The organism is Bacillus sp. TE8-1, from assembly GCF_008368855.1.
Classification (GTDB): domain Bacteria; phylum Bacillota; class Bacilli; order Bacillales; family Bacillaceae_G; genus Bacillus_A; species Bacillus_A cereus.
The window spans coordinates 1-57,671 of sequence record NZ_QPET01000014.1 but is presented as its reverse complement, the minus strand read 5'-3'; the positions used below and the strand labels follow the sequence as shown (position 1 = coordinate 57,671).

Below are 57,671 nucleotides of genomic sequence, written 5' to 3'. Positions count from 1 at the left end.
ACTGTTTCTTTTGTAAGAATACACTTCTCGATATCTTTACGAGATGGAAGTTCGAACATTACATCAAGCATTAAGCCTTCAATAATAGAACGAAGTCCACGAGCACCCGTTTTACGTTCAATTGCTTTTTTCGCAATTTCGATTAGTGCACCTTCTTCAAACTCTAACTCAACATCGTCAAGCTCCAATAATTTTTGGAATTGCTTAACAAGTGCATTTTTCGGTTTCGTTAAAATATCAACAAGAGCATCTTCATCAAGTGGCTCTAGGTTCGCAATAACTGGAAGACGACCGATAAACTCTGGAATTAAACCAAATCTTAAAAGATCCTCTGGTAATACGTGAGATAAAACATGCTTCTCATTTACATCAGCATTTTTCTTCTCAGAACCAAATCCAATTACTTTTTCACCAAGGCGACGTTTAATAATCGGCTCAATGCCATCAAACGCTCCACCACAAATGAATAAGATGTTCGTTGTATCAATTTGAATAAACTCTTGGTGCGGATGCTTACGACCACCTTGAGGTGGAACGCTTGCTACAGTACCTTCTAAAATTTTCAGAAGTGCCTGCTGCACACCTTCACCAGATACATCACGTGTAATTGATGGATTTTCGGACTTACGTGCCACTTTATCAATCTCATCAATATAAATAATTCCTTTTTCCGCTTTCTCTACATCATAATCAGCTGCTTGAATTAATTTTAGTAAGATATTTTCTACATCTTCCCCAACATATCCAGCTTCTGTTAAAGATGTTGCGTCCGCGATTGCAAATGGAACATTTAAAATACGCGCTAAAGTTTGTGCCAGTAATGTTTTACCACTACCTGTTGGCCCGATAAGTGCGATATTACTCTTCGCTAATTCTACATCATCAATTTTGCTGTTAGAATTAATGCGTTTGTAATGGTTATATACCGCTACCGCTAGTGCTTTTTTCGCGCTATCTTGCCCGATGACATACTCATCTAAGATTTCACGAATTTCTACCGGTTTCGGTACATCTTTGAATTCTACTTCTTCGTCCTTCGCAAGCTCCTCTTGTACAATTTCAGTACAAAGTTCGATACACTCGTCACAAATGTAAACACCTGGACCTGCCACTAACTTTCGAACTTGCGTTTGTGTTTTACCACAGAAAGAACATTTTAATTGCCCTTTTTCATCATTAAATTTAAACATATTTTCACACCCCTTACAAAGTGCTAACCTCTTGCCTTCGTATGTACACGATAAATGTATCGTATGTAAATACATATTATGTCACTACGTGGCGAGAAATACAAATAATATGACTAGTTATGTACAAATAAAAAATTTTTAAAACTTTTGAAATATGTATATTCGACTTGTAAAGGAACTTTTCCTTCTCCATCGAAAAGTTTTATAAATATATTTCTATATTTATAAAACAAGGCACGATTTTAATCGTGCCTTGTTATTTTATTATGCAGCGTTTTCTACTAAGAAGTCTACAGCTTTACGCACTTTAAGATCTTCAGCTAAAGCGTCTACGCTTCCAAGAGCTTGCTTGATAGCGTCTACTGGCATACCGTACATTTCAGCCATTTTTTCAACTTCTGCAGTTACTTCTTCTTCAGTAACTTCGATGTTTTCAGCTTCAATGATAGCTTCAAGAACAAGATTGATTCTTACACGTTTTTGTGCATCTTCTTTCATTTGCTCTTTTAATTTGTCAGCATCAGTACCTGTGAATTGGTAGTAAAGCTCAAGGTTCATACCTTGTTGGCTTAAACGTTGCTCGAATTCACGAACCATACGATCTAACTCAGTGTTGATCATAGCTTCTGGAATTTCGATTTCAGCGTTAGCAGCAGCTAATTCTACTACTTCGTCACGTACTTTGTGCTCAGCTTCGTGCTTTTTGCCTTCTTCTAAGTTTGTGCGAAGTTTTGCTTTTAATTCATCAAGAGTTGCAACCGCTTCGTCTGCTTCTTTAGCGAACTCGTCGTTTAACTCAGGAAGTTCTTTTGTTTTGATTTCGTGAATTGTTACTTTGAATGTTGCTGGTTTGCCAGCTAATTCAGCAGCATGGTACTCTTCTGGGAATGATACTTCAACGTCTTTAGACTCACCAGATTTAAGACCGATTACTTGCTCTTCGAAACCTGGGATGAATGTACCAGAACCGATTGCTAGAGAGTAGTTTTCGCCTTTTCCGCCTTCAAATGCTTCGCCATCAACGAAACCTTCGAAGTCGATTACAGCTGTATCACCGTTTTCAACAGTTCCTTCTTCTTTAACAACTAGTTCAGCTTGACGTTCTTGTAAAGATTTTAATTCGTTCTCTACATCTTCGTCAGTTACAGTTGTTTCAACTTTTTCTACTGCTAAACCTTTGTACTCACCTAATTTAACTTCAGGTTTCACTGTAACTTTTGCAGTGAAGATAAGGTTAGCATTTTTTTCGAACTTCTCGATGTCGATTTCAGGATGATCAACTGGGAAGATACCAGCTTCTTCAATCGCTTCACCGTATGCTTTTGGTAAAATGATATCTAAAGCATCTTGGTATAAAGATTCAATACCAAAGCGTTGTTCGAATAATGGACGAGGCATTTTTCCTTTACGGAAACCTGGTACGTTAATTGTTTTTACTACTTTTTTGAACGCAGCGTCGATAGAGTTGTTTACTTCTTTAGCATCAACTTCGATTGTTAAAACGCCAACGTTACCTTCTAATTTTTCCCATTTTGTAGACATTTATTCTTTCCCTCCAACTATAATAATGTATGCACATACCTCTATAGATTAAGATCTTCATTATCTCTTTTTTGAAATAACAAATACACAAATAATCCTCTAGCAAAAGCTTTCAGATATAATGTTCCAATCTACTAATTGCCCAGAAGACAACTACGGTATATTTTGTTCGAGAATAATATGAAACATATTAAGTAAGAGAATTACACTTCTCTTCTCTTACAAACAGGCAGTTTTCTGCCTTTTGCAACCCTTACATTATAACATAGAATATGCTCGTTTCAAGAACTGAACGATTCTTTTTCATAATTATACGGGCAAATATCCTTCTCTTTCAACACGTAATAACCATTGATAGGCAATATGAAACTCTTCCAATTCGATATTGTATGCTGCCATAAGCTCTTCTTCATCAATAGCCAATCCGAAACGCTTTCTTCCAATTCTCTCTAAAACAGCTGACCAAATCTCTTCTTTATCCATTAATAGAGCGAATGGGAAAATGCTAATTTGCAATTCTTTCCAATATGTAACCATCGCTTCAAATATATCGGGATAATTTTGCTCTAATCGACTTGATAATTTATGTATAATGTTATTGGATTGCTCCTCATTATGACCTGTAAATGCTGGAATTACCTTAATCGTATTCCCAAACTTTTCTACCTCTATTTCCTCTTCTACCTGACTTTCTATCATTTTATACAAAATAGAAGTTTTCAAATAGGGGTGTTGCTCTTCATCTATTAAAAATTTCTTTAAAACAGGTAATGCAAGATCTAAGTCTTTTAATGAAAGTCGCTGAATCGCTCTTAGCTTCTGTCCAAAGTTTTCTCCAAAAATTTCATTAGTAAACTCATTCAACTCAAAATTTGAATCCACTAGCGATGCGTCTCCCTCATTTAGCATACCTTCTGCAAATAAAGCAAGCTGCGCTAATTTTTCCTTTTGATCAGGCATTATATCTTTCGTTTGTAAAACCTTTTCAACAGTTTCAATAACACCTTCATAATCATTTGTTTGAACTAAAATAGTCACGTACGTTTCAAGAATATCACCAAATAAGACAACTCCTGTTTTAAGCAACTGTTCACATTTGTCTTTCGCTTCTTCCATACGTTTTAATTCGAGTAAACAAATAACTGAAGCTAATTCCGTTTGTTCCGTTTCCGCATTATACTGACGTAATATTTCAAAGCAGCGCAATGCATCTTCGAACTTCCGCTCTTTCAACGCTAAAAAACCTTCATCAATATAGCGCTCTGATAGCTGCGGAAACAATACGACCGTATTTTCTTTTTTATCCATACGTCCGCCTCTTTTTCTTGATTTTAATTATGTTCAAAGTAAATATATCAAATGCGTAATGAGAACACAACATCCCCAAATTATTTGTTTGAAATATGAAAATATTTAATTTTTACATTCCAATACGAATAAATCTCTACTAAAAATTAAAATTGTACAAATAAAAATCCCCAGCAACAAACGCAGAGGATTCATCATTAATGGAAAGCTTTTATAATTGTGGGGTATATTACAAGGGTAATAATTTGGAGAACAATAATTGCCATAACAATCATGCTAAAATAGAAGATTGGTTTACTTCGCTTCATTAAAAACATAATAATAAGCATCGTACAAGCAAACAAACTTAAGAAGAACAAACTTGTTGTCGAACTAAGTATACCACTTGGGACAAAGAACAATAACACTACACTACAAGTACCTATAATTCCAAATAACCATTCCATTCATTCACTCATTCCCTTTCCCTCTCATGGCTGTTTTCTCTAAGCAATCAAATGTTTCACAACATCAACTACATACGTTAATTTCTCATACGCTACAAATCCAAAAGCAACCGTTAAGCCCGTTACAACTAATCCTTTCATCATTTCTGCCTCCTCGTTTTATCGTTGTTATCTTCATTATAAAAGATTAGCAATTTGTTACCATCGAACTACCTTACAGTTACCTTACAGAATTGTAAGATTTCAAAAGAGGATAGAAAAACACCTCACATAGCTTGAGGTGCTTTCACGGAATTTCTCTATAATCACTTGCAAAATTAACTTTTTTCTCTTGGTTATTTTTCGGAGAATCCAATCTTAAACTAATAGATTTACTAAATAATTTAGGATCAAAATAATTATTCATTACTTTTCTTAACTTACCTTCAGATATTTTCGTATTACAAGAAAACAAAGGATGAAAATCATGTTAATATATTTTTGTACAATTAAGAATTTAATTTACAAGGGGGATTATATATGTTTAAAAAAATGGCCGCAGATGTATTAGGACTAAGCGATGTAGGTTCTGTTATTACACCTAAAGACTATGATAAGGTCGATGCCGATGATTATGTAATGCATGAAGATGGGGAGAAAATTTACTTTCTAATTAAATCGAAATCAGATGAATATTGCTTCACAAACAAAGGGTTAATTCACTTAGACGGTACAAGCGCAACAAGTAAAAAACGTACACTACGCCGCTTTAGTTATAGCAAATATCAAATTAAAAACGTAGCACTTGAAACTGCAGGAACGATTGATTTAGATGTAGAAATTAAGTTTCAAATGGGCGATGAACATTACTCAATTGATGTTCATAAAAAACATATTGAAGAATTAAAAGATTTATATAAGGCTTTACTTAAAATCGAAGAAATTTCATACGACAACGATATTACATTACAATATGCACATAAAAGTTTAGATATGGCATCTAATGCCTTTAGCCGCATTTCAAACGCACAAGTAAATTTAGCAGAGCAATTTAAAGAAATGAACGAGATTGCCTTTAACTGGCTTGTTGATACGAAGAAACAATATAATGTGAAAGATTATGGTTTTGTATTTGAGAAGTTTATTAATAACTAAACAGAAAACCTTGTTATCAAAAGATAACAAGGTTTTTGCAGCGTACCAGGAGAGATTCGAACTCCCGCTCCGCCCATTTCCGTACTATTTTATATATTTTGATCGCAGTCTTAATATATCTTCTCCTTCGCGAATGCCTGCCGATCCCTTCCTCACATTTTTTACGACAGTCCAATTCGGGTTAGTTTCATCACCGATGTTCTGTACTGTAAAATTGCCATCACCATATTTTCGGTGGCCTTCTGCCAATTTCTCCGTTAAATCATTCTCATTTGATCTCGCCATCTTTGCGCCATCTCCCTTTTTTATACGACCTTCTTAAACCATCTAACCAATCACAGGTCCAGTCAATTGGAGATTCTCGTTTTCCGCTTCTATTAATTGTAACACACTCACAGGGATAAGTTCCGATAACTGCTGCTCAATCGTACTAGAATGGTAAAGAGTTTTATAATATTGTAAGTAAACAATTAAGAGAATCTGGATATGGATTTGAGTTCCATCATAAACCTATTGATTCTTTAAATTAAATAAGAGGAATAGGGCGCATAAATGGTCCTCTTTTTATTTAAGAAAAAGAAGTACATATGCAACTGCTTAATATCAAAGGAAAGGTCGCAAATATTAAGCATGAACTACACTTATAACCCAAACAAAAAACCTTGTTATCAAAAGATAACAAGGTTTTTTTAGCGTCCCAGGAGAGATTCGAACTCCCGACCGTACGCTTAGAAGGCGTATGCTCTATCCGGCTGAGCTACTGGGACATGGAGCGGGTGAAGAGAATCGAACTCTCGACCAGAGCTTGGAAGGCTCTTGTTTTACCACTAAACTACACCCGCATATGTTATTTTCTTTTCTTCGTTAGCGCCGTTGCCCTATCGACAATATTTATTATATGTATAACCACACATAAAGTCAACACCTTTTTAAAAAGAGGATAAATTTTCTTATCCTCTTTTAAAAACTGCCTGTTCAACTAGTTGTCCGTCTAACGTTTCAAAACGAACTTCCATTTGATTTTCATCCATTTCTAATAAAGCAAATGTCTTTTCTACACGCTGACGTGGTAATAAAATACTGCCTGGATTAATAAATAAAACGCCCTCGATTAATTCCGCACCTAATACGTGAGAATGTCCGAAGCATGCAACTTGTGCTCCCACTTCTTCAGCATGGTACGCTAGCGTTTGTAATGTCATTTTCACATTATGGCGATGTCCATGCACAACTAAGAAGCGAATTCCATCTACATCAGTTACAATTTCATCTTGAAAGTTAGCATAATCACAGTTTCCTTTTACAACATGGAAACCTTGCATTTCTTCATGAGCAGATGTTAGCTCTGAATCACCGCAATGAATCATGATATCTACTTTCCCTTCATACTTCTCTTTCAACTGCTGTAATTCCTTCACAGAGCTATGACTATCGCTTACGATTAAAGCTTTCATCATTCTCTCTCCCTTATTCTCCTAAAAACCATTCCGGGATTTTTTCTTCTAACTTACGAAGAGCACGTCCGCGGTGACTAATAGCATTTTTTTCATCTGAACTTAATTCCGCCATTGCTTTTTTGTACTCTTCCACATAAAAGATCGGATCGTATCCAAAGCCATTTTCTCCGCGGCGTTGTTCTAAAATAAATCCTTCACATGTCCCGTTTACAATGACAGGCTTTTTATCACCTTCAGGGAAAGCTACTGCTAATGCACAGTAGAAGCGAGCTTTACGCTTATCAAACGGTATTTCATTTAATTCTTGTAAAACTTTATCAATATTCGCTTGATCATCTTTTGGCTCTCCAGCAAAACGAGCTGAATACACGCCTGGTTTCCCGTTTAACGCATCTACAATAAGACCTGAATCATCCGCAATTACAATTGCATTCAACTGTCTACTCAAACTATCCGCTTTTAAGATCGCATTTTCTTCAAATGTTTCACCAGTTTCTTCGACTTCTTCAATATGAGGAAAATCGTGTAATGATTTCACTTCTAAATCAAATCGCTCAAATAACTCAGCAAATTCACGTACTTTCCCCATATTTTTTGTCGCTACAACAACTTGTTTCATACTTTCCACCTCTACTCTATATGAGATACGATGTCACCTAACGCTTCTTTTTGCATATCAATCAGTTGGAAAATGCCTTGTTCTGCTGCATCAAGTAATTCATTTAACTGCGCTCTACTAAACGTCGCTTCTTCTCCAGTTCCTTGCACTTCAACGAACTGACCTTTTCCAGTCATAATTACATTCATATCAACGTCTGCTTTAGAATCTTCTGCATAGTTTAAATCTAAAACAACACCTTGCTCTTCAACAATTCCTACTGATGTTGCTGCTAAATAATCTTTTACTGGAATTTTAGATACTTTTTCTGCTTGTAATAATTTCTCGAAAGCTAATACCATCGCTACATATGCACCTGTAATAGAAGCTGTTCTCGTTCCACCATCTGCTTGGATGACATCACAGTCAATCCAAACTGTTCTCTCGCCAAGCGCTTCTAAATCAACTACCGCACGTAATGCTCGTCCTATTAAGCGCTGGATTTCCATTGTACGTCCTGTTACTTTCCCTTTGCTTGACTCCCTAATTGTACGTTGTTCTGTCGCACGTGGAATCATCGCATATTCAGCTGTTACCCAGCCCTTTCCTTCTCCACGCATAAATGGCGGGACACGCTCTTCAATTGTCGCTGAGCAAATTACCTTTGTATCCCCAACCTCAATTAACACTGATCCTTCTGGATGTTTTAAATAATTCGTATGAATATGTATATGGCGTAATTCTGTTTTCTCTCTACCATCTACTCGCATAAAAATAACCTCCTCATAACTACTTGTTAGTATAGCCAAATTTAAATGTATGATATGTATACAATAAAAGAAGAGGAACCCAAAAAGCAATTCCTCTTTCTTACTTAAGTATATCAAATTATTGACGATTAAAAACTACCTGTATTCACGTTTTCTGGACGATCTACAGGTTTTATTAACTTTCCGCCCTTTTCATCTATAAGATTTGCTTTTCCATTCACTTCAATAGAAATATTTTTCACACCTTTCTTTTCTGTTAAAGATAAAACTAACGACTTCAATACGTAATTTGAGATCATATTTTTATCTGGGTTTACAAATATATTTTCATTAAAGTTTAATGTAAGATTTCCGTCTTGTAATTTCGGATTCGTAATAAGCTTAACGCCTGGATTAAAATCATTCAGGAGCGATTGATGGATCGGACCTTTTACAAGTTCATCTATAATTGTTGCATAGTCATTTTCTTTACCTTCCGCAACGCGGCGTGTGACTGGTACGTAGTATTGCTGTTTATTATTGTTTTGCGCCATAAAATACAGTGTGACTGGTTTTGTATTTGTTACATCTGCTACTTGTTCATCATCGAAGTTAATACCATTTGCACGGCTCACTCCTTCACCAAGCGGTGTACCACCAACCGGCATCTTTGCCAATTTCTCACCATTTATTTGGAACTGCACTTGTTTTATCTCTGTAAATTGCGTCAACGTCCAAGCTATAGATTCAACGATTTGACGCTCTTCTTCTTTCGCATAGTTTTTCATTTCTTTAGAGAAATCAATAACTGCCGTTCCGTCCTTTTTCAAATCTAAGGTCATCGTTGTATTCGCCGGAATGACTGCACGAAACCCATTCGGTAATAAATTCGTTACCGGTCCATCTTTCACAAGGTATTCTAACGTTTGCTTCACAGTCTCATTTGCTTTCGGAGTAGGTATAGCTAACGTTTGTGGTACAACATAACCATTTTTATCAACAAGGTATAGTTCTCTATTTACCATTTGCCCTTGCTTATCTTTTTTAGCTACTTCTTTCTTCCCACCCTCTGTATACGTAACTTGTTTTGGCGGATCAATTTGTTCAGTTGCTTTCTCTTGATTTATAAAGCCACACCCTGTTAGTAAAACAGCACTCACAGTAGCACCAACAACCCATTTAAAAGTGGATTTAGGCATGCCATTCCCCCCTAAAATCTAAGTTTGTACTATTATGTATACGAGCTGTTTCACGTTTTAGAACAAGCTGCGCCTCTTATAAATTGAAACTTTAATCAACAGGGGTCTTACTCCCCAGCAAATAGCAAGATAAAACAAAAACTCCTGATTTCTCAGGAGCTCACTTATATAAATTCTACTATTATTCTTTTTCTAAATGAATATGCTTCACATTTTCAATCGGTTGACCGAACCATTTTGATGCAATTTCTTTAAACAAGCCTATTTTTCCTGTTGTTAAGAAGAGATGATCGCTTTGTTCTTCTCCTTCATTCAACATTTTACTATGATATAAGATTGTACTTACTTCACGTGCTGTTTCATCACCAGAACTAATTAGTTGCACTTTATCTCCCATTACTTTTTTAATAACAGGTCCTAAAATCGGATAATGTGTACACCCCAATATAAGTGTATCAATATCGGTACTTTTCAGTGGTTGCAACGTTTCTCTTACAACTTCATACGCCATTTCACTTTCGAAATTCCCACTCTCTACAAGTTCAACGAAAGGTGGACAAGCTAAACTTTCTACCATAACACGGTTATTAATAGACTTTAACGCCTCTTCGTATGCACCACTTTTCACCGTTCCAATCGTTCCAATAATCCCAACGTGATACGTGTTTGTCACTTTTAAAGCTGTACGTGATCCTGGGTGAATAACTCCTACTACTGGAATTGGTAATTGTTTTTGCATCTCTTCTAATACAACTGCAGTTGCTGTATTACACGCAATAACTAACATTTTAATATTTAAATCTAGTAAATGCTCTGTCATTTCCCACGTAAATTGACGTACTTCTTCTCGAGAACGTGGACCATAAGGACAACGTGCTGTATCTCCTAAATATATGATACGCTCTTTCGGCAACTGACGAATTAATTCCTTCGCTACTGTTAAACCGCCAACTCCTGAATCGATAACACCGATTGCTCTATTCAACTTCATCACCCGTTTTCTCATTCATCATCTTTTATGTTTATCATTATATTTTACACACTTTAAGTTCGCTCACTTCAAATGCTTCTGTATGAAAATTTTCATTTTCCCATGTATAGACTAGGACCTTTTTTATTTTGCTCCTTTTTTTCGTAATTTGCAAGATAGAAAAATAACCGACCTTCTATAAGAAAGTCGGTTTCTTCTATATAAAGTGCATATTCATTGCTCCATCTTTTTTTGAAAAGAAGACATTCCCATTAATAAGAAGAAATGAGCAGCAATTAAAATGACAATCAAAATAAAATTCAATCGATAACTATTTGTAGATTCCATAATTTTGCTCGCTACAGCTGGTCCAAATGCCATACCGAAAAAGTTAATTAAATTATATAAACCAAGACCGACTCCAACTTTAGCTGGATTTAATGTTTTCGGGATAAATGTGTTTAATGATACTTGAATTGCCGAATAACTCATAAATGTTAAAATAACCGCAAATAAAATAAAGAGTAAGTTCCCGTCCGGAATAATCCCTAAAATTAAAAAGCCAATGATCATAACTACAGAAGCTACATACATCATCTTCACATTCCCAAACGAAGGAATAATCTTTCCGGTAATAAAACTAGATACAATACCAAAGAGAGATGCAATAAACAATACAATTCCAATAACGAATGGAGACAATCCATGTCCTCTTCCTAACAGTAATGGTAATAATAATAAACTAGCACATAACGCCACATTAATGATAAATCCGACCGCTATTAAACGAAGTAATGGTTTATTTGTAAATAACTCAATATCAATAAACGGCGACTCCGTTCTCTTCATATGAGCCTTAAATAAAAATAGAAAAACAACAGATAACACAAAAAGCCAACTATTAATATTAACTCCTAATAAAATGGTCGTAATCAATACAAATAATAAAACTGCTCCAATGAAATCAAAGCGAAACACTTCATCTGTATGTCGCGCCCCTTCTGGCATAAATTTTACGAGTAAGAAAATACCAATCATTGAAATAACCATAAATAAAAATAAATACGGCCACCCTAACGTATTTGTAATTGCCCCACCTACTAAAGGTCCAATACCAACCGCTAATGCAATAGAAGAACTAATCATTGCTAACGCACCTGGTTTTTTAGCTGGAGCAACTAATTTCGCCACCGCAATCATACTAAGCGCAATAAACGCTGCTCCGCCGCTCGCCTGCACTAACCTTGCGAAAATGATAATTTCATAAGATTGATTCACAAATCCAACAATAGAACCAGCTACAAATATGATAATAGAAATAATTAATAGTCTTTTTACACTGTAACGATCAGCCAGCTTTCCATACATTATCGAACCAATACCGACAACTAAGGAATACCCTACTACAACCCAGCTTACTTTCGATTGACTAATTGATAAATCATTGGCAATATCCTCTAGCGCTACATTAAATAACACAGCGTTCATCGGTCCTAACAAAACAATAAAACATAATGTAAAAACAAACCATTTCGAATGGTTTCTTATATCTTTCCCCATGTGTAACACTCTCCTGATTGCAATTTTAAAACTGTCAAACTATAGATAAAAAAATGAAGTTATTTAAATGTTGTATCACCACTAAATAACTTCATTAAATGTGTAAAAGTTGCTAATTTATCGCGCGATAAAGTGAAACTTTAATCAGTGAGGTTTGTGTTCATCCCCCACTGATTATTAGCCCTCACCAATCGGGCTTTTACGGGCAGCCCAACCCCCACCTAACTTCTTTGCTTCCGCTGAATTTTGAGATGGGGGTCTTACTGCCCGTTAATGCGGGGTAAATTGAATTCGAAACGAAACACGTATGTTGTTCGATATTCATGGAACTATCATAGTTTCAGCATTACAGTTTGTCAATGAAAAATATACAAAGTAAACTAATTAAGCCTTTTTAGTTTACTTTGTTCAAAAGTTATTATACACTAATTTCGAAGCCGATATAAGGAGGACTGGCATGATTATTCAAATTTACATTTTTTAACTTAATAAAATGAAACGCATACAGAACTTTTATATATGAAGAGACATTATAGGAGGATTATGATGAAGAGAAAAATGTTAGTTGTATTAACAAGCGTAGAAAAATATCCAAATTTAAATAGGGCTACCGGACTTTGGCTTGGTGAAGCTGTACATTTCGTAAAAAAAGTAGAAGAAGCGGGTTACGAAGTTGATTACGTCAGTCCACAAGGCGGTTATACACCAATTGATCCACATAGTTTAGCAATGGCGGAGAGCATCGATTGGGAATGGTATCAAAAGAAAGAGTTTATGAATCGCCTCGGTTCTACAATGAAACCAAGTGAAGTGAATCCAGAAGACTACGCTGTTATTTATTACGCAGGTGGCCACGGGGTTATTTGGGACTTCCCAGAAAATAAAGAACTTCAAAATATTAGCCGCAATATTTATGAAAACGGCGGAATTGTTTCTTCCGTTTGTCATGGAGCTGCTGGTTTATTTCATATTACATTAAGCAATGGGGATCGTTTAATTAGCGGTAAGAAGGTAACAGGCTTTTCAAATGAAGAAGAAAAATTAGCTGAATTAGATCAATTCGTTCCATTTTTAACAGAAGATGAACTCATTAAAAATGGAGGACTTTACGAAAAAGCCGCGCAACCGTGGGAAGCTTATGCTCTAGAAGATAATCGTGTTATCACTGGTCAAAACCCAGCTTCAGGTGGTCCAGTAGCCGAATTAGTATTAAAGCAGTTGCAAAAATAATATGTACTAAAAAAGCAGATTCTCCTCTATTAAGGGAGATCTGCTTTTTTACGAAATCATTTGCAAAATAGCAATAACTTCTTTTTCAATTTCAGAATCATCAATTGCTTCTATATACTCTGGTTTAAAAAGTTGATACTTCTTTAATTGATAAAAATCAAGTATCGCTTTCTTTAACGTAATATCGTACTGAATACAAAAAGAATGATCTATAATACGTCTTAACATCACATCATCTTGTACCATAAATAATTGTGCATTCATTTTATTAAAATAACCTTGTTCCATACCCGCTTCAAAAAACATTTGCAAATTATGATTACGATTTTGTTGGGCAGCGACTAATTGATCCGACAAATGCGGATATGCTTCTTTCAAATCTTGCAAAAAAACATCCGAAATATATGTCACACATTTTAAAGAATGGATAAACGTCTTTTGGAAACGTTCTGTAAATGACATACTTTCATCTTGATTATCCGCATCACCTTCGAGTAGATAGTTCATGAAATCCTCTACTACCGCCTCAATAATTTCATCTTTCGAAGAAAAACGTTTATATAAAGTAGCTTTACTAATATCCATATATTTCGCAATTTCATCTATTTTCAATTGGCTAAAACTTGTCTTTCTAATAATGGGCTTTATTTTATTAATATAAGTATTTGCACATGCGACTTTTCTCATTTAAAAGAGCCTCCCCTTTTGTCCATACAAAATAGTATAGCAAATTCACGAATGATTATAAATGAAGTTATTATACTCATTATGCCTTTTTAGTTTATTACATTTTCATATACTATACATAAAAAACTATAATCAATTATTACCAACTGGACGGTTACAAACCAATTTTGAGGCGGGAATTTTAGAATAAAGTGAAACTTTAATCAGTGGGAGTTTTGTTCATCCCCCACTGATTATTAGCCCTCACCAATCGCGGTCCTACTACCTGGAAAATAGAGGGATAAAAATACCCACTACCTTTGTTAGTAGCGGGTACTTTTTCTATAATTTATTTACAGCCCTTTTTATAGCCTTACCTATTTCCACGCTAGACTGTGGATTTTGTCCTGTAATTAAATGACCATCTACTACTACATGCGACGTAAAATTGGGGGCTACATAAAATAAAGCTCCTTCTTCTTTCAACTTACTTTCTAGCAAAAACGGAACGCGCTTTTCTAAATGTACAGCTCTTTCTTCATCGTTTGTATAACCTGTTATACGCTTACCCGCAACAAAAAACGAGCCATCCTTATTTTTCACACCGACTAAAGAGCTTACTCCGTGACAAACAGCCGCTACAATCCGGTTATTGTTATACATATTCTCAATCAAATTTGCTACATATGGATTACCTGGAAAATCTACAATCGCCCCGTGCCCACCACCAAATAAAACCGCATCATAATCCGAAAAATGAACATTTGAAATCGGCCTCGTATTTTGCAATAAAGAAGCTACATGCTTGAATTCGCGAGGTATACCATTCGGAATAGACACTCTATCTATAGGTACTCTCCCGCCTTTTATTGACACAATATCAACATCAAACTTAGCCTTTTTTAATACATGATAAGGAGCTGCGAGCTCTTCAAGCCACAAACCAGTCGGGTGTCCATTCATATCATGAGCACTTGTTGAAACTAACAGTATCCTTTTCAACATATCCCCTCCTTATTACCTATTTATGTATGAAACGTTTTTATCATTCATATAGCAAGTGAAGCAAACAAAAAAATAGCCGACTTTTATATAAAAGTCGGCTGCTTTCTTATAATTCGAGCTCTCCCATACGAAGAAGCTCCACAACTGCTTGTGAACGTCCTTTAACCCCTAGCTTTTGCATTGCGTTTGAGATGTGGTTGCGAACTGTCTTTTCACTTATAAAAAGTTCACCTGCAATTTCCTTCGTTGTTTTATCTTGAACCAGCAATTCAAATACTTCTCTCTCTCTCTTTGTGAGTAAAGGTTTAGATTGATACGCTTTTTCCTTCAACTGGTATAACCCTCCTTGCTTAAGCCAGAGCTGTGTATGTGTAAGTTGGGTGTTTATTTAGTCAAGATATTGTATGAACGAAATGTGCAGGTGGTGAATGAAAATGGGCTTTATTTCCTATGTTATTTTAGACTTTTATACAGTGCGTACACTCTTTTTATCCACTTACTTTCCAACGCGCCATATTTGTTCTAGCAATATACTTACAACCGTACCTACGAATAAACCATTACCGAATATATATTGCATAACAGACGGCAAGGATTGGAGTACTCCAGACGGTAAAAACATAACGCCGCTGCCAAATAATACTGCAACGCCTAAAATCGTCACATTCCTTTCACTCATCGGCACTTGTTTTATATTATTAAATCCAATTCCAATTAACTGTACGAACGAAGCCATTAAAACAGCCGATGCGACAGCTGATGGTAAAGATGCTAAGTAACGAATAATACTTGGAAAAAGAGACATTACGACTAGTAACGCACATGCCATTAAGAACGATCGTATATACTTTTGTTTTGTTAAACGTATAAATCCTGCCGTTGCTGGTAACGGAACGACACCTACAGTTGAAAATACAGAAGAGATGATATGCGAAATCCCTCCAACCCATGTTCCATCTTTCAACTGTTTTTGTTCAATAGTCGCTTTATGAATAGTTGCTTGATTAATTGCTATAATAGCTGCCACCGTATTCGAAACTAAAATACATACCATAACAAAACTTGATACAGCCATACCTGTATTCCATTTTGGAAGTCCCCAAGCAAATATATGTGGAAGTTGCACAAAATGAGTTACTTGAGATGGGATTGTCACTTTTCCTGCAATGAGAAAAATAACCCACCCACTAATTAATCCTATTAAAACTGCATAACTTTTGACAAAGCCTTTTCCAAAATTAGATAGTATAATAACGAACAGAAATATACTAAACGCGATCATTGCTGTAAATCCGTCGATTTGAGAAATAGTAGCTGTAATTCCTAACATTCCTTTTAAAAATACACCACTTAATTGTAAACATAATAAAAGTAAAAACGTCCCTGTCACAAGCGGCGTAAATAAAAATAAAATACGTCCTATAAAACCAGTTACTCCTAATCCTATTAGAATAACACCGGAGATTATCATTCCTAATTCTAAAATTTGCAGTGTACTATGTAATTGATCTTGTCCGGCCGTTGCATAAGCAAGTACGGTAAATACACCAACCCAAGATCCAGCCGGCCCATCCGCAATTGGCAGTCTATGCCCAAGCCATCCTTGTAAAAAAGAAGATATACCAACTACAAAAAACGTACGCTGCATTAAATAAAATATTTCTTCCGTCGTAAGATGAAATAATCCGCCAACGACAATTGGTAGTGCGATTGAATTTGCTAATAAAAATATAAACCATTGTAAAGTTCCCATAATATGATTTTGGTTATGTTGATTGTCCAATTTTTTCATCCCTTCTAGCTTTCCTATAAAAATATATTGTAAGAATAAAAAAGAAGAGTTCTATACTCACCATTAGAACCCTCCTCAAAATATTTAAACGATTCTTCTACACAAGATTATTTAATTCCACCTCATTTAAACTTCCAACAACAATATTTCCTTTATACACGACTAAACGTTTTTCTGTTTGACGTGCTACTGCTTCAGCAGCGCATGTCGCATTCGTCAAAACAAAGCTCGCTTCATCCCCTACATTCGGCCATACTCGTTTCCCTTCCTTATTTAACGTTTCTTTTCCTCCTGTAATAAAGCGGAGTGCTTTTCCTAAAGACCTTTCGTCACTCCACCCAAAACGCTCTGCTAATCGATTCGCCTTTTGAAGCATATCACCTGTTCCAAACGGTGACCAATGATCTGTAATGCTATCATTGCCTAATGAAACCTTAACACCTTTTTTATCTAATAACGGAATTGGGATTACTTGTTTACCAATTGGCACTGTTGAAGTAATATCAATATTTACATTTGCGAGTCTTTCTGCCACTTCTTCAGCCTCTTTATCAGTAACACCACCAAGTCCAAGTGCATGACTGATCGTTACACGGCCTTGCCATCCTGCTTCTTCTGTTAAACTTGCCAATCTCTTCATCGTAAACGTTCCAAGATTATTCGCATCGTGCAAATGAATATCAACATCCGCATTAAATTCGACTGCGATATCTATAATTGTATGTAATGACTTTTCAATGTCATTATCCACTGTAGCTGGATCTACTCCTCCGACTAGATGAGCACCCATACGCATCGCATCTTTCACGAGTTGCACAGAATTACTGCGCAATAATCCATGTTGCGGAAACGCAACAATTCTACTAGATACTCGATTTTTATATGTTTCTAATGCCGCTAACGTCGCCTCCAAATTACCAAGCCCAATAATTGGATCAACATTACAATGCGTTCTAATATTCGTTGCACCATTTTGCAGTAGTAACTCTAGCATATTTTCCGCTCTATTTTGGGCAGTCGCTAATTGCTTTGGTAAAATTTTTTCTTCTTCATTAAAACGTGTAAAAATACTTTCTGCTGGCATACAAGCTTTCCATGGGCCACTATAATATGTTTTATCAATGTGAATGTGCATCTCTTTGAAAGCTGGCAACATTAATAAGTTCTTAGCATCAAAAGTTACTATATCTTCCTCTTGAACAATCCCTTTTATAATTTTTTTAATTCGACCATCTTCAATAAGTAAACTGCATAATTCTGTTTCTGTTTGTGAAATTCTCTCTTCTTCATATGTATATCCTGATTCAAGCATTACGTTAGTCAACCAATATACTGTCATCTCTATTTCCCCACCCTTTATTAAAAATCACCTCATAACTACAAGTTTAATATCCACTGAAAATTAAGACAATTAATACGATCACTTCTCACAAAAAAATGTAATACAACCCCATAGTCTTCTCATAAATTTCCATATAGAATAAAAGTATGCAGTTTGATATAAAAAGGAGTTGATTGGAATATGTCAAAAAAGTTATGTAAATCCGAAACTGATAAAATGCTATTTGGTATATGTGGTGGTTTAGGAGAATATTTTGATATTAGCTCTACTCTTATTCGTATCATTTGGATTATTGCTGTTTTATGTTTTGGGACAGGATTTTTAGTTTATTTCATTTGTTTATTACTTATGCCACGTTCGTACTAACGGCATTATTTCACATACTTAAGAAGAGCAAATCACCTATAGAATCCTATAGGTGATTTTTTCATGAAGAATATTTCATCGTTAAATGTAATACCGCCACTTCTTTTTCTTCATTTTTATAAATATGCTTCTTATTCGCTTCAAATTGAATGGAATCAAACTCATTTAATTCGTATACATCATTCTCCACTTGAATAGACACTTTCCCTTTCATTACCGTTACAAGCTCAATCGCACCTTCATGATGAGCTTCTGGCTCATATATACTATTTGATCGTAAACAAGCACGGTGCATTTCCATCCCTGTTTCTTTCGTATAACGGAACATCGTTTCTAAATGCCACGCTTGTCCTTCATCTACTGCAAATCCTTCTCCACAGCGCGCAACAGCTACAGGTTCTCCAACAACCATTAATCTGGATAAAGGAATTGATAACCCTTTCGTTATTTTCCAAATGACAGCTAGTGTCGGATTTGTTTCCCCTCTTTCGATCTTTCCTAATGTTAATTTACTAACTCCTGTTTTATGGGCTAATTCTTCTAAACTTAATTTCTGTTCATTTCGAATTTGTCTCAATAACTGTCCAACTTGTTGAATGACTTCTTTCGTTTGCATATCTTCATTTTCTTTCATATATAAAACCACCTCAAAGTATAAAATAGTTTACTTTTAATAATTAAAAGTATATCATACTATACATAATTATTTATTTTCGAAAGGAGTGCTATACTTCATGCGCGCAATTTTATTAGGTCTTTTATCATCGGCCTTTTTTTCTGCAACCTTTATTATTAATAGAGCAATGAATGTATCTGGAACGAGCTGGGCTTGGACAGCTTCCTTCCGTTTTTTATTTGCTCTTCCTATTTTATTCCTTATCGTTTTATTTCGCAAAAACTTTAGGGAATTATGGGAAGAGTTAAAAAAACATCCATTGGCATGGATCGGATGGGGTTCTGTTGCCGGTATTGGTTTTTATTCTTTATTAAGTTTCGCAGCTGTCTTTTCTCCAGCTTGGCTCGTTGCTGGAACTTGGCAAGTTACGATTTTAGCCGGTTTACTACTATCACCACTATTTTTCGTGAAAATAGAAACAAAATCAGGTACGAAACTTGTACGCGGAAAAATTCCACTTCGTAGCTTATATGTTGCATTATTTATTTTACTTGGTGTAATTTGTATGCAAGCAACTGCCGCAGGCCATATTACAATGACTCAGTTCATTTCAGGTTTTTTACCTGTCGTATTAGCCGCTTTCTTATATCCGTTCGGTAACCGAAAAATGATGGAGCTTGTTGGTGGACGCCTTGATACGTTCCAACGTGTATTAGGAATGGCAATTGGAAGTCTTCCTATAACAATCTTGCTTGGTATATACGGATTTTCTACTACTGGCATTCCAACATCCAACCAAATGCTTCAAGGATTTTTGTTAGCGTTATGTTCCGGCGTTATTGCAACGATGACATTTTTCTTTGCTACTGACTTAGCAAAAGATAACCTCGCTCTACTTGGAGCTGTTGAAGCAACACAAGCTGGAACGATGGTCTTTACCGTACTTGGAGAAATCATTTTCTTAAATGGTTCACTCCCTGAAGGACTTTCTCTCATCGGAATGATTATTATCATGTTAGGAATGGTTGCAAATAGTATTTTAAACCGTTCTGTTCCAGTCGTTAAACAGAAAAAATCGGCATAAAAAAAGGGTATGGTTCTATAGAGATGAACCATACTCTTTTTTATTGTCCCCCTATTTCGCCTTATCAGAATAGTATTTCATTGGCTGTTTATACTAAAACTTATGTTATAATACGTTTCATGCGCATTAATAGGAGGTAAATTATGTTAAAAAAAGCAATCGCTGAATTTATTGGTACATTTGTACTTGTATTATTCGGAACTGGAGTAGCTGTCACTGGCGGCGGAATTGAAGGAATTGGAACATTAGGAATCGCTATGGCTTTCGGTCTATCTATTGTAGCTATGGCATATAGCATCGGAACAATTTCTGGATGTCACATTAACCCAGCAGTATCAGTAGCTATGTTCATCAACAAACGAATGAACGCTATGGAACTTTGTTATTATGTATTAGCTCAAATTTTAGGTGGTTTATTAGGAACTGCAACGTTAGTAACAATTTTAAAATCTGCTAAAACACCTTTAGATAATTTAGGACAAAATGGTTTCGGACCTCTTGGTTTATCTGGAGCATTTTTAGTTGAGTTCATTTTAACTTTCGTATTTATTTTAGTTATCGTTGCTGTAACAGGTAAAAAAGGAAGTTCTTCTTTAGCTGGACTAGTAATTGGTTTCACATTAGTTTTAATTCACTTATTAGGAATTCCGTTAACTGGAACATCTGTTAACCCAGCTCGTAGTATCGCACCAGCTTTATTTGTTGGTGGAGAAGCACTTTCTCAACTATGGGTATTCATCGTAGCACCAATTCTTGGTGGTATCTTTGCAGCTATCGTAGGTAAATTCATTTTAAATACTGAAAAATAGAATTTTCAATATTTCTGAATAAAAAAATGCGAGCCCTCATTATGAGGAAGCTCGCTTTTTTTATTCTTTCATTTTAGACTTTAAATTTGTAACTAATTGATCTACCGTTACATTTGCAAGTACGTTTTCCATCGCTTCTTGCGCTTGCATTAAAATAATTTCTAATACTGATTGAATATTAGCTCCTACTGGACATTCAATGTTGGGATTTTCATGGAAGGAAAATAGTTGTCCTTCTTCTACAACTTCCACTGCTTTATATACATCAAGTAATGTAATTTCTTCTAAATCTCGAGCAAGTGTCGTACCACCTTTACCAGCTTGTACATCAACAAGCCCTGCTCTCTTCAACATTCCTGTAATGCGACGAATCACAACTGGATTTGTATTCACACTACCGGCAATCCATTCAGAGGTACAGCGAGAGTTTCGATCTATCGCAAGTAATGTCAGCATATGAACACCTACTGTAAAACGACTACTAATCCCCATCTGCACACCCTCCTTTTTATTCATTCTATTAAAAGACGACTCTTATTATTATATACTATTTTTAATTTATACATAAAGAAAAAGCATGATTTCAATAGGAAATCATGCTTTTCTCTCATTATTGACGCTTTATAAATTTCGCTAAATCTTTAAATTTCACTTTATCTGAGTAATTCATTACGCCGTTTACGTAAATGCGGCTTGTAACAGCATTTAATACCGCAATTGTCGCCAATAAGACTGCTAATGTTATCGTAATTTCTAGCATACCTGCTTCACCAGCTACAATACGTGAGAAGGTAACCATCGGTGTAAAAAATGGAACGTAAGAACTTACAACAACGATAGTACTATTTGGATCACTTAATGATTTAATACTAATAAAGAATGCAGCCATAATTAAAATCATTACCGGGAAAGATACAGCTTGTAAATCCTCCGTCTTAGACACGACAGCTCCAGCAGCAGCATACATCATCGCATAAAGTAAATATCCCGTAATGAAATAAACAAGAAACATGCTGATAACCTTTGCATCTAATTTCGTAAAGTCAATTGGAATACCAAATAGTGAGGCACTTTCTAAATCGACCCAGCCTAACAAATATGGAATAAGATAACCACACGCCAATATGACAAGTTGCAATAACGCCGTTGAAACAACCGCTAAAATTTTCGCATACATCATCGTAAGAGGCTTCACTTTCGGAAGCATTACTTCCATTACACGTGACGCCTTTTCAGATGCAATATTCATTGCGATTGTATTTCCGAACGCTACAATAAACATATATAAAGCAAATGTAAAGAAATAGGCAATTCCGAAAGAAGATGTACGATCTTTTATCGCTTCTTGCTTTACTTGAATTTCTGTTTGTAATTGCTGTGCAATTTCTGGTGAAACATTATTTTTGGCAATCGTCACCATCGTATATTGTTGCTTTAAATATCCTGCCATAATTGCAGAAGTTGCTTGGCTTGGAAATCCATTATACATATATGTAATCGATGGAGCCCCACCCTTTTCCGTCACATGGAATAGACCATCTAAATCGCCTTCTTCTACTTGCTTATGCAGTTTATCAAAATCATCCTTTGAACCAATTGTTATTTTTGCTGATGGCAATAGCTTATTTAGCTCATCTTTTTGTACTTTATATGTGGAACTCTCTACTACAACTGCAATTTTATCTTTATCCTTATTTTTATCATCGCCTGAAGTAAAATGATTAAATGCAAAAATCCCAAACACAACTAAAAATAAAATCGCACTCGTAATTAATGATTTCTTAGATAAAAACGCTTCCCTAAAATAAAATGAAAATACGTGAGAAAATTTACGCATCGTTATTTCGCCCTCTCTACAAAGATTTCGTTTAACGTCGGCTCTAACATTTTGAATTGTCGTAAGCTAACACCTTGCTCTTGCAACTGTTGCAAAATCTTGAGAGCTTCCGCATCGTCTTGTACTTTCACATAAAGAAGGCCTTGTTGTTTTTCATACGATACATGTATAGCTTCTAATCCCTTTTCATTCTCTACTGTATCTTCAATCGTTAAATTACGGAAACCGTATTCTTTCTTAATATCACTTAGCTGTCCTTTTACGACTGCTTCACCTTTTTTCAAAATACATACATGTTGGCAAAAAGCCTCTACTTGTTCCATACGATGACTTGATAAAATAATCGTCTTTCCGCTCTGTACTTGTTCTTCAATAATACTAGCTAGCATCCCAGCATTAACTGGATCAAGGCCGCTGAATGGTTCATCTAAAATGAGAAGTTCCGGATTATGAAGAAGAGCAGCAATTAATTGTATTTTTTGCTGATTCCCTTTTGAAAGCTCTCCAGCCGTTTTAAATTTATATTCTGGTATCGCTAAACGCTCTAACCAGTGATCAATAGCGTGATCCACTTCTTTCTTCGACATTCCTTCTAATCTACCAAAATATCGCAGCTGATCTATTACTCTACTTTTTGTATATAAACCTCTTTCTTCTGGTAAATACCCAATTGTTACACCACTATTTCCAAATGCTTTTCCATCCCATGTAATCGAACCTTCATTAGGCGTTAATAATCCGAGAAGCATTTTGATTGTTGTTGTTTTCCCTGCACCATTTCGTCCAAGTAACCCTAGTACTTCACCTTTTGGTAACGAAATTTGCAAACCGTTAACTGCTTTTGATTCCCCAAATTGTTTCGTTAAGTTTTGAATTTGTAAACTCAAGTATAAAGCCTCCCCTTTAGTATCATTCGTACTCTCTTTCAAAGACTATGTTTATTCAAGACAAAATATAGCACCACGCTTCATCCTCTTATATGTAAACATCGTCATGAATCCATCATTTGTTCTATTTAGTTAAAATTGTAAATAACAAAGTTCTTTTTGTCAATTATAATTGTCATTACGACAATAAAACTTGTCAAAACAACTATTATTATTTTGCTCATCTTTCTAATATAGGACATACTACTATATATACAAAAGACAATATGCAAATGTTCATATAAAAATATTATATTTTAATATATAATATAAAATGATTTTCTAACATCAAGGAGGATACATATGAAGATGAAGAGGGGCATTACCACTTTATTATCTGTAGCGGTTCTATCTACATCACTTGTAGCATGTTCAGGAACACCAGAGAAAACAGTGGCGAAAGAAGAGAAAGTAAAATTAACAGAACAACAATTAATGGCTGATTTATGGTATCAAACAGCCGGTGAAACGAAAGCACTTTACTACCAAGGGTACAACATTGGTCAATTAAAGCTTGATGCAATTCTTGCAAAAGGGACAGAGAAAAAACCTGCTATCGTGCTTGATTTAGACGAAACTGTTTTAGATAACAGTCCTCATCAGGCAATGAGCGTAAAAACAGGCAAAGGCTATCCTTACAAATGGGATGATTGGATTAACAAAGCTGAAGCTGAAGCCCTTCCAGGCGCAATTGATTTCTTAAAATATACAGAGTCTAAAGGTGTAGATATTTACTACATCTCAAATCGTAAAACGAATCAACTAGATGCAACAATTAAAAATCTTGAGCGTGTAGGTGCTCCTCAAGCAACGAAAGAACATATATTACTACAAGATCCGAAAGAAAAAGGAAAAGAAAAACGCCGTGAACTCGTTTCTCAAACCCATGATATTGTCTTATTCTTCGGTGATAACTTATCTGATTTCACAGGTTTTGATGGAAAATCTGTAAAAGATCGTAACCAAACAGTAGCAGATTCAAAAGCACAATTTGGTGAGAAGTTCATTATTTTCCCGAATCCAATGTATGGCGATTGGGAAGGCGCTTTATATGATTATGATTTCAAAAAATCAGATGCAGAAAAAGATAAAATCCGTCGCGACAACTTAAAATCATTTGATGTAAAATAAAAGAGGATGGCATTCGCCATCCTCTTTTATTTTACTTTCTCTGTTAAAGGCAAGATAAATACTTCCACACGTCTATTCTTTGCCTTTCCTTCTTGTGTATCGTTTGGAGCAATTGAACGATATTCTCCGTATCCAATCGCACTAAATTTTTCTGGTTGTAATTCTTTATTTTGCAGTAATACTTGCATAAAATTAACTGCCCGCTGCGTACTTAATTCCCAATTCGACGCAAACTGCGCATTGGCAATAGGGACATTATCCGTATGACCCGATACTGTAATTTCACGAGGTGACGCTGAAACAAGTAAGCTAGACATCTCTTTTGCAATCCCTAAAGATTCTAATTTCACATCTGCTTTCCCCGAATCAAACAGTATATTTTCTAATATTGTCACCATTAATCCCTTTTCAGTTAATTTAGTTTGAAAAGAAGAAGATAATTGTTTTTCATTAATATATTGATCAATCTTTTTTTGTAATGCTTTCAATTCATCCATCTCTTTTTTTTCTTTAGCTCTAGCTTCTTCTTGTTTTTTTGCTTGTTCTGCCTCAAGGCTACTTGCTGATAATTCTTTTTCATCATTTGGCTTTTGATCACTTAAAAATTCTTTGTTACCTGTTCCCCCAGCTAATTCACTTCGAAAAGCAACTGCCATCTGTTTAAACTTCGCAGCATCTATACTACTCATTGCGAATAAAACGATAAACAATGCAAATAACAACGTTAACATATCAGAATATGGGATTAACCACGTTTCATCGATATGCTCATCATGTTTTTTCTTTTTGCCTCTTCTATTTTTCTTACTCCGCATTTTTTTCTGCTCCTTTTTCTAGCTTTTTACGCTCAGTTGCAGAAAGTGCACCTAAAATGCGGTTCTTCATAATAAACGGATATGTACCTTCTTGTAACATTAATAAACAATCAATGATTAAACGTTTTTTCTCAATTTCAGCTGAAGATTTTTGCTTTAACTTATTTGCAAATGGATGCCATAATACGTAACCTGAAAAAATACCAAAAATCGTTGCAATAAACGCACCAGAAATAGCATGACCTAACTTTTCAATATCAGTTAAATTACCAAGCGCAGCTACAAGACCGATAACAGCACCTAAAACTCCTAATGTCGGTGCATACGTACCAGCTTGTGAAAAAATAGCAGCTCCCTTTGCATGTCTTTCTTCAATTGCCTCTAATTCAGATTCCAAAATCTGCTCTAAATCTTCTGCGGATACGCCATCAATCACAAATTTCATACCGCGCAAAAGAAATTCATCTTGAATTTTGTCTAATTGTTGCTCTAAAGACAAAATACCGTATTTTCTACTTTCAGATGTCCAATGAACAAATAATTCTAGCAACTGTTCATAACTTAAATCCTTTTTATTTGAACCAAAAAGAACTTTAAATAGTTTTGGAACCCTTTTTAGTTGATTCATCGGAAATGCAATACATACTGCAGCAAATGTACCGATAAAAATAATTAATGCTGCTGCAGGATTTAATAAGGCTGTTATGTCAGCGCCCTTGACGACCATCCCTACTACCACTGCTACAAATCCTAAAATAAGTCCAATAATTGTTGCAAAATCCATTCCCATTCACTCCTAGTCTATACAAGAAGTTCTTTATTCTCGATAATCGCTACATCTTCTTATGTATATATATTACATAAAAAATGCAAATCATGAAAGATAAGAAATGAATTATATAAAAAAATACTACAAATTCACACATTTTCTGACATTTTCTTTGCATTTCTATTACGTTATGACTCTTATATTCCTTTTCCAACAAACTAGATTTATAATAAAAAAACAATACACATTTTATGAAGAAGGGACTGTGATTACAAGGCATCATGAAAAAGATAATAATTATTTCTGCCACTACTATTGTAATCGGGATCACATCTTTCGCTTACTTTGGTTCTAAAACACCACTACATAATGAAGCAAAAGCTGTCGAAAGTCAAAAGCATAATAACCATAAAAAAGAAGAGATTCCTGCTTTTCCAAAAGCTGATCATAATGCAAAGAAAATAGACAATGACTTTTCAGTTGTAACAAATCCAAAATCTAATCTTGTCTTAATTAATAAACATCGAAAACTACCAGATGGATACATTCCTGAAGACTTAACGAGACCAAATGTACCATTTATTAGTCCAAAAGATAAAGAAAAAACATTGCTGCGCAAAGATGCTGCCGAGGCACTTGAAAACATGTTCAAAGCTGCGAAAAAAGAAGGGCTTGATCTTACAGCTGTATCTGGTTATCGTTCATACAAACGCCAAAAATCGTTGCATGATACATACGTTAGACGTCAAGGAAAAGCCGAAGCTAATTCGGTAAGCGCAATTCCTGGTACAAGTGAACACCAAACGGGTTTAGCAATGGATATTAGTTCAAAATCAGCTAAATTTCAATTAGAGCCTATCTTCGGAGAGACAGCAGAAGGAAAATGGGTCGCGGAACATGCTCATGAATTCGGTTTTGTCATTCGTTACTTAGAAGATAAAACAGATACAACAGAATATGCCTATGAACCATGGCACTTACGCTACGTTGGTAATCCATACGCTACATACCTATATAAACATCACTTAACATTAGAAGAAGCGATGGAAGACAAAAAATAAGAGAGCAAATTGCTCTCTTATTTTTCTTTCACTCTATTATTGTAGTAATTTCTTCTTCCATTCTTCAGGCCATGGTTCGCCTCTTCCTGTTTTTTTCGAAGCTTGAACCATCATTCCACGACCTACTAAACAAACCTCTCCTGCTGCATTCTTCACCATATAATGTAAATCTAAAGAAGAATTCCCGACCGATCCTGCCTTTACATACACCTTCAGCTGTTCATCAAAATATATTTGCTTAATAAAATTACATTGTAAATCCGCAACAACGATCATCGTTTCTGATGATGCATGTGTCCACTCTTGCATAAATCCAAGTTCTTTAAACAACGCAATACGAGCTTCTTCAAAATAAGTAAAAGCAACGACATTATTTACATGTCCAAACATATCTACTTCACCAAAACGAACCTTTACAGGGTTGTAAAACGAAAAACCACTTTCCCATTGCTCAAAGTCTTCAATATAAGAAATCCTCTTCATTGTTATCTCTCCTTTTCACCTTGAAATAAACAGAATAAACAGAAAAATGCAGTTATAAATATTGCCTCTTCGATATGAAGAGGCAATATTTATTAATAGTTATTATCGCTACCAAAGAAATCTTTGAACGATTGAATTGTTGTATCACGGTTTAATGCCGCAATTGAAGTTGTTAAAGGAATACCCTTCGGACATGATTGCACACAGTTTTGAGAGTTACCACAGTTTGCTAGTCCTCCATCTCCCATAATTGCACGTAAGCGATCTGCTTTATGCATTTCACCCGTTGGATGTGAGTTGAATAAGCGAGCTTGTGATAACGGTGCTGGTCCAATAAAGTCAGACTTACTGTTTACGTTTGGACATGATTCTAAGCAAACACCACATGTCATACATTTTGAAAGCTCATAAGCCCATTGACGCTTTTTCTCAGGCATTCTTGGTCCTGGACCTAGGTCATACGTACCATCAATTGGAATCCACGCTTTAACGCGTTTTAGAGCATTAAACATGCGACTACGATCAACTTGTAAGTCACGTACAACCGGGAATGTCTTCATCGGTTTTAAGCGAATTGGTTGCTCTAATTGATCAATAAGTGCCGTACATGATTGACGTGGTTTTCCGTTAATCACCATCGAACATGCACCACATACTTCCTCTAAGCAGTTCATATCCCATGCAATCGGAGTTGTTTGGTTCCCTTTTGAATCAACAGGATTACGACGGATTTCCATAAGTGCTGAGATAATATTCATATTCGGACGATATGGAATTTCAAACTCTTGGTCAAACGCTTGCGCATCTGGCCCGTCTTGTCTCGTAATGATGAGGCGGATTGTTTTCTCAGACATGTTGTTTATCCCCCTTCTCTTCACCCTTAGCAGCTACATCGTGTTTTGAAGAATAATCACGTTTACGCGGTTTAATTAACGAAATATCAACGTCCTCGTAATGGAATGCTGGTGCATTTCCTTCTCCCTCAAATTTTGCCATCGTAGTTTTTAAGAAGTTTGCATCATCACGATTTGGGAATTCAGGTTTGTAATGCGCCCCACGGCTCTCATTACGGTTATATGCGCCAATTGTAATAACACGTGCTAACTCAAACATATTTGCAAGTTGGCGTGTAAATGAAGCACCTTGGTTACTCCATCTTGCTGTATCGTTAATGTTAATACGTTTGTAACGAGCCATTAATTCTTCAATTTTCGCATCTGTTTCTAATAATTTTTTATTTTCACGAACTACTGTAACGTTATCTGTCATCCATTCTCCAAGCTCTTTATGAAGAACATACGCATTTTCGTTACCATCCATCGTTAAAATATTGTTAAATTTCTCTGTTTCGATTAATTCATTTTGCTCATATACAGTAGATGAAACAGCATCAGATGATTTAGAAAGACCTTTCATATACTCAATTGCGTTTGGTCCTGCTACCATACCACCATAAATTGCTGATAATAGTGAGTTCGCACCAAGACGGTTACCACCGTGCATAGAATAATCACACTCACCTGCTGCAAATAAACCTGGAATATTTGTCATCTGTTTATAATCAACCCATAGTCCGCCCATTGAATAGTGAACAGCTGGGAAGATTTTCATCGGTAGTTTACGAGGATCATCCCCTGTAAATTTCTCATAGATTTCAATAATTCCACCTAGTTTAATATCTAGTTCTTTTGGATCTTTATGAGAAAGATCTAAGTACACCATGTTTTCACCGTTAATACCTAGTTTTTGCTCTACGCAAACATCAAAGATTTCACGCGTTGCGATGTCACGAGGTACAAGGTTTCCGTAAGCCGGATATTTTTCTTCTAAGAAGTACCATGGTTTACCATCTTTATATGTCCAAACACGTCCACCTTCACCACGTGCAGATTCACTCATAAGACGTAATTTATCGTCTCCAGGAATTGCCGTTGGGTGAATTTGAATGAACTCACCGTTTGCATAATATGCGCCTTGTTGATATACAGCAGAAGCTGCTGTACCTGTATTGATAATGGAGTTTGTTGATTTTCCGAAAATGATACCAGGGCCCCCTGTTGCCATAATCACGGCATCTGCTCCGAAACTTCTAATCTCCATAGTTTGTAAGTCTTGTGCAACGATTCCTCGGCACACACCTTCATCATCAACAACAGCTCGTAAGAAATCCCAACCTTCATATTTCGTTACAAGTCCTGCTACTTCGTGACGACGTACTTGCTCATCTAATGCGTAAAGTAATTGCTGTCCAGTTGTTGCACCAGCAAATGCTGTACGGTGATGTTGCGTTCCACCAAATCGACGGAAATCAAGAAGTCCTTCTTCCGTACGGTTGAACATAACACCCATACGGTCCATTAAATGAATGATACCAGGTGCTGCTTCACACATTGCTTTAACTGGTGGTTGGTTCGCTAAGAAGTCCCCACCATAAATTGTATCGTCAAAGTGGATCCATGGAGAATCCCCTTCACCTTTCGTATTTACGGCACCGTTAATTCCGCCCTGAGCACATACAGAATGTGAACGTTTTACTGGTACTAAAGAAAACAGTTCAACATTTACTCCTGCTTCTGCCGCTTTAATCGTTGCCATTAAGCCAGCCAAGCCACCGCCGACTACTATAAGTTTCCCTTTCATGCTCTCCCACTCCTTACTGGTTTGCTAGCTGTGGATCGATGAACGCTAATAATGCACTCACACCTACATAAGATAAACCTAAGAAAATAGCTAATGTTACATAAGTAGAGATTCTTTGTGAACGTGGAGATACTGTAATTCCCCAGCTGATGCAGAATGTCCATAGTCCATTTGCAAAGTGGAAAATTGTTGAAACAACACCAACTAAGTAGAATGTAAACATAGCTGGATTGTTTAAAATATCTGCCATCATATCATAGTTTACCTCTTTACCTAACATTGCTTGAATACGAGTTTCCCAGACGTGCCAAGAAATGAAGATCAGCGTAACGATACCTGAAATTCTTTGGAAGACGAACATCCAGTTACGGAAATAACCGTAAGAAACCGCATTGTTCTTAGCTGTAAATGCAATATATAAGCCATATATAGCATGGTACAGTATCGGTAAAAAGATGATGAAAATTTCTAGCGCATACCGGAATGGAAGGAGCTCCATAAAGCCTGCAGCTTTGTTAAAAGCCTCTGCTCCTCGTGTTGCAAAGTTGTTTACAATTAAATGTTGCGTCAAAAAGACACCAACCGGGATGACCCCCATTAATGAGTGCCACTTACGAAACGTATACTCGCGGCCTTTCATGTCCCCATTACCCCCCTTGAATGTTTGACTGCTGTTTTCAGATTAGTTTATGACAATAATGTTTTTTCACTATTGGCATAAGAAAAACTGAAAAAATTATTCGAAATATTTCAGCATAATTTGATACCAAGTTCATTTTACTCCTATTTTTGTCGAAGCGTCAAGAAAACGTATACATAATTTGCATATAATTTGCCAATTCTTTTTTTCTTCTTATATATTCAGATTTTCCTAAAGAAAAATCTGTTTTTATAAATGTGAAATGTTATATAATAATCCCTATAGAAAGAGGGGAATATTGTGAGTAAAAATACAATCGATACAACATCTTTAGAAGATGTTTCATTGAACGCCTTCGCTTATGAATTGCTACGTGAAGAATTACTACCTGATTTAATCGGCAACGATTTAGATGGTATTTTATACTGGTCTGGTAGAAACCTTGCAAGAAAATATCCGCTAGAAACAATTGAAGAAATCATTCAGTTCTTTGAAAAGGCTGGCTGGGGCACTTTAAGCATTGTTGAACATAAGCGTCGTGAAATGCAGTTCCAACTTAAAGGCACACTCATCGCAGAACGTCAAAAACAAAAACGACATTCTTCTTATCAACTAGAAGCCGGATTCATCGCTGAACAAATCCAAAAGCAACGGAACGTCGTTGCAGAGTCATACGAAGAAAAGAAAAAACGTTCTGACTCTATTACATTTCTTGTAAAATGGGATATAAAAGATCTCATTGAAGTGTAAGCATTACCTACAGTCAACTAGACATATCAGTTTAGTTGACTTTTTTGTATTTTCATTCAGATGAGTTTATTTTAAATCTTCAGAAATTATACCAAAAAACAGAAGACGTTGTAAACTACAACGTCTTCTTATCTGTTAAATACGTATAAATCGTCTCCGCGACATTTTTCGGCATACCCGCTTCGACAAATTCCTCTATAGAAGCTTCTTTCATCTTCTTTAATGAACCAAAATGTTTTAACAATACCTTTTTCCGTTTATCACCGATTCCTGGAATATCATCCAATGCTGATTGAATGACAGATTTCCCATGTAATTGACGATGGAATGTAATCGCAAATCGATGCACCTCATCTTGAATACGCTGCAATAAATAAAATTCTTGGCTATTTCTCTCAAGCATCACAGGTTCCGGTGGATCCCCAATAATTAAATGGGAGGTTTTATGTTTATCATCTTTTACAAGACCTGCCATCGGAATATATAATCCGAGCTCATTCTCTAAAATATCACTTGCAGCCGCTAGATGGCCTTTTCCTCCATCAATAATAATCAAATCAGGTAAAGGTGAATTTTCTTTAAGTGCCCTTGTATAACGGCGCCTCACAACTTCTCTCATAGACTCATAATCATCTGGCCCTTGAACCGTTTTAATTTTATATTTTCGATACTCTTTCTTCGCCGGTTTCCCATCGATAAAAGCAATCATTGCAGAAACGGGATTTGTTCCTTGAATATTTGAGTTATCAAACGCTTCAATACGATACGGCGTTTCAATCCCAAGCTGCTTCCCTAAATGATCTACCGCTTTAATCGTTCGTTCTTCATCACGTTCAATTAAGTAAAACTTCTCTTCAAGAGCAATCTTCGCATTTTTATTTGCCAATTCTACAAGGTCTTTTTTCTTACCACGTTTCGGCTGCGTCGCTTCCACTTCTAAAAAGCGCTCTACTAATTCCGAGTCTATACTTCCTGGAACGACAATTTCCTTCGGCTTAAAATGACTACTGTTTTCATAAAATTGGCCGATAAACGTTAAAAAACCCTCTTCTGGTTCATCGTAAATTGGAAACATAGAAACATCACGTTCAATTAGCTTTCCTTTTCGAACGAAGAAAACTTGAACACACATCCATCCTTTATCCACTGCATACCCAAACACATCACGATCCACTAAGTCACTCATAATCATCTTTTGTTTTTCCATAATCGCATCAATATGAGCAATTTGATCACGCAACTCTTTTGCACGTTCAAACTCTAGTTTCTCTGAGGCCTCATACATTTTTATTTCTAGTTCTGAACGAACTTCTTTATGTCCACCGTTTAAAAACTTAATAATTTCATCTACAATTTCTTTATTTTGTTCTTCCGTCACTTCTTTCACACAAGGCGCTAAACATTGACCCATATGATAATACAAACAAACTTTATCTGGCATATTCGTGCATTTCCGAAGTGGATACATACGATCTAGCAGTTTTTTCGTTTCATGAGCAGATTGTGCATTTGGATAAGGACCAAAATATTTCCCTTTATCCTTTTTTACGTTTCGAGTAATGAGTAAGCGCGGTTGCTTCTCCGCCGTAATTTTAATAAAAGGATATGTTTTATCATCTTTTAATTGAATATTATATTTCGGATCATATTTTTTAATTAGATTTAACTCTAAAATAAGTGCTTCTAAATTCGAAGAGGTTACAATATATTCAAAATCAACAATTTCTCCTACAAGCCGCAGTGTTTTCCCATCATGTGAACCAGTAAAGTACGAGCGCACACGATTTTTAAGCACTTTTGCCTTTCCGACATATATAACCGTTCCTTGCTTATCTTTCATCAAATAACAACCAGGTTGATCTGGTAAAATAGCCAACTTCTCTTTCAAATGTTCGTGCACTCGTCTCCCTCCATTTCTACATACTTAGCATTTTTATTTTCCCTTGAAAACATACTATGCCCAAACACCCAACATACGTTCTTTTATTGTAACGGAAAGACTGTAAAAAAGAAAATAAAAAAAGCTACCAAATGGTAGCTTTTTTTATTTTAGAAGTGTTTAGAAACTAATTCTACTAACGCTTCTTTCGGTTTGTAACCTAACGCTTGATCAACTACTTTACCGTCTTTTAATACGAAAAGAGCTGGAATGCTCATTACTTCGAATTGACGAGCAGTTTCTTGGTTTTCATCAACGTCTACTTTTACTACTTTTACTTTTTCGCCTAGTTCTGCATCAATTTCCTCTAATACAGGAGCGATCATTTTACAAGGTCCACACCAAGGTGCCCAGAAATCTAATAATACAACACCTTCGCTAGTTTCTGCTGCGAAGCTTTGGTCATTTGCGTTTACAATTGCCATTTTATTTCCTCCTTCAAGTATATTCTACCAAGAGTATATCATTAACTTATATACGTGGCGAATAATATGTATCGTTATGTATTGTAACAAAAAAATGTTCCTTTATACTATATAAAAATACGGATTAAATACTAAAAAGATGAGAGACAGGGGATCTCTCACCTTTTTCTATATATAGGGGTACTTCACTTGGAACTCAAGGGTACTTAAATCATGAATGTACTTTTAACTTTTTAAACTCTTCTGTTAAAAGAGGTACAACTTCGAATAAGTCACCGACAATACCATAGTCAGCTACTTTAAAGATACTTGCTTCTGGATCTTTATTGATCGCAACGATTATTTTTGAGTTTGACATACCTGCTAAATGCTGAATCGCACCAGAAATACCACATGCAATGTATAAGTCTGGCGTAACAACTTTACCAGTTTGACCAATTTGTAATGAGTAATCACAGTATTCAGCGTCACAAGCACCACGAGATGCCCCAACAGCGCCGCCTAGTACGTCTGCTAACTCTTTTAATGGCTTAAAGCCTTCTTCACTCTTCACACCACGTCCGCCAGCGATAATAACTTTTGCTTCAGAAAGATCCACACCTTCTGCTGTTTTACGGACAACATCTTGAATGATTGTACGTAAATCTTTCACATCAACTGTAATAGAAGATACGTCACCGCTGCGAGACTCATCTTTTTCCAGAGTTGCAATGTTATTTGGACGCACTGTCGCAAATAAGATGCCGTCTGTTACAATCTTCTTCTCGAATGCTTTACCAGAGTAAATTGGACGAGTGAAGATAACATTTCCACCTTCAACCTCTAAAGCAGTTACGTCAGAAACTAAACCAGCTTCAAGCTTCGCTGCTAATTTTGGTGATAAATCTTTACCAAGTGCTGTATGTCCAAAAACGATACCTTCTGGATTTTCTTCAGCATGTACAGCTAAAAACGCTTGTGCATAACCATCAGATGTATATGATTTTAATTTATCATTTTCAACTGTCACAACGCGATCTGCACCGTAATGAATCAATTCATTTGCAAAAGAGGCAACGCTGTCTCCAATTAGAAGACCTACTACTTCACCGCCTTCTGCAATTGTTTTTGCTGCTGCTACCGCTTCAAAAGAAACGTTACGTAGCGATCCATCACGAACTTCACCCATTACTAATACTTTACGAGCCATAGATTTTCCCTCCTGCATATATAATTTCGTATTTTATTAGATTACTTTCGCTTCTGTATGGAGCAACGATACAAGTTCTTTTACTTGATCTTGCAGCTCGCCTTGTAACACTTTTCCTGCATCTTTCTTAGGAGGCAAATAGATTTCAATTGTTTTTGTCTTTGCTTCCACATCATCTTCTTCTAAATCTAAATCATCTAATTCTAATTCTTCTAGCGGCTTTTTCTTTGCTTTCATAATACCTGGAAGCGATGGATAACGCGGTTCATTTAAACCTTGCTGTGCTGTTACTAAAACTGGTAATGAAGTTGCAATCACTTCTGTATCACCTTCAACATCACGCTCAATCTTCACATTTGTACCGTCAATTTCAAGTTTTGTAATTGTCGTTACATACGGAATATTTAACGCTTCAGCTACGCGTGGTCCTACTTGTCCAGATGCACCATCAATTGCAACGTTTCCGCCTAAAATTAAATCTGCATCTTTATCTTTTAAATATTCAGCAAGCACTTTTGCTGTCGTGAACTGGTCACCATTTTCTACATCATCTTCAATATTAATTAATACAGCTTTATCACAGCCCATTGCTAATGCAGTACGAAGTTCTTTCTCACTATCTTCGCCACCAACTGTTACAACTGTAACTTCTCCACCTTGTGCGTCTCTTACTTGAATTGCTTCTTCAATTGCATATTCATCGTAAGGGTTGATGATGAATTCCGCTTCGCCATCGTAAATTGCACCGTTTTTAATTACGATTTTTTCTTCTGTATCAAATGTTCGTTTCATGAGTACGTAGATGTTCATTCCATTTACCCCCTTGTTTTTCAGAAAGATTCTATCAATTTTAATTTTCTGTTAATTTATATTAAAAAAATAATTGAACTACCTGCCACTAAATGAAGGTTTACGCTTTTCTAAAAATGCAGCTACACCTTCTCTTCCATCTTCACTCGTAAATACTTCACCAAAAATCTGTGATTCACGTTGTACACCTTCATAGTAATGAGACGATTTTGTCGTTTGCAATAACTCTAGTACAGCACGAGTTGTTGCTGGACTTTTTCCAGCAATTTGTTTTGCAACTTTAAGCGTATCATCTAAAAGAGATTCTTCAGAGAACAATCCGTTAACAAGTCCCCACTTTAATGCTTCTGCACCAGTAATTGGTGTACTTGTTAACATCATTTCACAAGCTTTCGCTTTCCCAACATAACGTGGTAAGCGCTGTGTACCTGCAAAGCCAGGAATTAATCCAAGTGTTAATTCAGGTAAACCAAGTTTTGCACTTTCAGTTGCAAAGCGCATGTGGCAAGACATAGCAAACTCAAGGCCGCCGCCCAGTGCCGCTCCATGAATTGCCGCAATAACTGGTTTTGAACATTTTTCAACACGCTCAAACGTAACTTGTCCAAGCTGTGCTAATTCTGTTGCTTGCTTCGCTTCAGTAACAGATGTAAATTCTTTAATATCTGCTCCCGCTGAGAAGAAACGTCCTTCACCGTGAATAACAACAACACGAATGTTATCATCCTTTTCCACTTGATCAATTAATTCAGTAACGTCATGCATAACTTGTGAAGACATCGCATTCGCTGGTGCGTGATTTAATGTCGCCACCGCGATATGATCTTCAACTCTTACAGATAGGAATTTCAACATGATCCCTCCCATTATTGACGATAACCACAAGCTGCAATAAGTAGCCCGTGTACCGTTTTTGAAAGTGCGACCAGATCATACTTATGATCGCTCATTACCCAATTGGTCACTACTTCATCTACTGTTCCAAAGATCATTTGTCTTGCCACGCGAACATTTAAATCTGCTTGAAATTCACCTTGTTTTATACCAGTCTCTAAAATCTCATCCATAACTTGTAAGTAGCCTTTTAATACTTCATTTATTTTAAGGCGCAAGTCTTGATTGGACTGCCTCAGCTCTAATTGCGTAACGATAGCAAGAGGATCATTTTGCGACAACAGCAAGAAGTGCGTTTCTACCAACATGAATAACTTCGATACAGCGCTTTCAATTCCTGCTGTTTTTTGACGAATTGTTTCGACAAATTCTCCCATCTTCTCTTGGAATAAGGATATTAATATATCTTCTTTATTTTTAAAATATAAATAAATCGTGCCATCAGCTACCCCAGCTTGCTTTGCGATTTTAGAAACTTGCGCTTGGTGGTACCCATTCTCCGCAATCACAATGACTGCCGCATCAATAATTTGATTGTATTTCGGTCTATTTTTCTTCACTTTACTGTCCCCTTCAAGAAGATGACTGAATGAATAGTCATTCATATTCTTATAATACTGACTATTTAGAAAAGTGTCAATCCTATTTTTTCAAAAAGAAAGGGCCTTAGCCCGTTTGCTCATCCTCATTCTTTCTCTTCTCTTCATCTATTAGAACACGGCGTAAAATTTTCCCTACTGTCGTTTTTGGCAATTCATCTCTAAACTCATATACTTTCGGCACTTTATAAGCCGCTAAATATTTACGTGCAAACTGATTTAATTCTTCCTCAGAGCACTCCGTACCTTCTTTTAACACAACAAATGCTTTAACTGTCTCTCCTCGGTACGGATCTGGAACTCCAATTGTCACTACTTCTTGCACTTTTTCATGCTCATATAATACTTCTTCAACTTCACGAGGATACACATTAAATCCACTCGCGACAATCATATCTTTCTTGCGATCTTTTACATAGAAGAATCCATCTTCATCCATGTAGCCAACATCCCCTGTATGGAGCCAGCCATCTTGCAATACAGCCGCTGTTTCCTCTGGCTTATTCCAGTATCCTTTCATAATTTGAGGACCTTTCACTACAATTTCCCCTATTTCTCCTGGCGGTAATGCCTCACCAGTTTCAAGTGACATAATGATTGCTTCTGTATCTGGCCACGGAACTCCAATGCTACCTGGCACCCGCTTTTCCCATAAAAAATTACTATGTGTAACCGGAGAGGATTCTGTTAAACCATATCCCTCTACTAGTTTACCACCTGTAACTGTTTCGAACTTTTCCTGTACTTCTACTGGTAGTGGTGCTGACCCACTAATACAAGCACGAATAGAAGAAATATCGTATTCTTTTAAAAGTGGGCTATTTAAAAGAGCGATATAAATAGTTGGTGCCCCTGGAAATAGTGTCACTTTATGCTTCTTAATCGCTTCAAAAACCATTTTCATATCAAACTTTGGAATAAGGACCATTTTGTATCCTTGCATAACACTCAAATTCATAACAGCCGTCATACCGTACACGTGGAAAAATGGAAGAACCCCAAGAACGACTTCTTCTCCTTCTTTGCAATTATATAACCATTGAACTCCCATTAACGTGTTAGAGACGAGGTTTTTATGCGTTAACATAACTCCTTTCGGAAATCCGGTTGTTCCTCCTGTGTACTGTAAAAGAGCTAGATCATTTTCAGGATCACAAGGCACCTCAACATCCGTATTCACTTCTTTTTCTACTGAATTCCAAAGATGAATCGTTTCACTCTCTGATACTTTCACAACTAAATTTGACTGTTTTTTCTGCACAAATGGATACAATAGATTTTTAGGGAATGGTAAAAAGTCCGCAATACGAGTTACGATAATATGCTCAATTTTTGTAGCAGATTGAACATTCGTTACTCTTGGAAACACTAAATCGAGACAAAGAATTACTTTTGCTCCCGAGTCATGAAGCTGATATTCTAATTCTCTTTCTGTATACAGTGGGTTTGTTTGTACTACGATACCTCCCGCAAGTAATGTGCCGTAATAACCAATTACAGCTTGCGGACAATTCGGCAACATAATAGCAACTCGATCACCCTTTTCCACACCGAGCTTTTGAAGATAATTTGCAAACCTCTTCACCTTATCATGGAAGTCCGAAAACGTAATATCCTTCCCTAAAAAGTGAAGCGCTTTCTTTTCTGGGTAGCGAGATGCCATCTGTTCTACATATCTATGAAGCGGCTGAATATCATAAGAAATCGTACTAGGAATTTCCTCTGGATAACTTTTCAACCATGGTTTTTCCACCTTCATTCCCCCTTCAAATATATAAAAAATAAATGAATGTTCATTCATGATGGTTATTTTCATTATATTATAGTCACCATAACGTTACAATCATAATATTCTGACTTTTATATAACTATGCTTTACTTCATTAACTTCTTATTATATGTAGAAACTCTCTTAATCTTAAAAGAGTAAGAGAGTTATGGCTTAGCTCAATCTTATTATCGTTAACACTGCTCCTGGAGTAGTTGTTGATAATGTTGCGACAGCTAACAAACCAAATAATTGCAAGCTAATAGCATCTCCTGCTGCAAGAGTTGTAATGATTGTTGCGCTAAATGATGTGGTCGCTACAGCAGGAGAATTGATTGTTCCGGCAAGTGGTGCTCCATTGATTGTAATCCGTGAACTAACTAATAATGAAGCCGTTATATTAATCGAATATGAAATATAATAATTTCCAGCATTTGCAACCGTAAATACTGTATTTCCCCCGGAAACCGTAATACCTGGACCGATATTTTGATTATTCGGAAGCGGGACATTCGTTCCACCAAGAACTACCGATATCGCTGTTCCCGACGTATTATTTGCAAATGCATATGTCGCCGTGATACTTGTACCTGTAGCCCCGGTTGAGCCTGTTGCTCCCGTTACTCCTGTCGCCCCCGTTGGACCCGTTGCCCCTGTTATTCCTGTTGCCCCTGTTATTCCTGTTGGGCCTGTTGCTCCTGTTGGGCCTGTGTCGCCTGTTACCCCTGTTGCCCCCGTTGAACCCGTTGCTCCTGTTGGGCCTGTTGCTCCTGTTGCTCCTGTTGCTCCTGTTGCCCCCGTCGGACCGGTTGGACCAACCTTAGGAACTGTCCCATCGCAACTAAAACAGCATGAATCAACATGTACACCATTTTGATTATTACACCCACAATATCCATTTACGTTATTGCTCCATGAAGACATGTTGATCACTTCCTTTACATTCGATCTTTTTAGCGCAATCACCGACTTAAAAAACACCTATCTAAATAACAAAGAAATACTTTGCCTAGTCGGGGATAAAACACAGATTTCCTCCATACATTCTAGTAATTATTACATGCGATTCACTCTCCTTTTGCTTGTACTTTCGCCTTATCTCCACAGACTATTAACAATACACATTACACTATCGTACACAGCCACTTTCCCATTTAAACTTTCCACATTCGCCAATATTTTTAGTAAAGAGGCTTATTCTTCATAAATAGCGACTATAATATATAAAAATCCGTATAATTCGTTATTTTTCGTCAAAATTTTAAAAATATATTGACACTTAAAATACCCTCATAGTATGATTTGGGTGTTGTAATTGATAACCATTTTCACTTATGGTACTAGTTACAAAAAACACTTAATTTGGGGGCAGAAGATGCAGAAAATTCTCAGTATTTTCATAGTAGTTCTTCTATTCGCTGTTGGATGCGGACAGCAAAAAGAGGAGAAAAAAGAAACAAAAGCGGACAATAAAAATCAAGCTATAACAATTAAACACGCTGAAGGGGAAACGAAGTTAGATAAACCAGCAAAAAAAGTAGTTGTACTTGAGTGGGTATATTCTGAAGACTTATTAGCACTTGGTGTTCAGCCAGTAGGGATGGCAGACATTAAGAATTATAATAAATGGGTAAATACAAAAACAAAACCGAGTAAAGATGTTGTAGATGTAGGGACACGTCAACAACCAAACTTAGAAGAAATTAGCCGTTTAAAGCCAGACTTAATTATCACAGCTTCATTCCGTGGTAAAGCAATTAAAAATGAATTAGAGCAAATTGCACCAACAGTTATGTTTGATCCATCAACAAGTAATAACGATCACTTTGCTGAAATGACAGAAACATTTAAACAAATTGCAAAAGCAATTGGAAAAGAAGAAGAAGGTAAAAAAGTATTAGCTGATATGGATAAAGCATTCGCTGATGCAAAAGCAAAAATTGAGAAAGCAGACTTAAAAGATAAAAACATCGCAATGGCACAAGCATTTACTGCTAAAAACGTACCAACATTCCGTATCTTAACTGACAATTCTTTAGCTTTACAAGTTACAAAAAAATTAGGTTTAACAAATACTTTTGAAGCAGGAAAATCTGAGCCAGATGGTTTCAAACAAACAACTGTAGAATCATTACAAAGTGTACAAGATTCAAACTTCATTTACATTGTAGCGGATGAAGATAACATTTTTGACACGCAACTAAAAGGCAACCCTGCTTGGGAAGAATTAAAGTTCAAAAAAGAAAACAAAATGTATAAATTAAAAGGCGACACTTGGATTTTCGGTGGTCCTGAGTCTGCAACATCTTTAGCAACACAAGTAGCAGATGTAATGACAGCGAAGAAGTGATTACACGATGAATAGCCTAAAACATACACTTCGAGCAAGTCTTGTATTCGGAGGAGGAGCAGCTCTCTTGCTCCTCCTTTTCTTTATTCATATCGGACAAGGTCAAGCAAACATTTCCTATAGTATGATTATTGATGCTCTTATCTCACCGAACCAATCGCTAGAACATCAAACTTTAATCATGCTTCGATTACCTAGAGCTGTAATTGCCATTTTAGCTGGAGGCGCTCTTGCTGCATCAGGGGTTATTTTACAAACGTTAACGAAAAATCCACTTGCTGAATCCAGTACAATGGGTATTCACTCTGGCGCATATTTCTTTCTAGTAGCGGCTACAATTTTCTTACCGAAAGATTTACAAATTAATTCTCTTCTGTTCACATTTATCGGTGGTGCTATTACTGCTTTATTTGTATACCGTATTTCTGGTGGAAAAAAGGGAACCCCACTTAGAATGGCATTAGCTGGTATGGTCGTTACATTAATGCTCTCTGCCTTTACCGGAACGATGCAGCTTTTCTATGAAAATGAAACAGCTGGTTTATTTTTATGGGGAGCTGGCTCTCTTATTCAAAATAACTGGGATGGCGTTCAATTTGCTTTTCCATTTATCATTATTTCTTTCCTAGTTTTACTATTTATGTCTCGTAAACTCAACATTCTCTTACTTGGTGATGATGTTGCTATTTCTCTTGGTGAAAAAACAGCAGTAACACGTCTTATCGCCTTCATTGCTGCAATCTTTTTAACAGCAGTAATTGTTACTGTTGTTGGACCAATTGGCTTTGTCGGCTTAGTTGCACCTCATTTAATGCGCCTTATCGGATACCGTCAACACTTTACTCTTCTTCTCTCTTCTTTCTTATGGAGGGCAGTATTATTGCTTGGAGCAGATGTTGTCGGTAGATTAATAGATCCAACCGGTGCAGAACTTCCTGTTGGGGCAGTCACAGCAATGATTGGATCTCCTTGGCTTATTTACTTAGTGTATCGAATGATGAAGTCGAAACAATATATGAATGATAACGGTGCGAATGCAGCTGGAGCTAGTTCCCGCTATTACTCTTATAAAAAGGTAATCATTATATCTATCACACTTTGTATTGTGACGATTGCTCTTGGTGTTACAATCGGTAGTAACGCTTATATCGAAAGCATTACTAATGTTATATCAGGTCAATTAACACAATTTGACAAAAATATGATGATGAATCTTCGTTTACCAAGAATGCTCGTTGCTGCTATTGCTGGCGCATGCCTTGCAATAAGTGGGCTTGTTTTCCAAAGTATATTACGAAACCCACTTGCCGATCCTTCTATTATTGGTATTTCATCGGGAGCTGGTGTCGGTGCTTTAACGATTATGTATGTCTTCCCTGCACTTCCTGGTTTCTTCCTACCAATTGGTGCATTTATTGGCGGACTACTTGCAGTTGGAATTGTCCTCTTCTTCTCTTGGAAATCAGGATTTAGTCCAACAGCTCTCGCTTTAATAGGGATTGGTATTTCTGCGCTTGGCTCAGCAATTATTCAAATCTTTATCGTTAGAGCCAATTTGAATGTTGCCGCTGCTTTAACATGGTTATCTGGCAGTACGTATGCAAGAGGGTGGAATCACTTAGAAAATATCATTCTATATCCATCTCTAATTCTTGTATTCATTATCTTTTTCTTAATAAAACAACTTGACGTTCTCGTACTGGGAGACGATTTAGCAACTGGACTTGGGCAACCAGTAAATAAAACACGTCTTGCTCTAATTGTGCTAGCGACACTACTTGCATCAGTAAATATCGCTGCTGTCGGTACAATTGCCTTTTTAGGCCTTGTCGCACCTCACTTAGCAAGAATTGTTGTTGGTATGAACCATCAAAGACTATTCGTTTGCTCAGCACTGTTTGGAGCAATTCTTCTTTCTGTTGCTGACTTACTTGGACGTACAATCGCATATCCGAAAGAAATTCCTTCTGGCCTTGTCGTTGCTGTACTTGGAGCACCTTATTTCTTATGGTTGATGAGGAAGAGTGGGAAGAAAGTTAATTAAAAGACGGCTTCATATATGTGAAGCCGTCTTTTCCTATTATGGCATAAAATTAATATAGGCTTTGTACATAATATATATAACAAGTGAATACATGATTATATTGAACACACTTCGTTTTAAAGTTAACTTTCTCTTTAATTTCTTATCTTGTAATCTCAATTCTATTCCATTCGCTATTTTCAACCTACCTACTATTTGAAATAACTCTCTGTAATCATCAGCATTTCCCAATAATACGTATTCCTTATCATTTTTATACTTTATATGCAGAAACTCACTTCCACCTTTACGGTCTAATATTGTTTTCATATAAGCTACTTCATTCCATACACATACTTTTAAATCAACTTCATTATAATAACGATCCATAAAAACACATACAACCGTTAACACCTTACTCTGTGCCGTATCTAAAATACTATGAACTACCTTATAAATTAAATCTCCATATCGATCAATTGCTGTATGTAATGCTAACATATCTTGTTTTCGAAGACCTTCTACTATTTCTATATCCTTCACCCTTATCACCACTCTTTATCCCATTCTTTATTCATTATATATACGAATGAGCACATTCGTTTCCTGACACTTTTACAAATATTTTCTAATTGTTTTCATATTGTAGCAATGCTTAATTAATTATTTCTTGTGGAACAGGGATTATATTATCTCTCACGAATTTAATCTATGAACAAAAATAGGAGGGATAACTATGTACCAAACCATTGACGGCTTCTTGCAATCATGGACATACGAAGCAGAGTCTACTCAGAAAATGCTTGATTCATTAACCGATGCATCTTTATCACAAGAAATTGCACCTGGACATTGGACGTTAGGAAGAGTCGCTTGGCATATCGTGACGGCAATTCCTGTTATACTATCTGGCACAGGGCTAAAGTTTGAAGGAGAAACGAAAGATTATCCTGTTCAAACTTCTGCAAAAACAATTGCAGATGAGTACCGTAAAGTGAATGCGGCTTTTGTTGAAGCACTTCAAAGCGAATGGACTAATAAAGATTTAGCAACTATTAATGACTTCTTTGGTCGCCCTATGCCGAATTCTATATTTTTAATGACACTTATTAATCATCAAAATCATCACCGCGGGCAAATGACGGTTTTAATGCGACAAGCCGGCTTAACAGTTCCTGGCGTATATGGCCCCGCAAAAGAAGAATGGGCTGCGGCTGGAATGGAAGCTCCTAAAATGTAACGACAAAAAAGACAAGGTGTTTACACATCTTGTCTTTTTCTGTAACTTGTTTCATGTGAAACTATTTTTTCTAAATGGTTGTTTTATGGAATATATAGGTTAAAATGAATACATATTACGAAGAGGGGTAACCAAATTGAATACAAAAAATAAAAAAATAGCTATGGGAACTATTTTACTACCTTCTATTATTGGAGTTATTAGTATATCTCTTTATTTCACCTATTATGGTACCCCTTGGGGAAAACAAACAGCAATTACGGAATCAAAAGAATATATTACAAAATACTTCGATTTAGATGCGGCAGTCAAAAATACTTCTTACGATGCTAAAATGAATAGCTATGCGATCTCCTTTAAAACAAGTACCGACGGAGAGTTTACTATCGAATATAAAAGTCCAAATAACTTTAACATTTCTCCAGGAGTACAAGATTATTTAAGTAAACACTCTAAATTTACAGAGTAGTAACGAAGCATATATATACAAAAAAGGAGTTAGTATAACACCAACTCCTTTTACGTATTCTTATCATACTGCTATATCTTCCTTCTCTATATTTTTAATGCCGTAATACGCAATCACAACTCCAATTGCTGCGAGTGCTAGTTGAAGGGGAAGAAAAGTTGCTGTAGAAAACTCTGGGTTGCCATTCATTGCAATTGTGACAACGATAAGAGATGAAACAATTGTAGTTGGCACGGAACGTTTACGCATTCCGAAATATAATGGGATTAAACTCATCCCCGCAGTTGCAATGGCCAAAGGAACTAGTTTTATTCCTTCTTGCATCAATTGATCTACTGTAAATGAATTAGGAAGAATTGAAAAATAGCTATCTATACCAAAGAAAACTCCTACTACTAAAATGTTAGATACAATAACTGTTATAAATGTTACTATTGCTGCAATAGCCAACTTACTAGCCATCATTTTCTTCCGATTAATAGGGTAAGAAAACATAAGTAGTATTGTTTTATTTTTATATTCACCAATTATTAGCCTTGCGATTAATACACTACCAAAAACAATAAACGTTGCTCTTACTATTGTGCTAGCCATTAACAATATCGTCTCTGGATTCCTTATTTCTGCATCACCTTCTACTTGAGCAATGATGCTCACAAAGATCATTAATGCCAGTATAACAATATTTGCAATAATTGCTCTCTTCACGTACCAACCAAGCTTAAACTTTTTCAATTCTAGCTTCATTAAATGTAGCATGATAGTGTCCTCCTTCCTCCTAAGATTTAATCAATATAAATGACTCCTGTTTCACTTAAAATCTTCGCTTCATTTTTTGCATCACCAATCGTTCCTACTTTTATTTTTTCTGTATTTTTATCTTTCTTAAGTCCTTTTAAATCTACTATTACGTCAGCCGAATTACTTTTAGCCATAAGCTTCAATGATGCCGGGACACCTTTATACCGTACGCCAATATCCCCTGATTTTGTTTCTATAAATAATGATTTTCCTTCTGTCATATCTTTCAGCAATACTTCCCCAGATGTTGAAGTGATGTTCATATTTGAGTTACTTACATTTGTTATATAGTTATCACCAGTCGTAGACTTTATATTTAATTCTTGTACTGAACTATCTTTTACAACTAACTCTCCACTTTGCGATATGAATTCACCTTTCTCGGCTGATAGTCCTACAATCATTCCATCCCCAGATTTGCCTTTCGTCATGATACTTTTTACTACTAGATCTCTTATTTTCACATCACCCGATTTATTATTTACTATAATTTTATCTATCTCTTTCTTCGGAATAGCTATACATATACTATTCTTCTTCCTAAACGTAAAACCATTAAAAAATTTGTTCGCCTCTTGTTTTTGCTTAACCATAATTTTATTTTCATCATTTTCTATTTTGACGGGATCTATCTCTTTATCTGCTTGTTCACCTTGAGCGGAAATTACTATTTTATTAGCGTCTGTACTTTTAAATTCAAGATTCCAGTTTTCATTGTCTACTTGTATTTCTTTTATATTATTTATCTCAAAAGACTTTTCTTTCTTAAAATCTTTCCCCTGAAACACCTTAATACCAAAAACTACACTAGCAATTGTAATGAATAATATTGCAATTACTATTATTTTTTTCACCAGTCATACCCCAGTTCGTTGTTGTTTTAGGCTTGCTTCACGCCACATCGATCTTGTCGATTTTACGAAACGATAGATAACTAATGAAAATTCCTAATAAACAGAGCACGATTGGGATAGCTATAAAATCAAACATACTTACTTGACCGTTTCCAGGACCATAGTTACCACTAATCAGCAAGCCAATTATTACTGCTGAAGTAATCGTTGTCGGTGTCGATTTCTTTCTCATTCCAAAAAATAAAGGAATTAAACTTATACCAGATATCATAAATGCACTTATAATAGTACCTGGAACGATAGCTATTATTTCACCTATCGTAGCAGGTGTTTCAATCAGTCCCATCATTGGACTCACAAAATATACGAGCAAGCTAATAATGAAAGTCGCGATAATCGTGCTCACAAAACAAAAACAGAAAACAATTGTTAATTTCGCACTCATTAGCATTTTCCTTTGTAGCGGATACATAAATGATAGTTGTATCGTTTTGTTCTTATACTCATCAATTACTAAACGTGATAAAATGACTGAACTAAAAATAATGAATGTTATCCTAATAAAAATATTTACTAAAGCCATGTTCTGTGTGAAGTCAAAGAAGAGCACGTCTCCCTCGGCTTTCATTCCCCATGCCATAAGGCTTACTGCAGCGAAAATTGCTATAATACAAATTGCTACACTTTTAAAGTAACTAGATAATTGATGTTTCTTCCATTCGAGCTTCATTAATTTAAACATATAAACCACGCCTCCATTCTTTATATACCTGTCTCTACGCTGCTAACATTCTAATTCCAGCAGTAACGAAGCTTAACATTCCTATCACTAGTACAATGAACAACCATTTCCGCTCTGGTTTTCTATAATATAAAATTCCACTTATTAGCATTACGATAAATCCACTTACCAGGTTCAGCCACAGTCCATTAAGCATGAATACCTTCTCCATCCATTACATTTAAGAAATATTCCTCTAAAGAACTATGTTTCTTATTAATACTTTCAATTTCCACATCGTTCATAATAAGTGCTTTTGAAATGGCTTGCTGTGTCACCGCCACTTCATAAACCCGAATCATGTTTCCACTCATTATTTTGTAGTTTTTTATACCAAGTTTATCTTCTAAAATATAAGCTGCACGCTTCACATCAGGAACAGTAATTTCAATGTACTCTGTTTGTTTTCCGTTAATACTCTTCATTGAAACTTCTTTTATTAGTTTTCCATTTTGAATGACACCAATTGTATCCGCCATTAATTCCATCTCACCTAAAATATGGCTAGAAACTAATAATGTAATGCCATATTCTTTGCAGAGCATTTTAAATAAGTCTCTTAATTCTTTAATACCAATTGGATCTAAACCGTTAATGGGTTCATCTAAAATGAGTAATTCTGGCTTTGTTACGATTGCCCTTGCAATACCGAGTCGTTGTTTCATTCCTAATGAAAAATCTTTTACTTTTTTATTATCTATACCTTGCAGCTTCACTAAATGTAAAGCATGGTCAATTTCATTTCTATCGTAATAGCCCATATATTCACAATGTAATTCTAAGTTTTCTTTCGCCGTTAATTTATCATAAAAGATTGGGTATTCAATAATTGTCCCCATTCTCTTTAATACTTCATAAGATGTATCTGTTAACTTCTCACCGAAAATTTCAATCTCACCGCTCGTCGGTTTTATTAAATTTGTAATCATTTTCATAATCGTTGTTTTACCAGCACCGTTTGGTCCTAAGAAACCGTAAATTTCTCCTTTTTTCACATGCATGTTAACACCGGAAATAACTTCTTTCCCTTTAAACACTTTCGTTAACTGATTTGTTTTTAATATATATGTCATGTTACTTTCCCCTTTCGCAATACTCTATATTTCTATAATAGACAACGGAAATCTCTTTTTTCTTACCCGTTTCTTACAAATTCCTTACGCTGAAAAAAAAGCTTGTAGAATCTACTTCTCTACAAGCTAAAACTGCATCTTTTTTAATGCAACTGTAAAAATTGTTTTTTCATACGGCTTACTAGAAAGATGAATTTTTCCATCCATCGCTTCCACAAGCCTTTTCGTAATCGTTAACCCTAAACCGCTCCCTTGGTACAATCTATTTCTTGAATCTTCAAGTGTGTACATACGCTCGAACACTTTATCAATATGCGATTCATCAATTCCTTTTCCTGTATCCCATACGTCTATATACACATTCGTTTCATCATCTCTTAACGTCATACCAAGTGTCTTTCCATCGTCTCCATATGTAATCGCATTTGATATTAAATTGTTCAATACCCTGCCTAATACTTCTACATTTCCAAGTGCATATATATTTCTTTCCGGTATATCAATATGAACATGAAAACCTTTCGATGTTACTAAATCATAAAAAGATAAAATCTTCTCACGACAAACCTCATTCATATTTACTTTTGTCATCTCGATTGCCTTGTCACCAGATTCTAGTTTTGCTAAATCAAAAAACTTATGAATCAGTTCCATTACTTCTAGTGTTTTCACATGCACCTTTTCAAGTAATATTTGCTGTTCTTCTTTATTCATCGTTTTGTCCTTATTTAACATTTCTGTATATCCAAGAATAACTGTTAGTGGCGTCTTTAAATCATGTGAAATATTTGAAAGCATTTTTCTCATCGAAATTTCTACTTTTGCATGATCTGCATTCGTTTTCTGTTTTGCATCTAATAATTGATTAATTGCCACTAATAATTTTTGCAATTCTAGATCATCTGTCATAACGAGTAACTTCTCGCCCGTTTGTACATTTACAATATTTTCTAACTTTTCATATGTGTATCGTAAATTTTTACTACTATTTTTTCTCATTTTATATTGTATGTAAATGACACATAACAATATAAAAATAATACTTATTAACAAATTGACCATATTACATCACTTCCAACTTATAGCCGATACCCCATAACGTTTTAATATATTCTGGATTAGATGGATCACTTTCGATTTTTTCACGCAACCTTCTCATATGAACATTAATAACGTTATCGTCACCGTAATACTCTTCGTTCCAAATTAGTGTATATATTTGTGCTTTTGTAAATACACGATTTTGATTCTTTACAAACAATTTTAGAATCTCAAATTCTTTTAAAGTAAGTTTGAGAGGCTTCCCGTTTTTTTCTACAGTAAAATTAATTGGATCAATCGTTAAATCACCAATTTGAATCATCTTTTCTGTTGTTTCTGTAGCCGAATATTTCGTAGATCTTCGAATACCTGCCTTTACACGTGCAGCTAATTCAATCATAGAAAATGGCTTACAAATGTAATCATCTGCTCCAAGTCCTAATCCAACAGCTTTATCAACATCTGTATCTTTTGCCGACATCATTAAAATCGGAACAGCACTTTTTTCTCGAATGATTCGTACAACCTCTAAGCCATCTAGCTTCGGCATCATAATGTCGAGGATAATCAAATCAAATGAACCTTTTAAATATGTGTTCACGCCTTCTTCTCCATCAGACGCAATTGTTACTTGAAAGCCCTCTTTTATCAAATACTTTTCCACCATCTCTTGAATTGAGAGATCATCTTCAACTAATAAAATATGATGTGACATATGTCTATCCCCTTTTTACAAACGTTAACAACTCAATTGTATCGTAACTACTACAGACTGGAAACAAATATATGAATTTTCAAACCAACTTCCCTTCCTTCCTTAACAATGATATGATGAAATTCACTATGATTGTTCATAATTAACTTTATATAAAGGAGACTTATCATGTCAGAAAACAAAAAAGTAAGCTTAGCTGATTTAATGCGTGAACAACTTGCTAAGAAAAAGCAAGGAAATGGAAATGGTCAAAATGCAAAAAATCAAAGCCAAGAAACAAAAAAACTACAAAATCAACAAACGAAAAAGACAAACAACCAACGTAGACGTACAGGTGTGTAAATGAACGGACAAAAACGTTCTAATATCGCACCCGGTCTTGAAGTTGATATTGTATTAAAACAAGATCAACGAACAGGTAAATTAACACGTGGCATTGTAAAAGATATTTTAACAAACTCCCCTTCCCATCCGCATGGCATTAAAGTGCGATTGCAGGACGGACAAGTCGGTAGAGTACAAAATATCGTTCAATAAGAAAAGGAGCTCAAGTAAACTCGAGCTCCTTTTCTTTATTAACCTTTAATTTTCTCGATGAAAACTACTTTTAAATAGTCTCCTTCTTTAAATTGATCAATGGTACGGAAATCTTCTGGTAAAGAATGTTCTTCTAATATTTTATATTTGCCATTCATTTCTTTAAAGGCTGTATCGATAAAGCCTTTAAACTTTTTCATATCGAATGCGCTACAATTTGTAGAAGCAACGATAATTCCGTTATTTTCTGTAATGGCAATTGTTTCTTTTAATAAGTTTTTATAATCTTTCGCTGCACTAAATGTATATTTTTTTGATCGGGCGAAGCTTGGAGGATCAAGTACGACCATATCAAATTTCATCTTTTTCTTAGCTGCATATTTGAAGTAAAGAAATACATCTTCTACAATAATATCTTGTGCTTCATAATCAACTTCATTTACACTAAACTGCTCAATCGTTTTACTTAAACTACGATTTGCAAGGTCGACACTCGTCGTTTTACTCGCTCCACCAAGCGCTGCAAATACAGAGAAAGCACCTGTATAAGAGAACATATTTAACACAGTTCTTCCCTTCGCATATTTATCACGAATTTGTTTTCGCACGTTACGTTGATCTAAAAATACGCCAACCATCGCTCCGTCATTTAAATAAACAGCGAAGTTCACACCATTCTCTTTTACGATAAGCGGGAACTCACCGCGCTCTCCTGCTACGAAATCATCGCCTTCAATGTATTTCCCTTTCGTATCAAAACGCTTTTTCTCATAAATACCTTTAAAGTTTGCTACTTTTTGAAGAGCGGCTATAATCTCATCTCTGAAAGTGTAAATCCCTTCACTATACCAACTTACTACGTAGTAGCCATCATAATAATCGATAATTAGTCCTCCAAGACCATCACCTTCACCATTCACCACACGGAATGCTGTCGTATCACTTGATTTGTAAAATTGCTTTCGTTTATGTAAGGCAGATTTGATTTTACTTTCAAAGAAAGATTGATTAATTTGTTCACTCTCTTTTCTCGTTAAAATCCAGCCATATCCTTTATTTTGTTTTCCATAATAACCTTTTCCGACAAAGTTGTTCTTCTCATCTACTACTTTAATGATTGTTCCTTCTTCCTGAACATCATTTAAATTTTGAATCGCATCTTTTAAAATAAGCGGATATCCACTTTTAATTTCTTTTATAAATTTAGGTTTTATTTTTACTGTTACTTCTGATCGCATATAATAACTTCCTTTCCATTTGCATGCTTTCTCTACAGGAAGCATTTAAAAAACGAGACTGAAAAAACAGCCTCGTTTCACTATACCATATTATTGCTTTGCTAGTACAACTAGCTCATTCTCGCACTTAATCGCCACATATTTACTACGTTTTGAAATGAAAATCTCACTGTCCAAAATAATAGAAAAAAACTTATATATTTCACATTTACCATTGACAATGATAATGATTTTCATTATCATTTAATGTATATGAGTTCTTGAAAATATAGCTACATTTATAGGAGGAATAAACATGATTATTGTTACAAATACAGCTAAAATTACAAAGGGAAATGGACATAAATTAATTGAGCGTTTTAATAAAGTAGGTAAAGTTGAAACGATGCCAGGCTTTTTAGGTCTAGAAGTTCTTTTAACGCAAAATACAGTTGATTATGATGAAGTAACAATTAGCACTCGCTGGAATGCAAAAGAAGATTTCCAAGGTTGGACAAAGAGCGCTGCATTTAAAGATGCTCACTCACATCAAGGCGGAATGCCAGAATATATTCTTGATAATAAAATTGCTTACTATGATGTAAAAGTTGTACGTATGCCAATGGCTGCAGCACAGTAAAAACAGTCCTTTTTTAAAGTATAGAATATGAGAAGCGTTACCTATCACTTCTCATATTCTATACTTTTTTCTTTAATTTCTTTTTACTAATTTTGCGTGTACAACTAGCCTTCCAGCCTCTGGATCAAGCGCATAATCACAAGTAGAAAGTGTTACGATTTCATCATTAGCCGTCAATTCCGTATCCGTTTTGTACAGTGATTTTTCTTGAATTTCCTTTAAGAACGATGTATATGCTGCATCATTTTCAAAATCCGTTTCAATGTAATAAAAGTCCGTTGTTGTCGTGTATACTGAAAAAACTTCCACGTCGTATCCTTCAAATAATGTATCGTAATATAATTTACGATGAGACATAAAAAAGTCTTCATCCAACATCTTTTTTAAACTACCAAACATAGAACCGTCTTTCATACGATGGCCATATAAAATCGTATTTCGATTTTGAGATTTCACATCATTACGATGGTCCATAAAAATGCTTCCCGCTCTCATATCTTCACCTTTATAATTACGAAATAAATAGTAATCATTATCTTTTGCTTGAACGATTGGATAATTAATTTGTGTATCATCCATCGTAATCCATCCGACTATCTCTGGATTAATTTTCTGGAGATCCTGAAACTGTTTACGTACCTCTCCATCTTCTGATTTTTCTTCCATTGGACTTCTTTTATAAATATGTTGTGCCTCAGCCATTACTTTACGATTTTCATAATAATCCATGAAAATCCCGCCCAACTCATAAATTGAATAGAAAAAGATTCCTAAAAACACAATTGTAAGTATGCGTTGAAAAAAAGAATTCTTTTTCCGTCCTTTCTTACTATTCAAATTATCACCTCAAAACGGATTATGCTCAGCCTTTAGATTCCCATAGGTACCATGTACAATCCGGTATCTTCATCCTGCTTTACAATGACATCTACACCATATATTGCTTTAACCATTTCTTCTGTTATTACATCATTAGGAATACCTTTCGTAATGATTTCTCCATCTTTCATAACGATAATATGGTCGCTATAACGAATGGCTTGATTAATATCATGTAATACCATTACAATCGTTAGTCCATGCACTTCATTTAACTCTTTCACTAACTCTAATATTTCTAACTGATAGTAAATATCTAAATATGTGGTCGGTTCATCTAAGAAGAGCATTGGTGTATTTTGAGCTAATGTCATCGCGATCCAAACTCGCTGCCTCTCTCCACCAGATAAAGCATAAATTGGCTTATCACGCTTACTTTGTAAATTCGTACATACTAGTGCACGCTCAATCGCTTCTCTATCTTCATCTGTTTGCGGAGAGAATATATTTTTATATGGCATACGCCCGAAGCTTATTAGCTTTTCCACTGTAATATCTGCTGGAGCCTCATTTTGTTGATGGACAACCGCTAGCTTTCTAGCAAACTCTTTCGGTTTATATTCACCAATCGCTTTCCCATCAAGTATTACTTCTCCACTGCTAGGAGCGTGGTTTCTAGACATGACACTAAGTAATGTTGATTTCCCACATCCATTCGGTCCAATGATTGTTGTAATTTTCCCAATTTCTATTTCACTACTAACAGACTTTAAACGATTTGTTACGTTATCGTATGAAAAGGTTACATTTTTAATTTCCATGAACTTTATCACTCTTTCTAAGCAAAAATATTAAGAATGGACCACCAATAACCGCCATAATTGTTGCTGCTGGAATTTCGTTAGGTGGCACAATTAACCTTCCAATCGTATCTGCCGTCAAAATTAATAACGCCCCTGCAAGAGCAGAAAATGGAATTAATACTTTATGGTCTGAACCGACTAATTGTCTTGAAATATGCGGAACTAGTAATCCTACAAAAGCAATAACACCTGCAATCGCTGTTGATACTGCCGCTAAGAGTACTGCAATGGCAGAAATAATAAGACGAACTCTCGTCACGTGCAAGCCTAAGTTTTTCGCAGTCTTATCTTGTAGCGATAATAAGTTACACCAAGCTCCTACGAACAGAGCAAGAATAAGACCAATCGTTCCATAAGTCACCATTATTTCTACATCGCCCCACGTCTTCATTGTTATGTTAGAAGTCGTCGTTTGCTTAATACTCTTAATAAAATATCCACAAATCGTAACGAATGATTCATTTAATCCAGTAAACATTGCATTAATGGCAATACCAATTAAAATAATGCGAAGCGGGCTTAATCCTGATTTCCATGAAAACGAATAAACGAGATAACATGCAAGCGCACCACCTAAAAAGGCGAATACAGGTGTCCAGAAAAAGAATTGCGGGAACAACGTAATAATAACGAGTGTCATAAAACTTGCTCCTGAAGATATACCGATTACCCCAGCATCAGCGAGTGGATTTTTCATAACAGCTTGAAAAAGCACACCTGAAACAGCGAGAGCCGCTCCAGTGAACAACGCAATAATAATACGCGGAAAACGTAAATCTTTAATGACTTCAACATCTTCATTTCCACCTGTAAATATCCCTTGTACAAGTTCAACAATACCTACTTCTAAACTACCTTTCATCGCTGACAATGATGTCATAACAATAAGCAATGCAGTAACAATGAGGAAACTCCAAGTTTTTTTATTCATTCTACTCTTCCTTTATATTAAAATGCATCACGGATACATCATTTTTTTCAATTCATCTAATGCTTCAATTGCTGCTAAATTACCTGTCGTTCCAAATAAACGCTCTTCTAAATCGTAAACACGGTTATTTTTAACCGCAGCAAAGTGTTTCCAAATATCATTTGTTTTAAATTCTTTATCAAACATTTTTACAACTTCATCAGGCATACCATGAGCTGCTCGTAAAATAATATCTGGATCAGCTTTCTTTAAATACTCTGTATTAGAAGCTAAATATTCTACTTGTTCACCTTGCACAATATTTTTACCACCTAGTTGTTTCACTAAATCTCCAATATAAGAATGCTCTGTTGCTACTAAATAACTTCCCGGCACACCTAATAAAATAAGCACTGTCGGTTCTTTCTTTCCTTTTACTTCTTTTTGAATGCTAGCAACCTTTTTATCTAATTTAGTTACTACTGCTTCGGCCTGTTTTTCACGCCCATATTTCTTACCTAAATCGCTAATAGAACTTTGCATATTTTTCAAACTCGTTAAATCTAAAAAGTTTGCTTTCATACCCACACCATCAAAAACTGGCTTTAATTCATATTCAAGTGTTGTCACAGATAACACTTCTGAAGGCTTTAATGACTTTACCTTTTCCATATCTGGACTCATTGGATTCCCAACTTCAGGTAAACCTTTATATCGCTTCGGTAAAGTTTTAGAACTTGTTGGAACGCCGACTAAATCTACTTCTAACGCATCCATAATTTCAGTAACAGCCACTGTTGTTGCAACGACGTGCTCTTTACTTTCACTCTTTACCTGCTTTGCTGATTCTTTTTTTGGTGATGAGCACCCGGCTATACTCATTAACAAAATGATAGCCATTAGTACACTTGCAATTTTCTTCACTCTCAATCACCACTCCTTTCCATACAATATGAAACAAGTCTTGATGCACGCGAACATGCATCAAGACTCCAAAAATTACAATCTACCTGCTCTATATTTACGAACTAGTAAAGCAAGTGAACCTAGCAGTAACACCATGTATAAACCAAGTTGTGCTGTATCTGCAGTTTTTGAGTTTTTCTCTTTTTTTGAATCATTTTTTGTATCTTCTTTTTTCTTCTGACCATCTGCATTTCGGTTAAAATCAGGAGTACCTACTGTTTTTACATTATCTACTTTCGGTGTAGTCACTGGATTTTTCGGTTCATTTTTCGGTTCCTCTTTAATAGTTCCTAACGCGCCGATATTATTTGTATCAAATTGAATTTGTACATCGTAGAAATGATGGTAGTTCATCTCATCGATGTCTACCTTTACTTTTGCATTTAATTTTTTAAATAGATCTTCTACTTCAAACTGTACTACTCGCGTATTTGCATTTTTATCTTCGCTTACTACTTTCGCATCAGCGAATAGTTCCTTATTTTCCGTTTGGAATTTCGTAATCCACGCACTATTTTTCAGCGTCATCTCAATGTATTTTTTACCATCTTTTACGATTAATTTCGCTGGATTTACAACATAGTCATGCATCTTTGAAATCTCATCTGTTTTATCTTTTAATACTTTAAATGT

General features: G+C 35.7%; 63 protein-coding genes, 2 tRNA genes and 1 pseudogene (1 of these 66 running past the window's edge). 16 read left to right on the top strand and 50 right to left on the bottom strand.

Annotated features, from left to right (window positions below; translation table 11 throughout):
* The 4 genes from clpX to DN404_RS12055 all read right to left on the bottom strand — a co-directional run.
* On the bottom strand, positions 1 to 1,190 hold the 5' portion of the coding sequence (gene clpX, locus DN404_RS12070; RefSeq protein ID WP_000472289.1) for an ATP-dependent protease ATP-binding subunit ClpX. 70 nt of this gene lie to the left of the window's left edge; 1,190 of the gene's 1,260 nt are visible here — the first part of the coding sequence; the start codon lies at positions 1,188 to 1,190; its stop codon lies off the left edge, out of view.
* A 264-nt stretch (positions 1,191 to 1,454) separates the two neighbouring features.
* Positions 1,455 to 2,732, bottom strand: coding sequence for a trigger factor (gene tig, locus DN404_RS12065; protein WP_000105215.1), 1,278 nt, complete (start codon positions 2,730 to 2,732; stop codon positions 1,455 to 1,457).
* Positions 2,733 to 3,041: 309 nt separating this feature from the next.
* Positions 3,042 to 4,040: a hypothetical protein gene (locus DN404_RS12060; protein WP_000358279.1), complete on the bottom strand. Its 999-nt coding sequence runs from the start codon at positions 4,038 to 4,040 to the stop codon at positions 3,042 to 3,044.
* A 197-nt stretch (positions 4,041 to 4,237) separates the two neighbouring features.
* Positions 4,238 to 4,486: a hypothetical protein gene (locus tag DN404_RS12055; RefSeq protein WP_001983650.1), complete on the bottom strand. Its 249-nt coding sequence runs from the start codon at positions 4,484 to 4,486 to the stop codon at positions 4,238 to 4,240.
* 519 nt (positions 4,487 to 5,005) lie between these two features.
* Between DN404_RS12055 and DN404_RS12050 the strand changes: the two genes are divergently transcribed.
* Positions 5,006 to 5,620, top strand: a complete 615-nt coding sequence (locus DN404_RS12050; RefSeq protein ID WP_000473869.1) for a PH domain-containing protein — start codon at positions 5,006 to 5,008, stop codon at positions 5,618 to 5,620.
* 84 nt (positions 5,621 to 5,704) lie between these two features.
* Here DN404_RS12050 and DN404_RS12045 read toward each other — a convergent pair whose 3' ends face one another.
* On the bottom strand, positions 5,705 to 5,905 hold the full coding sequence (locus DN404_RS12045) for a hypothetical protein (protein WP_000124460.1): 201 nt from the start codon (positions 5,903 to 5,905) through the stop codon (positions 5,705 to 5,707).
* Positions 5,906 to 6,057: 152 nt separating this feature from the next.
* On the opposite strand from DN404_RS12045, the pseudogene DN404_RS31430 reads away from it, so the two are divergent.
* A pseudogene (locus tag DN404_RS31430) lies at positions 6,058 to 6,150 on the top strand (DUF6572 domain-containing protein); the annotation flags it as partial.
* Positions 6,151 to 6,313: 163 nt separating this feature from the next.
* On the opposite strand, the gene DN404_RS12040 reads toward DN404_RS31430, so the two are convergent.
* From DN404_RS12040 to DN404_RS12005, 8 genes are all read right to left on the bottom strand, one after another.
* Positions 6,314 to 6,387, bottom strand: a tRNA-Arg gene (locus tag DN404_RS12040).
* A gap of 1 nt (position 6,388) precedes the next feature.
* Positions 6,389 to 6,462: transfer RNA gene (locus DN404_RS12035), tRNA-Gly, on the bottom strand.
* A 108-nt stretch (positions 6,463 to 6,570) separates the two neighbouring features.
* A complete protein-coding gene (locus DN404_RS12030; protein WP_149215094.1) occupies positions 6,571 to 7,074 on the bottom strand; it encodes a metallophosphoesterase in 504 nt (167 codons plus the stop codon).
* A 13-nt stretch (positions 7,075 to 7,087) separates the two neighbouring features.
* The gene (locus DN404_RS12025) at positions 7,088 to 7,696 is read right to left on the bottom strand and encodes an XTP/dITP diphosphatase (RefSeq protein ID WP_000815939.1); all 609 of its coding nucleotides are present in this window, start codon (positions 7,694 to 7,696) and stop codon (positions 7,088 to 7,090) included.
* Between the two features lie 11 nt (positions 7,697 to 7,707).
* Entirely contained in the window at positions 7,708 to 8,445 is a 738-nt protein-coding gene (gene rph, locus DN404_RS12020) for a ribonuclease PH (protein ID WP_001261765.1), read from the bottom strand.
* Positions 8,446 to 8,573: 128 nt separating this feature from the next.
* Entirely contained in the window at positions 8,574 to 9,623 is a 1,050-nt protein-coding gene (gerM, locus tag DN404_RS12015; RefSeq protein ID WP_001126748.1) for a spore germination protein GerM, read from the bottom strand.
* A 181-nt stretch (positions 9,624 to 9,804) separates the two neighbouring features.
* Entirely contained in the window at positions 9,805 to 10,614 is an 810-nt protein-coding gene (gene racE / locus DN404_RS12010) for a glutamate racemase (RefSeq protein WP_000774005.1), read from the bottom strand.
* A 213-nt stretch (positions 10,615 to 10,827) separates the two neighbouring features.
* Positions 10,828 to 12,153, bottom strand: coding sequence for an MFS transporter (locus DN404_RS12005; RefSeq protein WP_149215093.1), 1,326 nt, complete (start codon positions 12,151 to 12,153; stop codon positions 10,828 to 10,830).
* A gap of 546 nt (positions 12,154 to 12,699) precedes the next feature.
* Here DN404_RS12005 and DN404_RS12000 point away from each other — a divergent pair.
* Positions 12,700 to 13,383, top strand: coding sequence for a type 1 glutamine amidotransferase domain-containing protein (locus DN404_RS12000; protein ID WP_000823848.1), 684 nt, complete (start codon positions 12,700 to 12,702; stop codon positions 13,381 to 13,383).
* 48 nt (positions 13,384 to 13,431) lie between these two features.
* Here the strand turns inward: DN404_RS12000 and DN404_RS11995 are convergent, their stop codons facing one another.
* From DN404_RS11995 to DN404_RS11975, 5 genes are all read right to left on the bottom strand, one after another.
* Positions 13,432 to 14,070: a TetR/AcrR family transcriptional regulator gene (locus DN404_RS11995; protein WP_001233006.1), complete on the bottom strand. Its 639-nt coding sequence runs from the start codon at positions 14,068 to 14,070 to the stop codon at positions 13,432 to 13,434.
* 321 nt (positions 14,071 to 14,391) lie between these two features.
* Positions 14,392 to 15,054 (bottom strand): type 1 glutamine amidotransferase domain-containing protein, encoded by a 663-nt coding sequence (locus DN404_RS11990; protein WP_149215092.1) that lies wholly within the window; start codon positions 15,052 to 15,054, stop codon positions 14,392 to 14,394.
* Positions 15,055 to 15,160: 106 nt separating this feature from the next.
* A complete protein-coding gene (gerE, locus tag DN404_RS11985) occupies positions 15,161 to 15,385 on the bottom strand; it encodes a spore germination transcription factor GerE (protein ID WP_000659484.1) in 225 nt (74 codons plus the stop codon).
* Positions 15,386 to 15,550: 165 nt separating this feature from the next.
* Positions 15,551 to 16,846 carry a purine/pyrimidine permease gene (locus DN404_RS11980; RefSeq protein WP_025710198.1) on the bottom strand — a complete coding sequence of 432 codons (1,296 nt, stop codon included), beginning with the start codon at positions 16,844 to 16,846 and terminating at the stop codon, positions 15,551 to 15,553.
* Between the two features lie 97 nt (positions 16,847 to 16,943).
* Positions 16,944 to 18,185 (bottom strand): amidohydrolase family protein, encoded by a 1,242-nt coding sequence (locus tag DN404_RS11975; protein ID WP_149215091.1) that lies wholly within the window; start codon positions 18,183 to 18,185, stop codon positions 16,944 to 16,946.
* 183 nt (positions 18,186 to 18,368) lie between these two features.
* On the opposite strand from DN404_RS11975, the gene DN404_RS11970 reads away from it, so the two are divergent.
* The gene (locus tag DN404_RS11970) at positions 18,369 to 18,554 is read left to right on the top strand and encodes a PspC domain-containing protein (RefSeq protein WP_000038409.1); all 186 of its coding nucleotides are present in this window, start codon (positions 18,369 to 18,371) and stop codon (positions 18,552 to 18,554) included.
* 61 nt (positions 18,555 to 18,615) lie between these two features.
* On the opposite strand, the gene DN404_RS11965 is transcribed toward DN404_RS11970, so the two are convergent.
* Positions 18,616 to 19,188, bottom strand: a complete 573-nt coding sequence (locus tag DN404_RS11965) for a helix-turn-helix domain-containing protein (protein ID WP_065703107.1) — start codon at positions 19,186 to 19,188, stop codon at positions 18,616 to 18,618.
* A gap of 100 nt (positions 19,189 to 19,288) precedes the next feature.
* On the opposite strand from DN404_RS11965, the gene DN404_RS11960 reads away from it, so the two are divergent.
* Positions 19,289 to 20,254 carry a DMT family transporter gene (locus tag DN404_RS11960; RefSeq protein WP_001201624.1) on the top strand — a complete coding sequence of 322 codons (966 nt, stop codon included), beginning with the start codon at positions 19,289 to 19,291 and terminating at the stop codon, positions 20,252 to 20,254.
* A 143-nt stretch (positions 20,255 to 20,397) separates the two neighbouring features.
* Positions 20,398 to 21,063, top strand: a complete 666-nt coding sequence (locus DN404_RS11955; RefSeq protein ID WP_049107093.1) for an aquaporin — start codon at positions 20,398 to 20,400, stop codon at positions 21,061 to 21,063.
* Between the two features lie 60 nt (positions 21,064 to 21,123).
* Here the strand turns inward: DN404_RS11955 and DN404_RS11950 are convergent, their stop codons facing one another.
* The 3 genes from DN404_RS11950 to DN404_RS11940 all read right to left on the bottom strand — a co-directional run bounded on the left by DN404_RS11950 (position 21,124) and on the right by DN404_RS11940 (position 23,787).
* Positions 21,124 to 21,555, bottom strand: a complete 432-nt coding sequence (locus DN404_RS11950; RefSeq protein WP_000512998.1) for an Rrf2 family transcriptional regulator — start codon at positions 21,553 to 21,555, stop codon at positions 21,124 to 21,126.
* A gap of 118 nt (positions 21,556 to 21,673) precedes the next feature.
* The gene (locus DN404_RS11945; protein WP_001224980.1) at positions 21,674 to 22,900 is read right to left on the bottom strand and encodes an ABC transporter permease; all 1,227 of its coding nucleotides are present in this window, start codon (positions 22,898 to 22,900) and stop codon (positions 21,674 to 21,676) included.
* Positions 22,901 to 22,902: 2 nt separating this feature from the next.
* A complete protein-coding gene (locus DN404_RS11940) occupies positions 22,903 to 23,787 on the bottom strand; it encodes an ABC transporter ATP-binding protein (RefSeq protein WP_000058117.1) in 885 nt (294 codons plus the stop codon).
* Positions 23,788 to 24,129: 342 nt separating this feature from the next.
* Here DN404_RS11940 and DN404_RS11935 point away from each other — a divergent pair, with 342 nt between their 5' ends.
* Complete coding sequence (locus DN404_RS11935) at positions 24,130 to 24,957, top strand: 5'-nucleotidase, lipoprotein e(P4) family (RefSeq protein WP_000782767.1); 828 nt, start codon at positions 24,130 to 24,132, stop codon at positions 24,955 to 24,957.
* Between the two features lie 26 nt (positions 24,958 to 24,983).
* On the opposite strand, the gene motB is transcribed toward DN404_RS11935, so the two are convergent.
* Positions 24,984 to 25,772, bottom strand: a complete 789-nt coding sequence (gene motB / locus DN404_RS11930) for a flagellar motor protein MotB (protein ID WP_001256734.1) — start codon at positions 25,770 to 25,772, stop codon at positions 24,984 to 24,986.
* Positions 25,762 to 26,556, bottom strand: coding sequence for a flagellar motor stator protein MotA (motA, locus tag DN404_RS11925; protein WP_000344853.1), 795 nt, complete (start codon positions 26,554 to 26,556; stop codon positions 25,762 to 25,764). The genes motB and motA overlap by 11 nt, the downstream gene beginning before the upstream one ends.
* A gap of 266 nt (positions 26,557 to 26,822) precedes the next feature.
* Between motA and DN404_RS11920 the strand changes: the two genes are divergently transcribed.
* The gene (locus DN404_RS11920) at positions 26,823 to 27,602 is read left to right on the top strand and encodes a M15 family metallopeptidase (RefSeq protein WP_000720201.1); all 780 of its coding nucleotides are present in this window, start codon (positions 26,823 to 26,825) and stop codon (positions 27,600 to 27,602) included.
* Between the two features lie 36 nt (positions 27,603 to 27,638).
* On the opposite strand, the gene DN404_RS11915 is transcribed toward DN404_RS11920, so the two are convergent.
* The 4 genes from DN404_RS11915 to sdhC form a co-directional block, all read right to left on the bottom strand.
* Positions 27,639 to 28,085, bottom strand: a complete 447-nt coding sequence (locus DN404_RS11915; protein WP_000822734.1) for an acyl-CoA thioesterase — start codon at positions 28,083 to 28,085, stop codon at positions 27,639 to 27,641.
* A 92-nt stretch (positions 28,086 to 28,177) separates the two neighbouring features.
* Entirely contained in the window at positions 28,178 to 28,939 is a 762-nt protein-coding gene (sdhB, locus tag DN404_RS11910) for a succinate dehydrogenase iron-sulfur subunit (RefSeq protein WP_001291827.1), read from the bottom strand.
* Complete coding sequence (sdhA, locus tag DN404_RS11905) at positions 28,932 to 30,725, bottom strand: succinate dehydrogenase flavoprotein subunit (RefSeq protein ID WP_000676750.1); 1,794 nt, start codon at positions 30,723 to 30,725, stop codon at positions 28,932 to 28,934. Before sdhA ends, sdhB begins: the two co-directional genes overlap by 8 nt.
* Before the next feature lie 13 nt (positions 30,726 to 30,738).
* Positions 30,739 to 31,365 carry a succinate dehydrogenase cytochrome B558 gene (gene sdhC, locus DN404_RS11900; RefSeq protein ID WP_000678355.1) on the bottom strand — a complete coding sequence of 209 codons (627 nt, stop codon included), beginning with the start codon at positions 31,363 to 31,365 and terminating at the stop codon, positions 30,739 to 30,741.
* Between the two features lie 300 nt (positions 31,366 to 31,665).
* On the opposite strand from sdhC, the gene DN404_RS11895 reads away from it, so the two are divergent.
* Positions 31,666 to 32,115, top strand: coding sequence for a YslB family protein (locus DN404_RS11895; protein ID WP_000042221.1), 450 nt, complete (start codon positions 31,666 to 31,668; stop codon positions 32,113 to 32,115).
* Between the two features lie 115 nt (positions 32,116 to 32,230).
* On the opposite strand, the gene uvrC is transcribed toward DN404_RS11895, so the two are convergent.
* The 8 genes from uvrC to DN404_RS11855 all read right to left on the bottom strand — a co-directional run bounded on the left by uvrC (position 32,231) and on the right by DN404_RS11855 (position 40,663).
* The gene (uvrC, locus tag DN404_RS11890) at positions 32,231 to 34,015 is read right to left on the bottom strand and encodes an excinuclease ABC subunit C (RefSeq protein WP_000544296.1); all 1,785 of its coding nucleotides are present in this window, start codon (positions 34,013 to 34,015) and stop codon (positions 32,231 to 32,233) included.
* A 149-nt stretch (positions 34,016 to 34,164) separates the two neighbouring features.
* On the bottom strand, positions 34,165 to 34,479 hold the full coding sequence (trxA, locus tag DN404_RS11885) for a thioredoxin (protein WP_001018943.1): 315 nt from the start codon (positions 34,477 to 34,479) through the stop codon (positions 34,165 to 34,167).
* Between the two features lie 211 nt (positions 34,480 to 34,690).
* Positions 34,691 to 35,668, bottom strand: a complete 978-nt coding sequence (gene etfA / locus DN404_RS11880) for an electron transfer flavoprotein subunit alpha (RefSeq protein WP_000101945.1) — start codon at positions 35,666 to 35,668, stop codon at positions 34,691 to 34,693.
* A gap of 36 nt (positions 35,669 to 35,704) precedes the next feature.
* Positions 35,705 to 36,478 (bottom strand): electron transfer flavoprotein subunit beta, encoded by a 774-nt coding sequence (gene etfB / locus DN404_RS11875; RefSeq protein WP_001029028.1) that lies wholly within the window; start codon positions 36,476 to 36,478, stop codon positions 35,705 to 35,707.
* A gap of 78 nt (positions 36,479 to 36,556) precedes the next feature.
* Positions 36,557 to 37,333, bottom strand: coding sequence for an enoyl-CoA hydratase (locus DN404_RS11870; protein WP_000911292.1), 777 nt, complete (start codon positions 37,331 to 37,333; stop codon positions 36,557 to 36,559).
* An 11-nt stretch (positions 37,334 to 37,344) separates the two neighbouring features.
* Positions 37,345 to 37,932: a TetR/AcrR family transcriptional regulator gene (locus tag DN404_RS11865; protein WP_000742223.1), complete on the bottom strand. Its 588-nt coding sequence runs from the start codon at positions 37,930 to 37,932 to the stop codon at positions 37,345 to 37,347.
* 106 nt (positions 37,933 to 38,038) lie between these two features.
* On the bottom strand, positions 38,039 to 39,724 hold the full coding sequence (locus tag DN404_RS11860; protein ID WP_142288684.1) for a long-chain-fatty-acid--CoA ligase: 1,686 nt from the start codon (positions 39,722 to 39,724) through the stop codon (positions 38,039 to 38,041).
* 189 nt (positions 39,725 to 39,913) lie between these two features.
* Complete coding sequence (locus DN404_RS11855; protein ID WP_149215090.1) at positions 39,914 to 40,663, bottom strand: BclA C-terminal domain-containing protein; 750 nt, start codon at positions 40,661 to 40,663, stop codon at positions 39,914 to 39,916.
* Between the two features lie 451 nt (positions 40,664 to 41,114).
* Between DN404_RS11855 and DN404_RS11850 the strand changes: the two genes are divergently transcribed.
* Both DN404_RS11850 and fhuB read left to right on the top strand, forming a co-directional pair.
* Positions 41,115 to 42,089, top strand: a complete 975-nt coding sequence (locus DN404_RS11850) for an ABC transporter substrate-binding protein (RefSeq protein WP_149215089.1) — start codon at positions 41,115 to 41,117, stop codon at positions 42,087 to 42,089.
* A 7-nt stretch (positions 42,090 to 42,096) separates the two neighbouring features.
* Entirely contained in the window at positions 42,097 to 44,133 is a 2,037-nt protein-coding gene (fhuB, locus tag DN404_RS11845) for a Fe(3+)-hydroxamate ABC transporter permease FhuB (protein ID WP_149215088.1), read from the top strand.
* A gap of 36 nt (positions 44,134 to 44,169) precedes the next feature.
* Here the strand turns inward: fhuB and DN404_RS11840 are convergent, their stop codons facing one another.
* The gene (locus tag DN404_RS11840; RefSeq protein ID WP_002179947.1) at positions 44,170 to 44,664 is read right to left on the bottom strand and encodes a hypothetical protein; all 495 of its coding nucleotides are present in this window, start codon (positions 44,662 to 44,664) and stop codon (positions 44,170 to 44,172) included.
* Between the two features lie 184 nt (positions 44,665 to 44,848).
* Between DN404_RS11840 and DN404_RS11835 the strand changes: the two genes are divergently transcribed.
* Together DN404_RS11835 and DN404_RS11830 are read left to right on the top strand one after the other, a co-directional pair.
* Positions 44,849 to 45,352 carry a DinB family protein gene (locus tag DN404_RS11835; RefSeq protein WP_088362147.1) on the top strand — a complete coding sequence of 168 codons (504 nt, stop codon included), beginning with the start codon at positions 44,849 to 44,851 and terminating at the stop codon, positions 45,350 to 45,352.
* Between the two features lie 136 nt (positions 45,353 to 45,488).
* Positions 45,489 to 45,821, top strand: coding sequence for a YfjL-like protein (locus DN404_RS11830; protein WP_149215087.1), 333 nt, complete (start codon positions 45,489 to 45,491; stop codon positions 45,819 to 45,821).
* Between the two features lie 63 nt (positions 45,822 to 45,884).
* On the opposite strand, the gene DN404_RS11825 is transcribed toward DN404_RS11830, so the two are convergent.
* From DN404_RS11825 to DN404_RS11800, 7 genes are all read right to left on the bottom strand, one after another.
* Positions 45,885 to 46,580, bottom strand: coding sequence for an ABC transporter permease (locus DN404_RS11825; protein ID WP_006917761.1), 696 nt, complete (start codon positions 46,578 to 46,580; stop codon positions 45,885 to 45,887).
* A gap of 26 nt (positions 46,581 to 46,606) precedes the next feature.
* On the bottom strand, positions 46,607 to 47,476 hold the full coding sequence (locus tag DN404_RS11820; RefSeq protein ID WP_000721005.1) for a DUF4097 family beta strand repeat-containing protein: 870 nt from the start codon (positions 47,474 to 47,476) through the stop codon (positions 46,607 to 46,609).
* Between the two features lie 37 nt (positions 47,477 to 47,513).
* Entirely contained in the window at positions 47,514 to 48,218 is a 705-nt protein-coding gene (locus DN404_RS11815) for an ABC transporter permease (RefSeq protein ID WP_000475549.1), read from the bottom strand.
* A gap of 34 nt (positions 48,219 to 48,252) precedes the next feature.
* Positions 48,253 to 48,414, bottom strand: coding sequence for a hypothetical protein (locus tag DN404_RS30540; protein ID WP_000931813.1), 162 nt, complete (start codon positions 48,412 to 48,414; stop codon positions 48,253 to 48,255).
* On the bottom strand, positions 48,407 to 49,330 hold the full coding sequence (locus DN404_RS11810; protein WP_000221071.1) for an ABC transporter ATP-binding protein: 924 nt from the start codon (positions 49,328 to 49,330) through the stop codon (positions 48,407 to 48,409). Before DN404_RS11810 ends, DN404_RS30540 begins: the two co-directional genes overlap by 8 nt.
* Before the next feature lie 126 nt (positions 49,331 to 49,456).
* Positions 49,457 to 50,392, bottom strand: coding sequence for a HAMP domain-containing histidine kinase (locus tag DN404_RS11805; protein ID WP_016125943.1), 936 nt, complete (start codon positions 50,390 to 50,392; stop codon positions 49,457 to 49,459).
* Between the two features lies 1 nt (position 50,393).
* On the bottom strand, positions 50,394 to 51,086 hold the full coding sequence (locus DN404_RS11800; protein ID WP_000018056.1) for a response regulator transcription factor: 693 nt from the start codon (positions 51,084 to 51,086) through the stop codon (positions 50,394 to 50,396).
* Between the two features lie 168 nt (positions 51,087 to 51,254).
* On the opposite strand from DN404_RS11800, the gene DN404_RS30535 reads away from it, so the two are divergent.
* Both DN404_RS30535 and DN404_RS11795 read left to right on the top strand, forming a co-directional pair.
* Entirely contained in the window at positions 51,255 to 51,428 is a 174-nt protein-coding gene (locus DN404_RS30535) for a hypothetical protein (RefSeq protein ID WP_001293578.1), read from the top strand.
* Complete coding sequence (locus DN404_RS11795; protein ID WP_001014310.1) at positions 51,429 to 51,623, top strand: YwbE family protein; 195 nt, start codon at positions 51,429 to 51,431, stop codon at positions 51,621 to 51,623. It abuts the gene before it with no gap.
* Positions 51,624 to 51,661: 38 nt separating this feature from the next.
* Here DN404_RS11795 and DN404_RS11790 read toward each other — a convergent pair whose 3' ends face one another.
* Positions 51,662 to 52,861: a class I SAM-dependent rRNA methyltransferase gene (locus tag DN404_RS11790; RefSeq protein ID WP_006916399.1), complete on the bottom strand. Its 1,200-nt coding sequence runs from the start codon at positions 52,859 to 52,861 to the stop codon at positions 51,662 to 51,664.
* A gap of 295 nt (positions 52,862 to 53,156) precedes the next feature.
* On the opposite strand from DN404_RS11790, the gene isdG reads away from it, so the two are divergent.
* A complete protein-coding gene (gene isdG, locus DN404_RS11785) occupies positions 53,157 to 53,480 on the top strand; it encodes a heme oxygenase (RefSeq protein WP_000587818.1) in 324 nt (107 codons plus the stop codon).
* Between the two features lie 72 nt (positions 53,481 to 53,552).
* Here isdG and srtB read toward each other — a convergent pair whose 3' ends face one another.
* The 5 genes from srtB to DN404_RS11760 all read right to left on the bottom strand — a co-directional run.
* A complete protein-coding gene (gene srtB / locus DN404_RS11780) occupies positions 53,553 to 54,317 on the bottom strand; it encodes a class B sortase (RefSeq protein WP_001086120.1) in 765 nt (254 codons plus the stop codon).
* 32 nt (positions 54,318 to 54,349) lie between these two features.
* Positions 54,350 to 55,120: an ABC transporter ATP-binding protein gene (locus tag DN404_RS11775; RefSeq protein WP_000403758.1), complete on the bottom strand. Its 771-nt coding sequence runs from the start codon at positions 55,118 to 55,120 to the stop codon at positions 54,350 to 54,352.
* Positions 55,110 to 56,093 carry a FecCD family ABC transporter permease gene (locus tag DN404_RS11770; protein WP_001036848.1) on the bottom strand — a complete coding sequence of 328 codons (984 nt, stop codon included), beginning with the start codon at positions 56,091 to 56,093 and terminating at the stop codon, positions 55,110 to 55,112. Before DN404_RS11770 ends, DN404_RS11775 begins: the two co-directional genes overlap by 11 nt.
* 27 nt (positions 56,094 to 56,120) lie before the next feature.
* The gene (gene isdE / locus DN404_RS11765; RefSeq protein ID WP_016110770.1) at positions 56,121 to 57,002 is read right to left on the bottom strand and encodes a heme ABC transporter substrate-binding protein IsdE; all 882 of its coding nucleotides are present in this window, start codon (positions 57,000 to 57,002) and stop codon (positions 56,121 to 56,123) included.
* A gap of 69 nt (positions 57,003 to 57,071) precedes the next feature.
* The coding region (locus DN404_RS11760; RefSeq protein ID WP_149215086.1) for an NEAT domain-containing protein at positions 57,072 to 57,671 on the bottom strand (600 nt) is incomplete at its 5' end.

What these genes read in the sequence shown, in the direction of transcription:
- tig (WP_000105215.1), bottom strand. Translation starts at nt 2,732, where the DNA reads ATGTCTACAAAATGGGAAAAATTAGAAGGTAACGTTGGCGTTTTAACA.
- DN404_RS12060 (WP_000358279.1), bottom strand. Translation starts at nt 4,040, where the DNA reads ATGGATAAAAAAGAAAATACGGTCGTATTGTTTCCGCAGCTATCAGAG.
- DN404_RS12055 (WP_001983650.1), bottom strand. Translation starts at nt 4,486, where the DNA reads ATGGAATGGTTATTTGGAATTATAGGTACTTGTAGTGTAGTGTTATTG.
- DN404_RS12050 (WP_000473869.1), top strand. Translation starts at nt 5,006, where the DNA reads ATGTTTAAAAAAATGGCCGCAGATGTATTAGGACTAAGCGATGTAGGT.
- DN404_RS12045 (WP_000124460.1), bottom strand. Translation starts at nt 5,905, where the DNA reads ATGGCGAGATCAAATGAGAATGATTTAACGGAGAAATTGGCAGAAGGC.
- DN404_RS12030 (WP_149215094.1), bottom strand. Translation starts at nt 7,074, where the DNA reads ATGAAAGCTTTAATCGTAAGCGATAGTCATAGCTCTGTGAAGGAATTA.
- DN404_RS12025 (WP_000815939.1), bottom strand. Translation starts at nt 7,696, where the DNA reads ATGAAACAAGTTGTTGTAGCGACAAAAAATATGGGGAAAGTACGTGAA.
- rph (WP_001261765.1), bottom strand. Translation starts at nt 8,445, where the DNA reads ATGCGAGTAGATGGTAGAGAGAAAACAGAATTACGCCATATACATATT.
- gerM (WP_001126748.1), bottom strand. Translation starts at nt 9,623, where the DNA reads ATGCCTAAATCCACTTTTAAATGGGTTGTTGGTGCTACTGTGAGTGCT.
- racE (WP_000774005.1), bottom strand. Translation starts at nt 10,614, where the DNA reads ATGAAGTTGAATAGAGCAATCGGTGTTATCGATTCAGGAGTTGGCGGT.
- DN404_RS12005 (WP_149215093.1), bottom strand. Translation starts at nt 12,153, where the DNA reads ATGGGGAAAGATATAAGAAACCATTCGAAATGGTTTGTTTTTACATTA.
- DN404_RS12000 (WP_000823848.1), top strand. Translation starts at nt 12,700, where the DNA reads ATGAAGAGAAAAATGTTAGTTGTATTAACAAGCGTAGAAAAATATCCA.
- DN404_RS11995 (WP_001233006.1), bottom strand. Translation starts at nt 14,070, where the DNA reads ATGAGAAAAGTCGCATGTGCAAATACTTATATTAATAAAATAAAGCCC.
- DN404_RS11990 (WP_149215092.1), bottom strand. Translation starts at nt 15,054, where the DNA reads ATGTTGAAAAGGATACTGTTAGTTTCAACAAGTGCTCATGATATGAAT.
- DN404_RS11980 (WP_025710198.1), bottom strand. Translation starts at nt 16,846, where the DNA reads ATGAAAAAATTGGACAATCAACATAACCAAAATCATATTATGGGAACT.
- DN404_RS11975 (WP_149215091.1), bottom strand. Translation starts at nt 18,185, where the DNA reads ATGACAGTATATTGGTTGACTAACGTAATGCTTGAATCAGGATATACA.
- DN404_RS11970 (WP_000038409.1), top strand. Translation starts at nt 18,369, where the DNA reads ATGTCAAAAAAGTTATGTAAATCCGAAACTGATAAAATGCTATTTGGT.
- DN404_RS11965 (WP_065703107.1), bottom strand. Translation starts at nt 19,188, where the DNA reads ATGAAAGAAAATGAAGATATGCAAACGAAAGAAGTCATTCAACAAGTT.
- DN404_RS11960 (WP_001201624.1), top strand. Translation starts at nt 19,289, where the DNA reads ATGCGCGCAATTTTATTAGGTCTTTTATCATCGGCCTTTTTTTCTGCA.
- DN404_RS11955 (WP_049107093.1), top strand. Translation starts at nt 20,398, where the DNA reads ATGTTAAAAAAAGCAATCGCTGAATTTATTGGTACATTTGTACTTGTA.
- DN404_RS11950 (WP_000512998.1), bottom strand. Translation starts at nt 21,555, where the DNA reads ATGGGGATTAGTAGTCGTTTTACAGTAGGTGTTCATATGCTGACATTA.
- DN404_RS11945 (WP_001224980.1), bottom strand. Translation starts at nt 22,900, where the DNA reads ATGCGTAAATTTTCTCACGTATTTTCATTTTATTTTAGGGAAGCGTTT.
- DN404_RS11935 (WP_000782767.1), top strand. Translation starts at nt 24,130, where the DNA reads ATGAAGATGAAGAGGGGCATTACCACTTTATTATCTGTAGCGGTTCTA.
- motB (WP_001256734.1), bottom strand. Translation starts at nt 25,772, where the DNA reads ATGCGGAGTAAGAAAAATAGAAGAGGCAAAAAGAAAAAACATGATGAG.
- motA (WP_000344853.1), bottom strand. Translation starts at nt 26,556, where the DNA reads ATGGATTTTGCAACAATTATTGGACTTATTTTAGGATTTGTAGCAGTG.
- DN404_RS11920 (WP_000720201.1), top strand. Translation starts at nt 26,823, where the DNA reads ATGAAAAAGATAATAATTATTTCTGCCACTACTATTGTAATCGGGATC.
- DN404_RS11915 (WP_000822734.1), bottom strand. Translation starts at nt 28,085, where the DNA reads ATGAAGAGGATTTCTTATATTGAAGACTTTGAGCAATGGGAAAGTGGT.
- sdhB (WP_001291827.1), bottom strand. Translation starts at nt 28,939, where the DNA reads ATGTCTGAGAAAACAATCCGCCTCATCATTACGAGACAAGACGGGCCA.
- sdhA (WP_000676750.1), bottom strand. Translation starts at nt 30,725, where the DNA reads ATGAAAGGGAAACTTATAGTAGTCGGCGGTGGCTTGGCTGGCTTAATG.
- sdhC (WP_000678355.1), bottom strand. Translation starts at nt 31,365, where the DNA reads ATGAAAGGCCGCGAGTATACGTTTCGTAAGTGGCACTCATTAATGGGG.
- trxA (WP_001018943.1), bottom strand. Translation starts at nt 34,479, where the DNA reads ATGGCAATTGTAAACGCAAATGACCAAAGCTTCGCAGCAGAAACTAGC.
- etfA (WP_000101945.1), bottom strand. Translation starts at nt 35,668, where the DNA reads ATGGCTCGTAAAGTATTAGTAATGGGTGAAGTTCGTGATGGATCGCTA.
- etfB (WP_001029028.1), bottom strand. Translation starts at nt 36,478, where the DNA reads ATGAACATCTACGTACTCATGAAACGAACATTTGATACAGAAGAAAAA.
- DN404_RS11870 (WP_000911292.1), bottom strand. Translation starts at nt 37,333, where the DNA reads ATGTTGAAATTCCTATCTGTAAGAGTTGAAGATCATATCGCGGTGGCG.
- DN404_RS11855 (WP_149215090.1), bottom strand. Translation starts at nt 40,663, where the DNA reads ATGTCTTCATGGAGCAATAACGTAAATGGATATTGTGGGTGTAATAAT.
- DN404_RS11850 (WP_149215089.1), top strand. Translation starts at nt 41,115, where the DNA reads ATGCAGAAAATTCTCAGTATTTTCATAGTAGTTCTTCTATTCGCTGTT.
- fhuB (WP_149215088.1), top strand. Translation starts at nt 42,097, where the DNA reads ATGAATAGCCTAAAACATACACTTCGAGCAAGTCTTGTATTCGGAGGA.
- DN404_RS11835 (WP_088362147.1), top strand. Translation starts at nt 44,849, where the DNA reads ATGTACCAAACCATTGACGGCTTCTTGCAATCATGGACATACGAAGCA.
- DN404_RS11825 (WP_006917761.1), bottom strand. Translation starts at nt 46,580, where the DNA reads ATGCTACATTTAATGAAGCTAGAATTGAAAAAGTTTAAGCTTGGTTGG.
- DN404_RS11815 (WP_000475549.1), bottom strand. Translation starts at nt 48,218, where the DNA reads ATGTTTAAATTAATGAAGCTCGAATGGAAGAAACATCAATTATCTAGT.
- DN404_RS30540 (WP_000931813.1), bottom strand. Translation starts at nt 48,414, where the DNA reads ATGCTTAATGGACTGTGGCTGAACCTGGTAAGTGGATTTATCGTAATG.
- DN404_RS11810 (WP_000221071.1), bottom strand. Translation starts at nt 49,330, where the DNA reads ATGACATATATATTAAAAACAAATCAGTTAACGAAAGTGTTTAAAGGG.
- DN404_RS11805 (WP_016125943.1), bottom strand. Translation starts at nt 50,392, where the DNA reads ATGGTCAATTTGTTAATAAGTATTATTTTTATATTGTTATGTGTCATT.
- DN404_RS11800 (WP_000018056.1), bottom strand. Translation starts at nt 51,086, where the DNA reads ATGTCACATCATATTTTATTAGTTGAAGATGATCTCTCAATTCAAGAG.
- DN404_RS30535 (WP_001293578.1), top strand. Translation starts at nt 51,255, where the DNA reads ATGTCAGAAAACAAAAAAGTAAGCTTAGCTGATTTAATGCGTGAACAA.
- DN404_RS11795 (WP_001014310.1), top strand. Translation starts at nt 51,429, where the DNA reads ATGAACGGACAAAAACGTTCTAATATCGCACCCGGTCTTGAAGTTGAT.
- DN404_RS11790 (WP_006916399.1), bottom strand. Translation starts at nt 52,861, where the DNA reads ATGCGATCAGAAGTAACAGTAAAAATAAAACCTAAATTTATAAAAGAA.
- isdG (WP_000587818.1), top strand. Translation starts at nt 53,157, where the DNA reads ATGATTATTGTTACAAATACAGCTAAAATTACAAAGGGAAATGGACAT.
- DN404_RS11775 (WP_000403758.1), bottom strand. Translation starts at nt 55,120, where the DNA reads ATGGAAATTAAAAATGTAACCTTTTCATACGATAACGTAACAAATCGT.
- DN404_RS11770 (WP_001036848.1), bottom strand. Translation starts at nt 56,093, where the DNA reads ATGAATAAAAAAACTTGGAGTTTCCTCATTGTTACTGCATTGCTTATT.